Origin of the sequence: Rhodococcus sp. NPDC060176 (assembly GCF_042728675.1) — a bacterium.
Classification (GTDB): Bacteria; Actinomycetota; Actinomycetes; order Mycobacteriales; family Mycobacteriaceae; genus Rhodococcus_F.
This window is the reverse complement of sequence record NZ_JBHWYS010000002.1, coordinates 1,368,358-1,409,815: the sequence shown is the minus strand read 5'-3', so window position 1 is coordinate 1,409,815 and position 41,458 is coordinate 1,368,358. Positions and strand designations below refer to the sequence as shown.

The window sequence follows — 41,458 nt, the reverse complement described above, 5'->3', positions numbered from 1 at the left end:
TGTCGGTGGCGGTTCGCGTGCGGCGTTGACTGCGCAGGTGCGTCCGGTTCGGGTTCCGTTGTCGTTGGCGCAGCAGCGCATGTGGTTCCTCAACCAATTGGACCGCGAATCGGCAGCCAACAACATTCCGATGGCGATCACTCTCACTGGCGAGTTGGATCAGGCGGCGTTGTACGACGCTGTCGTGGACGTGTTGAAGCGTCACGAGGTTCTGCGCACGGTCTACCCCGAGGTGGACGGAATCGGCTACCAGCGGATCTTGCCGGTGGCGGCAGTTCCGGTGAAACTGGCTCCCGTGCAGCTCGAAGCATCCGACATCGTGGCGGCGGTGACGGACTTCGTCACGTCAGGCTTCGACGTCACCGCTGAGGTTCCATTGCGGGCCAAGCTCTTCCAGCTCGCGGAGGACTCGTTTGTACTGGCGATAGTGATTCACCACATCTCCACCGACGGTTTCTCGATGGGTCCGTTGATCCGCGACGTGATGACCGCGTACTACGCCCGCTCACAGGGTCAAGCCCCGACCTGGGCGCCGTTGTCGGTGCAGTATGCCGACTACTCGTTGTGGCAGCGCGAGGTTCTCGGTTCCGAGGGTGACACGGAATCCGTACTCGCAGAGCAGATCGGCTACTGGGCCAAAGCTCTCGACGGAGTTCCGGACCAGATCACCTTGCCCAGTGACCGCGCGCGTCCAGCCGTGTTCACCGGCCGGGGAGCCACCTACAGCTTCCCGATTTCCGCGGATGTTCACCGCGGACTGGCCGCTGTGGGTCGCGAGCACCAGGCATCGCTGTTCATGGTGATGCACTCGGCGTTGGCAACACTTCTTGCCCGGTTGTCCGGCACCACCGACATCGCAGTCGGCACCCCGGTCGCCGGTCGCGGTGAAGCGCAGCTCGACGATCTGATCGGCATGTTCGTCAACACGCTCGTGCTGCGTACCGACGTCGATCCGGGGATGCGTTTCCTCGATCTGCTGACGTCGGCGCGTGAGAGTGATCTCGCGGCTTTCGCTCACGCAGACGTGCCGTTCGAGCGGATCGTCGAGGTACTCGATCCGGTTCGTTCGCAGGCACACAACCCGTTGTTCCAGGTTGCCTTGGCATTCCAGAACCTGGGGCAGAATAACCTGACGTTGCCGGGACTCGATATCACTGAATTTGATATCGCGGAAACTGTAGCGAAGTTCGACCTTCAGTTGACCCTAGTGGAAGCTGCCGATGGTCACGGCATGACTGCGACCTTCACCTATGCGACGGATCTCTTCGACGAGGGGACAGTTGTCTCCTTCGCCGAGCGGTTGACTAGGATTCTCGAGGCCGTCGCCGTGGATGCGACGCAGGCCGTCGGCGACATCAACATCCTCGAAGCGCCTGAGCGTATCGAATTGACCAGTCGCCGAGCGTCCTCGGGCATCGAGCCGAAGCCGTTGGCCGACATCCTGGCCGCGACCGCGTTGCAGTATCCCTCCAACGAAGCTCTCCGCTACCAGGATCGGTCGATGACCTACGCCGAGGTCGACGAGTGGTCGTCGCGCCTCGCCCGCGTCCTGATCGCTCGCGGTCTGGGCGCCGAAGACCTGGTCGCAGTGTCGATTCCGCGTTCCATCGAATCGGTCCTGCTGGTGTGGGCGGTATCCAAGACAGGTGCCGCCGTTGTTCCCATCGATCCGCACTACCCGGCCGACCGCATCGCGCATATGGTCTCCGACTCGGGCGTCTCGGTCGGTCTGACTTTCGAAGCTGAACTCGCAGGGCTTACCGACACCGTGGAGTGGCTCGCGATCGACAGTGCTGTTTGCGCGGAATTAATGGCAGCGCAGGATAGTTCACCGATTCGTGAAGATGAGCGTGTGCGCCCCGTCCTTCCGGCGCATCCGGCCTGGGTGATCTACACCTCGGGCACAACAGGCTTGCCCAAGGGTGTTGTTGCTACGGGAGCAGGCCTCGCGAGCTTCAGTGCAACGCAGGCACAGCACTACCTGGTGACGTCGAACTCCCGCACGCTGCACTTCGCGTCGCCGAGTTTCGACGCGTCGATGCTCGAACTGTTCCTGGCTGTCGCGACAGGCGCTGCCATGGTGATCGTCCCGACGTCGATCTTCGGCGGCGACGAATTGACTGCGCTGTTCAAGTCCGAACGCGTCACACACGCCTTCATCACGCCGGCGGCATTGGCTTCCATGGATCCGTCGGGCCTGAACGATCTCGAGGTGGTTGGTGTCGGCGGCGAGGCGTACTCGCCGGAGTTGATGGCCAAGTGGGCGGATCAGCCGAACCGTCGACGTACGTTCCTCAATGTCTACGGCCCCACCGAGACCACTATCGTCACCAACGTCAGTGTGCCGCTGATGCCGGGCGACCGGATGACCATCGGTGGAACCATCGGCGACATGGCCGCGTTTGTTCTCGACACGCGTCTGCAGCCCGTTCCGGTTGGTGTTGCCGCTGAGCTGTACCTGTCGGGTCCCCAGGTCACCCGCGGATACCATCGCCGCCCGGGATTGAGCGCGGATCGCTTTGTTGCCAACCCGCATGGCCTGCCCGGTGAGCGCATGTACCGCACCGGTGATGTTGTGCGTTGGACTGACCAATATCAGGTTGAGTATGTGGGCCGCAACGACTTCCAGGTGAAGATCCGTGGCTTCCGCATCGAACTCGGTGAGATCGACGCGGCACTGACGGCACATTCGGACGTCGAGTTCGCCGCGACCATGGGCACCACGCTGGCGTCCGGTGCTCCGGCACTGGTGTCGTACGTATTTGTCGGCAAGGAATCTGCTGTCAGCTCGGCGGATCTGAGTGAGTTCGTCTCACGCACTCTGCCGGCGCACATGGTGCCTGCGTCGATCATGGTTCTGACCGACATGCCGCTGACCCCGGCCGGCAAGCTGGATCGAAAGGCTTTGCCGGAGCCGGTATTCGAGGTCAAGGAGTTCCGCGCTCCCACCACCGAGATGGAACGCATCCTCAGCGAGGTCTTTGCCGACGTTCTCGGCCTCGATCAGATCGGTACCGACGATTCGTTCTTCGCTCAGGGCGGAGACTCGATCATGTCGATCCAGTTGGTGTCCCGCGCCAAGGCCCGAGGTGTTCTCTTCACGCCCAAGGACGTGTTCGAGAACAAGACGGTGGCAGAGCTGGCGGAGGTCGCCGTCTTCGGCTCCGACGCCGACGCGATCACTGTTCTCGCCGAGATCGAAGGCGGCGGCATCGGTTGGATGCCGCTCACTCCGATCAAGCGCTTCATGTTCGAACGGCCTGGCAGCTACCAGCGTTTCAACCAGCTGTTGACGTTGGAATTGCCGCTGGGAATCGACCGGATCGGTGTTGTCGAAACGCTGACTGCGGTCATCGATCACCACGACATGTTCCGTTCGCGTCTGGTCGATGATCAGCGTGGTCCGGGCATGGCTGTGTCCGCGCCCGGAACCGTCGACGTGGATGGTTTGGTGCGCCGGGTGCAGGTGGACCCCGCGATTGCGGATACAGAGCTGACGGCCATCGCGTCGGGCGCTCTCGACGACGCTCTCGGCCGGTTGGATCCGGCCGCCGGTGTCATGGCTCAGTTCGTGTGGATCGACTTCGGTGACACGCGTACCGGCCGATTGATCGTGGCTGCGCATCACCTGATCGTCGACGGCGTCTCCTGGCGAATCATCGTGCCGGACTTGATTTCCGCGTGGGCCCAGCGCAGTGGCGGAAGTGTGCCCGTGCTCGAACCGACGGGCACGTCCATGCGTACCTGGGCGCACTCGCTGGCTGCGGAATCGCGATCCGACAAGCGACTTGCAGAACTGCCACGTTGGCGTAAGACGCTGTCGACTCCGGACCCCATTCTCGGTTCGCGTGCGTTCGACCCCTCCGTCGACGTTGCGGCAACAGTCGAGCGTGTGCGCGTGGAGGTGCCCACAGACGTCACCGAGATCCTGCTGACAACGCTGCCCGAGATGTTCCGCGGCGGAGCCAACGACGGTTTGCTGGCCGGACTTGCTCTGGCACTGGTGCGCTGGCGCCGCGACCGGGGCATCGACACCGAAGCGGCACTGCTCCAACTCGAGGGCCACGGCCGCGAAGAGGGCGTCGTCCCGGGTGCCGATCTCTCGCGTACCGTCGGCTGGTTCACGGCGGCCTTCCCCGTCGCCCTCGACCTTGCCGGTATCGACATCGACGACGCCTTCAACGCCGGAGTTGCTGCGGGAGCGGCGATAAAGGCAGTCAAGGAGCAGTTGCTCGCCGCTCCCGACAAGGGTGTCGGCTACGGACTGCTGCGGTACGTCAACGACGACACCAGCACCGAGCTGTCGAAGCTGAGCAGCGGACAGGTCAGCTTCAACTACCTGGGTCGCATTGTGGCGGAGGATATTCCGGCTGCAGCGCAAGGCCTAGGATGGATTCCGGCACGCGACTTCTCCGATGTCGCTGCGCCGGAGGACCCGGACATGCCGGCCAACAAGGTTGTCGACATCAATGCCATCGTCAACGACGGCCCTGACGGCGCGGTGCTCGAAGCGTCGTTTGCCTTCCCGAACGGATTGCTGAGCGCCACCGAGGTGCAAGCCCTGGCCGACCTGTGGGTCGGAGCACTCACAGCGCTGGCGCAGCACGCACAGGCCGTCGGCGCAGGCGGACTCACGCCGTCGGACGTGCCGCTGGTAACGCTGACCCAGCAGGATCTCGACGGGTTCGAGCAGCGTTTCCCGGCGGTGCAGGACGTCTGGCCGCTGGCTCCGCTGCAGTCGGGTTTGCTGTTCCACGCTGTCATGGCCGAGTCGACCGTCGACCTGTACTCCGTGCAGATGGTTCTCTCGCTGTCCGGCCGCGTCGACGCGGATCGCCTCCATGCCGCAGCACAGGCCATCATCGATCGTCATCCGAACCTGCGCACCGCATTTGTGGTCGATGGAACGGGTACACCGGTCCAGGTAGTTCTCGGTAACATCGACGTGCCGTGGCGCGAACTGGATCTCACCACAATCGCCGACAGCGAAGAACGACGCCGCGAGTTGGATCGGATTCTTGCCGAGGACCAGGCCACGCACTTCGACATGTCGAACCCGCCGTTGATCAAGTTCACACTGATCAAGATCGCGGCGAGCGAATACCGCCTTGTTGTGGCAAACCACCACATCATCCTCGATGGCTGGTCCATGCCGCTGCTGCTCCAGACGCTCCTCGGCCACTACGCCATGCGTGGGAACATTCCCGCTCAGACGCGGTCACTGAGCTACCGGAACTACCTTGCGTGGCTGGTCCAGCAGGATCGCAGTGTGTCCATGGATGCCTGGGCGAAAGCGCTGGGCGGCGTCGAAGAGCCGACGTTGTTGGCCCCCACCGTCGTTGGTCAGGAATTCAGTGCGCTGTCGCAGAAGTTGCAGATCTCGCTCAGCGAATCGGTGACTGCGACACTGACCGGTTTGGCATCGAGGACCGGCGTTACCGCCAACACGATCGTCCAGGCTGCCTGGGCAATTCTGCTGGGACGCATGACCGGTCGCCAGGACATCGTCTTCGGTGCCACGGTCTCCGGCCGTCCGCCACAACTCGACAGCGTCGAGAAGATGGTGGGCCTGTTCATTAACACGCTGCCCGTGCGTGTCCAACTGGATCTGGCCGAGTCCGTCGAGGCATTGCTCTCACGAGTTCAGATCGAACAGGCGGGATTGCTCGATCACCATTACCTCGGCCTGACCGACGTGCAGAGCGCCGCGGGCGTCGGCGGACTCTTCGACACTCTGGTGATCTTCGAGTCCTACCCGGTCGACCGTGACGGTCTTGCAGCGCAAGCAGAGTTCTTGGACGGCATGGTGATCGATGATGTCGCCTCCGACGATTCCACGAACTACCCGCTCACACTGCTGATCGGTCTCGACGACCAACTGCACTTGACGCTTCGTTACCTACCCGACTTCTTCGACGAGTCGTACGCGCAGGCCCTGCTGGGTCGCCTCCAGACTCTGCTGACAGAAATCGGTGAAACGTCGTCTACTGCGGTCGGTGATGTCGAGGTCATGACTGTGTCTGAGCGTGCTTTGGTGCTCGAGTCGTGGAACGACACGTCTCGTCCGGTTGTGGGTGGGTTGTTGTTGGATGGTTTTGATTCGGTGGTGGGGGTTTGTTCGGGTTCGCGTGCGGTGGTGTGTGGGGATGTGGTGCTTTCGTACGGGGAGTTCGATGAGAGGGTTAATAGGTTTGCGCGTTATTTGATCGGTTTGGGTGTTGGGCCGGAGTCGTTGGTGGGGTTGGCTGTTCGGCGGTCGGTGGATTTGTTGGTTGGTTTGTATGCGATTGTGCGTGCGGGTGGGGCGTGGGTGCCGTTGGATCCTGATGCGCCGGTTTCGCGTAATGAGTATGTGTTGGATTCGGCTGATCCGGTGTGTGTGGTGTCGACGGAGCGTGATGGTTTCGTGGCGTCGGGTCGTCGGGTTGTGTGTGTGGATGTTGTTGATGTGTCTGGTTTTTCGGGTGCGCGGGTTTCTGATGTGGATCGGCGCTCGCCGTTGCGGGAGTCGAATACGGCGTATGTGATTTTCACGTCGGGGTCGACGGGTCGGCCGAAGGGTGTGGCGGTCTCGCATGCGGCGATTGTGAATCAGTTGGAGTTCATGCAGGGCGAGTATCGTTTGTCGGCTGCTGATGTGTATTTGCAGAAGACGGCGACGACGTTCGATGTGTCGTTGTGGGGTTTTTTCATGCCGTTGCGGGTGGGTGCGGTGTTGGTGTTGGCGTCGGCTGATGGTCATCGGGATCCGGGGTATTTGGCGTCGGTGATTGATGATCAGGGTGTGTCGGTGACGGATTTTGTTCCGACGATGTTGTCGACGTTTTCGTCGTTGGTGGATCCGGGGTTGTTGGGTTCGTTGCGTGATGTGTTGGTTATTGGTGAGGCGTTGCCGGTGGAGGCGGTGCGTGAGTTCGGGTTGGTGTCGTCGGCGCGGTTGCATAATTTGTATGGTCCGACTGAGGCGGCGGTGTCGTTTACGTTTGCGGATGTGACGGCTGCTGGGTCGGGGTCGGTGGTGTCGATTGGTGTGCCGGAGTGGAATTGCCGGGTGTTTGTGTTGGATACGCGCCTACGGCCGGTTGCGGTGGGTGTTGCGGGTGAGTTGTATTTGTCGGGTGTGCAGTTGGCTCGGGGGTATGTGGGTCGTCCGGATTTGAGTGCGGATCGGTTTGTGGCGTCGCCGTTCGGTTCGGGTGAGCGGATGTATCGGACGGGTGATTTGGTCCGTTGGAACACAGTTGGTGAGTTGGAGTACATCGGTCGTACTGATTTTCAGGTGAAGTTCCGTGGTCAGCGGATCGAGTTGGGGGAGATCGAGGCGGCGTTGGTGTCGCATGGGTCGGTGTTGTCGGCTGCGGTGGTGGTGCGTGGGTCGGTGATGGGTGATCAGTTGGTGGGGTATGTGGTGCCGGCGGTGGGGTCGGTTGTGGATGTGTCGGTGTTGCGGGGGTTTGTGGGGGAGCGGGTTCCGGGTTATATGGTTCCGGCTGCTGTGGTGGTGTTGGATGCGTTTCCACTTAATTCGTCGGGGAAGTTGGATCGGGCGTTGTTGCCGGAGCCGGTGTTCGAGGCTCGGGTGTTTCGGGCTCCGGTGTCGTCGGTGGAGTTGGTGGTGGCGTCGGCGTTTGTGGGTGTGTTGGGTGTTGATCGGGTGGGGTTGGATGATGATTTCTTCGAGTTGGGTGGCAACTCCCTCATCGCGACTCGGGTTGTCATGCGCATCGCCGAAGAACTCGAGACGGCCGTACCGGTCCGCCTTCTGTTCGAAGCGTCCACCGTCCAGGAACTTGCCGCACGTCTCGAATCACACGTCGGTGAAGGAAGCCGCCTTGCGCTGACAGCTCAGGATCGACCGGAAGAGATTCCGCTTTCTCTTGCGCAGCAGCGTATGTGGTTCCTCAACCGCTTCGACGGCTCGGCAGGTGCCTACAACATGCCGTTTGCACTGCGACTGAGCGGTGAACTCGATCTGGGCGCGATGCGTGCGGCGATCGGCGACGTCGTTGCCCGCCACGAAACCCTGCGCACTGTGTATCCGGAAACCGATTCGGGACCGGTCCAGGTCATCGAACCGGTAGGACATACGCCGGTGGAATTGAACGTCGAGAGTGTCACGGAAGCCGAGATTGTCGGCAAGCTGGTCGAATTGGCGTCGACGAGGTTCGACGTGACGGCCGAAATCCCGCTGCGGATTCGGTTGTTCCAGGTAGCCGAGAACGAGTACGTCCTCGCCGTCGTGGTGCACCACATTGCCGCGGACGGCTCCTCGACTACTCCGTTCGCCCGCGATCTCGTCATGGCCTACGCGGCACGGGCGCAGGGAACGGCGCCGGGTTGGGCCTCGCTGGACGTGCAGTACGCCGATTACAGCCTGTGGCAGCGCGAGGTGCTGGGTAGCGAGGAAGACCCGGAATCCGTGTCGTCCGAGCAGATCGCCTACTGGAGCCAAGCTTTGGCCGGGCTGCCGGATCAGCTGGACCTGCCGACGGACCGTCTGCGTCCCGCCGCGCAGTCGTACCGCGGTGGCTACCTTCAGTTCGAGATCGACGCAACAGTGCATCAGGGCCTGTCGGCGCTGGCCCGTGAGCACGGGACCACCCTGTTCATGGTCACGCACGCGGCGTTTGCGATTCTGTTGGCGCGCCTTTCCGGCACCGACGACATCGCCGTTGGCACCCCGATCGCTGGCCGCGGTGAGCGTGCGCTCGACGATCTGATCGGCATGTTCGTCAATACCCTGGTATTCCGGACACACGTCGACGGTTCCGACAGTTTCACGGAACTACTTGCCCGCGTGCGCGAGAACGACCTGCAGGCCTTTGCGCATGCCGATGTTCCGTTCGAGCGACTGGTCGAAGTTCTCAACCCCGCACGTTCGACTGCTCGGCACCCGCTCTACCAGGTGGGCTTCCTTTTCCAGAACATGGAACAGGCAAGCCTGGAACTGCCTGGCCTCACCGTCAAGAGCCTCGAGATCGACAACGGTGTCGCTCAGTTCGATCTGCAGTTGATCGTCGGTGACAATTACGACGAGCGTGGTGTTGCCTCCGGCATCTCGGCCGTATTCAGCTACGCGCACGACCTTTTCGACGAGTCGACAGTCCAGTCCTTTGCTGATCGGTTCAACACCGTTCTGGCAGCGGTGGTTGCCGATCCGTCGATCGTGGTCGGCGACATCGACGTGCTCGATCCGCGTGAGTCGAATCAGCTTCTGCAGGAATGGAATGCAACGGAGCAGGTACTCGACGCCGAGGCGACACTGGTCGATCTGTTCGATCAGCAGGTTGCCGCGCACGGTGATTCCGTCGCGTTGGTGCACGGGCTCGAATCGCTGACGTATGTGGAGTTCGACGACAAGGTCAACCGGCTCGCCCGTCACCTGATCGAACTGGGTGTCGGTCCGGAGTCGTTGGTGGCATTGGGAATGCGACGCTCCATCGACCTGGTGATCGGCATGTACGCCGTTGCCAAGGCAGGCGGCGGTTATGTTCCGATCGATCCGGATCATCCGGCCGATCGCACCGGGTACGTCCTCGAGATGGCCGCGCCGGTCTGCGTGCTCAGCAACGAGAACGACGCACCGTCGCTCGCGGGGATCGACAATGTTCTTCTCATCGACACCCTCGATCTGTCGCGCGTCTCCGGAGCGCCGGTGCGCGGCGACGAGCGGATCGCACCGCTTCGTTCGGCGAATACCGCGTACGTGATCTTCACGTCGGGATCGACCGGCAAGCCGAAGGGTGTGGCGCTGTCCCACGCCGCGATCGTCAATCAGCTTCTGTGGAAGCGTGATCGCTACGGTCTCGACCAGACCGACGCAATGTTGCTCAAGACTGCAGCGACGTTCGACCTCTCGGTCTGGGAGTTTTGGTCCGCGTTGACATCCGGGTCCCGCCTGGTCATCGCCGACCCGGACGGCCACAAGGACGCCGAGTACATGCTGGCGCTCATCGCTCAGGAGAAGGTGACGACGCTGCACGCGGTGCCGTCCATGCTCTCGATGCTGACGGCCGCAGCAGACGGCACTCTTCCGCAGTCGCTCGAGCGTGTCCTTGCCATCGGTGAGGCCTTGCCCGCGGCAACGGCGGCAGAGTTCCGCAAAATGTCCGACGCGGCACTCGTCAATCTGTACGGTCCGACCGAGGCTGCGGTGTCAGTGACCGCGCACGATGTGGACGAGAGCGACACCTCGTCGGTCTCGATCGGTGCCCCGGAATGGAATACGCAGGTCTACGTGCTCGACGAGCGACTGCATCCCGTTCCGGTCGGAGTTACCGGTGAGCTGTACCTGGCCGGAACCCAGTTGGCTCGCGGTTATCACGGCCGCGCCGACCTGACGTCGGAACGCTTTGTCGCCAACACCTTCGGAGAACCGGGCACACGTCTGTACCGCACCGGCGACCTCGTTGTCTGGCGCAGTGGCGGTGAACTCGAGTACGTCGATCGTGCCGACTTCCAGGTGAAGATCCGCGGCTACCGCATCGAACTCGGTGAGATCGAAGCTGTTATCAGAGCTGCTGAGTCCGTGGACGCCGCGGTTGTCGTCGCGAAAACCGATCCGCGACTGGGGGATCGACTGGTCGGGTACCTCGTTCCGCAGGCCGGAGCCACCGTCGACGTCGACAGCGTGAAGGCGGAACTCGTCCGCGAGTTGCCGAGTTACATGGTGCCGTCGGCGTTGATGGTGCTGAGCGAATTGCCGCTCAACATCAACGGCAAGATCGATCGAAAGGCGCTGCCGGAACCCGAATTCGAGGCAACGGAGTTCCGTGCCCCGAGCAATCCGGTCGAAGAGATCGTGGCCTCGGTGTTTGCCGAAGTCCTGGGCGTTCCACGAGTCGGGTTGGACGACGACTTCTTCGATCTCGGCGGAAACTCGCTGATCGCCACACAGGTCGTGGCCAGGTTGGGTCAGGCACTTGACGCCCAGATTCCGGTGCGGATCATCTTCGAAGCGTCGACTGTCGGACTGCTGGCGTCGCGGGTGCTCGAACATGCCGGTTCAGGTTCGCGGGCACAGTTGGTGGCGCAGGAACGGCCGTCGCAGATTCCGTTGTCGCTCGCTCAGCAGCGGATGTGGGTTCTCAACCAGATCGACCGCAGGTCTGCCGCGTACAATATCCCGGTCGCGATCCGGATGTCCGGCGATCTCGACGTCGCAGCATTGCAGTCGGCCGTCTCCGACCTTGTTGCTCGCCACGAGATCCTGCGGACGTTCTATCCCGATCTCGGGGACGGCCCGACGCAGTCGATTCAGTCGAAGTCGGCAGCCGTTGTCGACATGGCCGTGCTGTATGTCGGCGAAGACACGATTGGGGCCGAGGTCGCGAAGGTCGTCGGTCAGGGCTTCGACGTCACTGCCGGTGTTCCGCTGCGCGTTCGCCTTTTCCAGATCACGCCCACCGAGCATGTCCTGATCGTGGTGGTCCACCACATCAGCGGCGACGCGTTCTCGATGGCGCCGATGATCCGAGACACGATGGTCGCGTACACGGCGCGTACCGGGGGAGCGGCACCCGAATGGGCTCCGCTCGAAGTCCAGTACGCGGATTACACGTTATGGCAGCGCGACGTTCTGGGTTCCGAGGGCGATCCGGACAGTGAACTGTCGACGCAGCTTGCCTACTGGACGCAGGAACTCGCCGGCGTTCCCGAACTTCTGGAACTGCCGACGGACCGTCCTCGTCCGCCGACGCAGTCGATGAAGGGTGCGGACTTCCTGTTCACTCTTGGCGCCGACTCCACGCGTCGAATCGCGGAAATCGCGCGCGAGCAGAACTCGACCGTGTTCATGGTCGTGCATGCCGCGTTCTCGGTGCTGCTGTCCAAGCTCAGCGGCTCGAACGACATCGCGATCGGTACACCGGTGGCGGGCCGCGGCGAGCGAGTCCTCGACGACCTGGTCGGTATGTTCGTCAACACGCTGGTGTTGCGCACGCAGGTGAAACCGGCAACCACGTTTGTCGACCTGCTGCAGCAGGTGAAGGAGAAGGACCTCGCGGCGTTCGGAAACGCAGACGTGCCCTTCGAGCGTCTGGTCGAGCAGGTCGGCCGTGAGCGCTCACAGGCATACTCACCGCTGTTCCAGGTGATGCTCACGTTCCAGAACATGGCACTTGGCACGTTTGCGCTGCCAGGGCTCGAACTGTCGGCGGTGGACGACGGATTCGACTCGGCGATGTTCGACCTGCAGCTCACCGGTATCGAGGAGTTCGACGAGCACGGAGCGCTGTCCGATATCCGGATGCGATTCACCTATGCAACCGATCTGTACGACGCCGCAACCATGGAACTGTTCGCAGCCAGGTTGCGGGCCGTGGTCGACGCCGTTGCCGCAGATCCGACGGTGGTTCTGCGGACCATCGACATCGTGACGGACTTCGAACGCGCGCTGATCGAGGCAGCCGAGCCGAAAACGGCCGCGGACCTTCCGGACCTCGCAGCAGCGGCCGCCGCAGCAGATCCGACGGCGGTTGCCTTCACACACGGCGACACCGTGGTGACCTTCACACAGCTGGCCGAAAAACTGGCTGTGATGAAGCAGACGATGGGTGCGGCGCTCACTGCCGATGCGTTGGTCTCGGTTTCGCTGAACGGTCTGGTTCCGGGCATTCTTCCGGCACTGGGCGCCGACGGTATTACCTCGCTCGTCGAGTCTTTGATAACTGACGCGCAGGCCACGCTGGGGAAGGGTTCCGGTACGGACGGGTAATATGCAGTATTTGCCCCATGGGCGTTGATCTGTACGACCAGTCGTGCGTTGGATCTGCGCCGTGCTGTCGTCAGTTGGAGGAAGTGTTGATGTCCGTCGGTATGCCGGGACCACAGTCGCTGACGATCGAAGACCTGCCGAGATTGATCGCTGCTGTAGCCGAGGCGGAGCCCGACCGGACAGCGCTTGTTCATGCAGACGTCGAGGTCACCTACGAACGGTTGCATTCGGAACTGACCACACTCGACTCCGCGATGGGTGGTGCGCTCGGCCCGGACGCACTCGTACCCGTCGTGATCTCCACGCTGCTGCCGGAGTTGCTCGCCACACGAGAGGGTGGCCTCGAATCCGTCGTCGGTGCGCTCATCGCCGACGCGACTTCCGTCGTTGCTTTCGAGGCTCCGTCGGTCGTCGAGTCGACTCTCGTAAGTCTGTTCGAGGAGCAGGTCGCGCGTACCCCCGATGCCGTCGCCCTTCGTTTCGGCTCCACGGCGTCGACCTACGCGGAATTCGATCGCCGGGTCAATCAGCTCGCCCGCGAGCTCGTCGCCCGTGGCGTCGGACCGGACACACTCGTCGGCCTGGGTATCCGTCGGTCCGTCGAACTGCTGGTTGCGATGTACGCGATCGTCAAGGCCGGTGGTGCGTACGTACCACTCGATCCCGACCATCCCGCTGAGCGTCTGGCGTATGTGATCGACGTCGCCGCGCCCGTCCTCGTGCTGACGACGTCAGTGGACGCGGTCGGCATTCCCGAAAACGTCGATGTACTGCGGATCGATGACATCGATGTCTCGGCGCACTCAGGCGCGCCGCTTGCCGACGGTGACCGGCTGTCACCGCTGCGCACCGACAATCTTGCGTACGTGATCTTCACGTCGGGTTCGACCGGCAGGCCCAAGGGCGTCGGTGTGTCACACGAGGCAATCGTCGCCAACCTCCGATGGAGGCAGAGCGAATATCCCTTCACCGACGAAGACGTCATCCTGCAGAAGACGCCGTTTACGTTCGACGTATCAGTGTGGGAGTTCTTCTGGCCGTTGCAGGTCGGCGCTTGCCTCGTGATCGCGAAGCCGGACGGGCATCGTGATCCGGCCTACGTCGCAGCGACGATGATCGAGTACGGCGTCACCGTTGTACATTTTGTCCCCTCGATGCTCGCGGTCTTCGTCACTGAACCGCGCGCTTCCGAGATCACCTCGCTACGTTACGTTTTTGCCTCGGGTGAAGCGCTTCCCGCCCAGACCGCCGCGCGGCTGCGCGACGTCAGCACCGCGGAACTGCACAATCTGTACGGACCGACCGAGGCAGCCGTCGACGTCACGTACTACGCAACCGGACCGCAGGATGAGGTCTCCATTCCGATCGGCCGTGCTGTCGCCGAAACAGAGCTACTCGTCCTCGACGACGCACTGCGTCCAGTACCTCCCGGCGTCCCCGGCGAGCTTTACCTCGCGGGGGTCCAGCTGGCCAGAGGGTATGTCTCCCGCCCCGATCTGACGGCGGATCGGTTCGTCGCGCATTCCACCTCGGACGGCGAGCGCATGTACCGAACCGGCGACCTGGTCCGATGGCGCGGTGCCGGCGCCGACCGCCTGCTCGAGTACCTCGGCCGCACCGACTTCCAGGTGAAGCTGCGGGGACTGCGCATCGAACTCGGCGAAATCGAATCAGCGCTACTCGACAACGATGCAATCGCACAGGCGGCCGTTCTCGTCCACTCCGATGCGGCTTTGGGCGACAATCTGGTGGCATACGTGGTTCCCGCATCGGGAGTTGTGCTCGACACCGACGCTCTTGCACGTGAATTGGGTGGACGCCTGCCGGACTACATGGTGCCGTCGCTGTTTGTCGAACTCGAGGCGTTTCCGCTCAATGCCAGTGGCAAGCTGGACCGCAAGGCGCTGCCGGCGCCCGAGTTCACAGCGCAGGTTGTCGAATACCGCGCACCGAGCACCCCGGTCGAGAAGACGTTGATAGCGATCTTTGCCGACTTGCTCGGCCGCGACGATCTCGGCATAGACGACGGGTTCTTCGACCTCGGGGGCAATTCACTGCTCGCGACGCGAGTGGTGGCGCGCGCGAACGCCGAACTCGGCGTGGAACTCGACATGCGAGCTTTCTTCGATGCTCCGACGGTATCCGAATTAGCTTCTCTCGTAGGCGATTCTGCTGGCCGCGGTACGAAGGCTCCTCTCGTTGCACAGGAACGTCCCGACCGGATCCCGCTTTCGCTTGCGCAGCAGCGTATGTGGTTCCTCAACCGCTTCGACTCGACCTCGGCAGTCGATCACATCCCAGTCGTTCTCCGGCTGACCGGAATGCTCGATGCCGCTGCGCTCCGTTCGGCGATCGATGATCTCGTCGAGCGGCACGAGAGCCTGCGTACTGTGTACCCGGAGGTCGACGGCGTCGGCTACCAGCAGATCTTGACCGTCTCCGACGTGGAGCTCGATCTGTCGCCGGTCGCTGTGGCCGAATCCGAGATCACCGAGCGTGTCATCACGGAGATCACCGGGGGATTCGACGTCACCTCACAGGTGCCGTTGCGGGTCAAGCTCTTCCAGGTGGCCGCGTCGGAATACGTCCTTGTATTCGTCGTCCACCACATCAGTGGTGACGGCTTCTCGATGGGCCCCTTGGTGCGCGACGTCGTGACCGCTTACGCGAGTCGGGCGGCTGGCAGCGCACCCGAATTCACGCCGCTGGACGTGCAATATGCAGACTTCTCGATCTGGCAGCGAACAGTCCTCGGCAGCGAGCACGACGCGGAATCGGTGATATCGCGCCAGATCGATTACTGGACACAGCAGCTCGACGGGCTCCCCGAGCGGCTAGACCTGCCGATGGATCGACCCCGCCCGCCCGTCGCGAGTTATCGCGGAGCGTCGCACACGATGACTATCGGTGCGGACGTACTCGCGCGCCTCGAGTCGATTGCGCAGGCGAACAAGGCCACGGTGTTCATGGTATTGCACAGCGCAATCGCCGTGCTGTTGGCGCGTTTGTCCGGAACCACTGACATCGCGATCGGCACCCCGGTGGCGGGTCGTGGCGATCGCGCACTCGACGACGTCATCGGCATGTTCGTCAACACCCTGGTGCTGCGTACCGAGATCAATCCGGCAAGTACATTCGACGAGCTGGTGAACCAGGCACGGATTGCAGACCTCGATGCATTCGGTAACGCTGACGTCCCGTTCGAGCGCCTGGTAGAGGTGCTCGACCCGGCACGCTCGCAGGCACACAATCCGCTGTTCCAGGTGATGCTCGCGTTCCAGAATCTCGGCCAGAAAACACAAAGTGGCGCAACGCTCGGCGGCCTCGAGGTAAGCGGTTTCGAGCTCGAGTCCGCAGTCGCCAAGTTCGACCTCCAGTTCACGGTGTGGGAAGACATGGAGGTCGGCGGGCTGTCAGTCGTCATCGATTATGCGCGTGACCTTTTCGATGCCTCGACCATCGAGACGTTCGGTTCCAGGCTGTCCGTATTGCTCGGTGCGGTCGCTGCCGATCCGGCCGTTCTCGTCGGCGAGATCGATCTGTTCGGCGCCGGCGAGGCAGCCCGCGTGCTCGACTGGTCGGTGGGGCAGCGTGTGTCGATCGGCGACAGATCGCCACTTGCACTCTTTGCCCGGCATGTCAGTCGCGACCGGTCGACGGTTGCAGTCGTGGCCGATGATCGGACCCTCACCTACGGGGAACTCGATGCGCGGTCGTCGGTGCTCTCTCAGGACTTGCTCGCTGCGGGTGTGGGAGCGGACGACGTGGTTGCGCTGGTGCTGCCCAGGTCGTGGCAGTGGGTAGTGGCAATGCTCGCGGTGTGGAAGACCGGCGCCGGTTACACACCAATCGATCCCACGTTGCCGACCGAGCGCGTGAATACATTGCTCGAAGACACCAGTGCCCGCGTGGTGATCGCGTCCGGCGGCGTCCAGACGGCGCTCCCGGTGCTGCGGGTCGAGAGCACTGATGGGGCGGAATCCGGCGATTCTGTTCCGGAATGGGTGGACCATTGGCGTGAGCGGGGCGCAGGTGAGCGCGTGGGATACGTCATCTCGACCTCTGGTTCGACGGGTCGGCCCAAGCCCACGGTCGTACCGATGGCGGGCATCGAGAATACGACAGCCTGGTACCGATCCGAACTTCCGGACGCCGCTGGTGTGGTCGTTGCGTCGTCACCGAGTTTCGATCTCACGCAGAAGAATGTGTGGGGACCGCTTACCAGCGGTGGCAGTGTTCACGTCGCCGCAGCGGGGTTCGACCCCGCCGAGATCCTTCGCGCCGTCTCCGACGACGACGTCCAGGTCGCGAACATGTCGCCGAGTGCATTTGATGCACTGGTCGATGCCGACGTGGACGGCGTCCTCGAATCACTCGACGTCGTGTTCCTCGGTGGTGAGCCCATTCAGGTTGGTCGGCTCAAAGATCTGATGGCCGCCGGTGTGCGCGTCGTCAACAGTTACGGCCCCACTGAGGCCTCCGACGTAGTGTCCTTCCAGGAGGCGGCACCGGGAGACGTCAACGGAGTCCCCATCGGGATTCCAATTCCGAATATCGAACTCTACGTGCTGGATTCGCGCCTGCAGCTGGTCCCGGCCGGAGTGGTCGGTGAGCTTTACGTGGGAGGTGTGGGAGTCAGCCGCGGATACGGCGGACGCTTCGACCTTACTGCCGAGAGGTTCGTGGCGAATCCGTTCGGGTCGGCAGGCTCGCGGCTGTACCGTACCGGAGACCAGGTCCGGTGGAACGGTTCGGGAGAGCTGGACTATCTGGGCCGCACCGACTTCCAGGTCAAAATCCGTGGACTCCGAATCGAACTCGGCGAGATCGAAGGGGCCCTGGTGGCACTCGATTCGGTATCGGCTGCTGTCGTGGTGGTACACAAGGACAGCCTGGTCGGAGACCGCCTGGTGGCTTATCTGGTACCAGCACACGGGGCCGACGTCGACATCGCGGCGATACGTTCGACCGTCGCGGCGCGTCTGCCTGACTACATGGTGCCGTCCGCATTCGTGGCGATCGAGACGGTTCCATTGAACGCCAACGGAAAGGTCGATCGGCGGGCCCTGCCCGAGCCGACGTTCGCGACACTGTCATACCGCGCTCCGACCACTGTGGTCGAAGAAACTGTGGCCCAGATCTTTTCGGATGTTCTGGGTGTAGCTCAGGTCGGTCTCGACGACGACTTCTTCGAACTCGGCGGCAACTCGTTGATTGCCACGCGAGTTGTCTCACGGCTCGGTCAGTCCTTGGACACCGTAGTGCCGGTACGACTGCTGTTCGACGTGTCGACGGTCGAGGCCCTGGCCGCACGACTGAGCACTCACACCGGCGACGCGGGACGGATGCCTCTCGTCCCACAGGAGCGTCCCGAGCGAGTCCCGCTGTCGTTGGCGCAGCAGCGAATGTGGTTCCTCAACCGGTTCGAGCCGGAATCCGGGGTCGACAACATTCCGGTCGCCGTGCGGTTGACCGGTCCGTTGAACACGGCGGCTCTGGCGGGGGCCGTGCGGGACCTGATCGACCGTCACGAAAGCCTACGCACGATCTATCCCGAGATCGACGGCGTCGGTTACCAGCAGGTTCTCGGTTCGGCGGCAGTCGATCTCGATCTGTCACCGGTTCGAGTTCCGGCCGAGGCTGTGGAACTCCGTGTGCGGGAGCTGATCCAGCCCGGATTCGACGTCACGGTCGAGATCCCTCTCCGTACCGCGCTCTTCCAACTTGCCGACGATGAGTACGTGCTTGTCTTCGTCGTCCATCACATCAGCGGAGACGGTTTCTCGATGGTGCCGTTGGTACGTGACGTGGTGACAGCGTATGCGGCGCGATCGCACGGGCGTGCGCCGTCCTGGTCGCCGCTGGCTGTCCAGTTCGTCGACTACACCCTGTGGCAGCGTGAGGTGCTCGGCAGCGAGGACGATCCGCACTCGATCATCTCGGGCCAGGTCAACTACTGGAAGAGCCGGCTCGCGGGAATCCCGGATCAGCTGGACCTGCCGACCGATCGGCCACGTCCAGCCGTAGCAACGAACGGTGGTGCAGAGTACCAATTTGCCATCGAGCAGGGCGTCGTCGATTCCCTCGACCGAATTGCGCGTGAGCATCAGGCTTCGCGATTCATGGTCGTGCACAGTGCATTCGCCGTGATGCTGGCGCGCCTGTCCGGCACCTCCGACATCGTGATCGGTACTCCGGTCGCGGGGCGTGGTGAGCAGGAACTCGACGATGTGATCGGAATGTTCGTCAACACACTCGTGTTGCGGACGAACGTCGATCTGTCGCTGTCGTTCACGGAATTGCTTCGCAGCACGCGTGAGTCGGACCTGCAAGCGTTCGCGCATGCCGACGTGCCGTTCGAGCGCCTCGTCGAAATCATCAACCCGGAACGATCGCAGTCACGCAATCCGCTGTTCCAGGTCATGCTCACGTTCCAGAACGTCGCCCAGGGCAGCGACGAATCGGCCGACATCGACGGCGTCACGGTATCGGCCCTCGACGTCGATGCGTCCGTGGCGAAATTCGATCTGCAATTGACGATCACCGAGCACGACGGTGAACTCCGTGGACTCTTCACTTACGCAACGGATCTGTTCGACCGTAAGACGGTGGCCTCCTTCGTCCAGTATCTGACCGCGACTCTCTCGGCGGTCGCGGCTGCCCCCGCTGGGCCGGTCGGGGACGTCGACGTCGTCGGCGACTCCGATCTGGGGCTGGTCGTCGAGCGCTGGAACAGCACCGGTCACGATGTTCGCGATGTGACGCTGGTGGATCTGTTCGATGAACAGGTCGTCCGCTCTCCCCATTCGATCGCGCTGACCTTCGATGGGCATCAGCTGACGTATCTCGAATTCGACCGGCGGGTCAATCAACTCGCCCGCAAACTCGTGTCGGAAGGCGTCGGCCCGGATACCCTGGTCGGCTTGGCCATTCGCCGAAGCTTCGATTTGCTGGTGGCGATGTACGCGGTAGTCAAGGCCGGCGGCGGCTATCTGCCCATCGACCCCGATCAGCCCGTCGAGCGCAACGAATACGTCGTGTCGACTGCAGCTCCGATCTGTGTGTTGACCACAGAGAGAGATGGATTCGACGCTGAGGGAGTGCTGGTAGTCAGGATCGATACCGTAGACCTGTCCGGTTGTTCCGACGCACCGGTCACCGACGCGGACCGCCTCGGCCCGCTGCGAGGGGAGAACACGGCGTACGTGATCTTCACCTCCGGGTCGACGGGCAAACCGAAGGGCGTTGCGGTGTCACACCGCGCGATCGTCAACCGGCTGATCTGGATGCAGGCCGAGTACAGCCTCCTCGGCGACGACGTGGTCCTCCAGAAGACTCCCTTTACCTTCGATGTCTCCGTGTGGGAGTTCTTCTGGCCGTTGCAAGTCGGAGCTCGACTGGCGATCGCTGCCGTCGACGGCCACCGAGATCCGGCCTATCTGGCCGCGCTGATCGCGTCCGAACGAGTGACCACCATTCACTTCGTGCCGTCGATGTTGGAAGTGTTCCTCGCGGATACGGTTGTCACGAGGTCTTCTACCCTTACCCGAGTCTTCGCCTCGGGTGAGGCGCTCGCCCCGCAGGTGGCCGCGCAGTTCCGGACGGTTCTTCCCGGAACTGAACTGCACAATCTGTACGGACCGACGGAGGCCGCGGTCGACGTCACCTTCCATGAGGTGACGGACGCCGACACCACCACCATGCCGATCGGCGCGCCGGTCTGGAACACACGCGTTCTGGTACTCGACTCACGACTGCATCCGGTGCCCGTCGGGGTCGCGGGCGAGCTCTACCTCGCGGGAGTGCAGTTGGCCCGGGGGTACGTGGCTCGGCCGGACCTCACCGCGGACCGGTTTGTCGCCGATCCGTTCGGACCTGCCGGCTCACGCCTGTATCGGACCGGAGACCTGGTGCGATGGAATGCGTCGGGTGAGTTGGTATACATCGGACGTACCGACTTTCAGGTCAAGCTACGCGGACTACGCATCGAGCTGGGGGAGATCGAGTCGATCCTGCGTGATCATCCGTCGGTCGGTTCGGTGGTGGTTGCCGTCCGGAACGATCAACTGGTCGCGTACCTGACGGCGGCCGGTGAGTCTCTGATCGATTGGCTGGAACTGGAATCGATACTGGGGAAACATCTTCCGTCATACATGGTGCCCACGGCACATGTTGTTCTGGACGAACTGCCGCTCAACGCCTCGGGAAAACTCGACCGGAAGCAACTGCGCGATCCTGAGGTCGAGATCGCGGTCTTCCGGGAACCCGAATCTGTGGTCGAGGTCGAAGTTGCGCGTATTTTCGCCGACCTCCTCGGTATCGGGCAGGTCGGCTTGGACGACGACTTCTTTGCGCTGGGCGGTAATTCACTGATCGCGACGCAGATCGTCGCTCGACTCGGGCATGCACTCGACACCACTGTGCCGGTCCGCATCCTGTTCGATGCATCGACAGTGGAGTCGCTCGCGGCGCGAATCGACGTGCTCGTGGGGCGGGGCGGCCGTCCGCCGCTCGAACCACAGGAGCGCCCTGAGTTGGTTCCGCTGTCGATCGCGCAGCAGCGCATGTGGTTCCTGAACCGATTCGATTCGGCGTCCGGAGTGGACAACATTCCGATCGCGATCCGGTTGACGGGGGATCTCGACGTCGAGGCCATGCAGGCAGCTCTTCGTGATCTGTTCGAGCGACATGAGATTCTCAGGACTACATATCCGGAAGTCGACGGTATCGGATACCAGCGAGTCCTCGACACCGCGGATGCACTGCCTGATCTGTCGCCAGTACGTATCCATGAGTCCGTCGTCACTGACCGGGTGGCGGAATACGTACTCGCCGGATTCGATGTCACTGCAGACGTGCCGGTCCGGGCACGTTTGTTCGATCTTGCCGACTCGCAGTACGTTCTGGTGTTCGCCATCCATCACATCAGCGGTGACGGCTTTTCGATGGGGCCGCTGGTCCGGGACGTCGTCTCGGCGTACGCCGCGAGGTCGCAGGGAATCGCTCCGACGTGGAAGCCGCTACCGATCCAATTCGCGGACTTCGCGCTGTGGCAGCGCCGGGTACTCGGTGTCGAGTCCGATCAGGGATCGTTGATCTCGAAACAGATGGAATACTGGAAGTCGCAACTGGACGGATTGCCCGTCGAACTGACCCTGCCGTCGGATCGGCCGCGTCCGCGAGTCGCTTCACACTCCGGTGCCGAGTACTGCTTCGATATCGAAGCGGCCATGCACGAATCATTGAATCATGTTGCGCGAGAACATAATGTGTCACTCTTCATGGTTCTGCACAGTGCGCTGGCCGTCCTGCTGGCGAAGCTGTCCGGCACCGCCGACATCGTGATCGGTACACCAGCGGCCGGACGAGGTGAACAGGCTCTCGATGATCTGATCGGCATGTTCGTCAACACTTTGGTCCTGCGGACCGAGGTCGACCCGGGCGAGTCGTTCACTGCACTCCTGTCGAAGGTACGGGACACCGATTTGGCCGGTTTCGAGAACGCTGACGTTCCGTTCGAGCGTCTGGTGGAAGCACTGGACCCCGAACGGTCGCAGGCGCGTAATCCGCTTTTCCAGGTGGGCTTTTCGTTCCAGAATCTCGGTCAGGGTGCGCACGGATCCGTAGAGATTCCGGGCCTGAGCATTTCCGGTGTCGACATTGCGCCGACGTTGGCAAAGTTCGACCTGCAGTTCACGGTCTGGGAGACTCCGGCTCAGGCGGGCGGGCTCACCTTCGCCGTCACCTACGCCACCGATCTCTACGACGAATCGACGATTGCAGGCCTCGAGTCACGACTGAACGCCGTGCTGACATCCGTCGTCGCCAATTCGTCAAATGCAGTCGGCGACATCGACATTCTCGGCGAGGACGAACGCCGGACGATACTCGAAGGGTGGGCCACGCCCGGGGCGGTCGTCGACGACTCGACCACTCTGGCCGGACTGTTCGATGCACAGGTGACCCGATCACCGAACGAGATTGCGGTGGTCTTCGGAGACGAGCGATTGACGTATCGGGACATCGATTCCCGCGCAAACTGTCTGGCCCGCACGCTGATCGATTCGGGAGTCGGATCCGAGGACCTGGTAGCGGTCCTCTTGCCGCGATCGGTCGATCTGGTCGTGGCGCTGCTCGCCATCGTCAAGTCTGGTGCCGCGTATCTGCCGATCGATCCGAGCTATCCGGATGAGCGGATCGCATATACCCTTGCCGACGCGTCTCCGGTGTGTGCGATCGTCGCTCCGGATTCGCTGCGGGAACTGCCCTGCCCTTCTGTCTCGCCCCGGGATGCCGCAGCCGACTCCCGCCCCGTGACCGACGCAGACCGCGTGCGGCCTTTGCGTTCGAGAGACCTGGCGTACGTCATCTACACATCAGGATCTACCGGCCGCCCCAAAGGTGTTGCGGTCACTCATCGGAACGTTGTGGAGTTGTTCGCCAACGCGCAGACGGAATTCGCATTCGATTCCTCGGATGTGTGGACTTTGTTCCACAGCTACGCATTCGACTTCTCGGTGTGGGAGCTGTGGGGTCCGCTCATTCACGGCGGTGTACTCGTGGTCGTCGACTTCGAGACGTCGCGTTCGCCAGACCAGTTCAGACAATTGCTGACCACCGAGGGCGTCACGGTGCTCAATCAGACTCCGTCGGCTTTCTACCAGCTTGCGGAGGCAGACCGTGTTTCCGGAGGATCGGACGGTACCGCGTCGGATCTTGCGCTCCGGTACGTGATCTTCGGTGGCGAGGCACTCGATCTCGCACAGCTGACCCGGTGGTACGACCGTCATCCCGACGACTCGCCGCAACTGGTCAACATGTACGGAATCACCGAGACCACGGTGCACGTCTCTTATCTCCCGCTCGATCGTGCGAGCGCGGAGACCGCGACGGCGTCGTTGATAGGTCGACCACTCGACGGCCTTCGGGTGTACGTACTCGACGACCGTTTGCAGCCCGCTGCGATCGGCACGGCCGGCGAGATCTACGTCGCCGGCGGACAACTGGCACGCGGGTATCTGGGGCAGAACGGATTGACGTCCGCGCGGTTCGTCGCGAATCCATTTGCATCGCACGGCGAGTCGATGTACAGAAGCGGCGATGTGGCGCGCTGGAACCGCGCCGGCCAGCTCGAATACCTGGGGCGTTCCGATTCGCAGGTTCAGCTTCGAGGTTTCCGGATCGAACTCGGCGAGGTCGAGACGGCCCTGCTCCGAGTCGGTGGTGTCGCCCGTGCCGTGGCCGTCGTCCGCAAGGACGCAGATCTGGGCGATCGGCTCATCGCGTACGTCGTGCTCGAGGCCGGTTCGGACCTCGACGCGAGCACGGTCAGCATAAGTGCGGCCGACTTCCTCACCGGCTACATGGTTCCCGACGCGACAGTGTTGTTGGACGCCTTGCCCCTCACTGTGAACGGGAAGCTCGACTCCGCTCGGCTGCCTGCACCCGTCTTCGCTTCCGCCGAATATCGAGCGCCGGTGTCCGACACCGAGAAGGCCGTGGCGACGGTATTCGCCGAATTGCTAGAGGTTCCTCAGGTCGGACTCGACGACGAGTTCTTCGAACTCGGTGGTAACTCATTGATCGCGACCCGTGCGGCGGCACGACTCAGCCGATCCCTCGACGCCACAGTCCCCGTACGGACTCTGTTCGACACCCGGACAGTCGAAGAACTCGCGAGCGCGATCGAAGTCCACGTCGGAACCGGTTCGCGAAAGCAGCTCGTTGCCCAAGATCGCCCCGAGCGCATTCCGCTGTCACTGGCGCAGCAGCGTATGTGGATGCTCAACCAGATGGACACCGACGCCTCGACGTACAACATCCCGATGGCGCTGCGTCTGGCCGGGCAGTTGGACGTCGACGCGCTGAAATTTGCTCTGCGTGACGTGATTTCGCGCCACGAGTCACTGCGAACGTTTTACCCGTCCGACGGGCTGGGGCCCGTGCAGCGGATCGTCGGCGCCGACCTCGTGCCCATGTTCGGGGAACCGACAGCGGTCCACGACGGCGCGCAGATGTACACGAAGGTCGTCGAATCGACGACCGCCGGATTCGATGTGTCATCGGAGGTTCCGGTACGTACTGATCTTCTCCAGATCGGAGAAGATCAGTACGTGTTCGTACTCGTCGCGCATCACATCGCGGCCGACGGGCAGTCGATGGGGCCACTGGCCCGCGACGTGATGGTGGCCTACGAAGCGCGTACCCGGGGCAGTGCACCATCGTGGAGCCCACTCCAAGTGCAGTACGCAGACTTCGCGCTGTGGCAACGCGACGTACTGGGATCGGTAGATGACGCGGGAACGATCGCCGCGCGCCAACTCGACTTCTGGCGCACAGCGCTCGACGATCTGCCGACCGATGTCGGCTTGCCGACAGACCGACCGCGTCCGGTGGTGCAGTCCGCCGCAGCGGGGGCAGTCCAGTTCACCGTCGACGCTGATGTCCACTCGCGACTGAGCGACATCGCCCGAGCGAAGAACGCCACGGTGTTCATGACAATCCACGCCGCACTGGCGGTCCTGATCTCGAGGTTGGGTGGAGGCTCCGACTTCGCGATCGGTACCGCTGTCGGCGGCAGGGGCGAGCGCGCCCTCGACGATCTCGTCGGTATGTTCGTCAACACACTCGCGCTTCGCACCACGGTCGATGCAGGTGCACGCTTCGAGGATCTCGTTTCGCATGTGCGCGACGTCGACCTGGCCGCGTTCGGCGAAGCCGATGTTCCTTACGAGGAAATCGTGGAGGCGCTGCCGCCTCGGTCGGGGGGCCTGTTCCAAATCGTCCTGTCGCTGGAACCGACCGCCCAGACCGAGTTTGCATTGGCAGACCTGACCATAGGCGCCGTCGACAGCGGAGTCCTGACCACGAAGTTCGACCTTCAGCTCACCCTGACCACCGCAACGGACGGCCTCGGACTCTCCGGCCTGTGGCTGTATTCCGAGGACCTGTTCGACAAGACCACGGTCGAGTCGTTCGCACAGCGGTTCGTTCGTGTACTCGAGCAGGTCACCGACGATCCGACCAGGCAGGTCGGCGATCTCGATCTGCTGACCGACATGGAGAAGTCCGAGGTCGCCGGCGGCGTTCGCGAAGCCAGCGCAGTCGCGAGCACGACGTTGCTGCCTCAGTTGCTCGCCTCCGTCGTGGAAAGCGACCCGGACGCGCCTGCGGTGGTAACAGACGGCGAGGAGACCGCTTACGCGGCACTCGACGCGAAGTCTTCGCGTCTGGCTCGCCTGCTCATCGAGGAAGGTGCAGGTCCCGGCACTGCGATCTCCATCGGTGGTGGTGTCGATGCCGTGATCGCCTACTGGTCTGTGGTGAAGACCGGCGCAGCCGTTACCGGGGCGCATCCGTCGGATCCGGCAAGCCTGACCCTGTCGAATGACTCCGACACCTCGACGCTGCTCTTGACGTCACCGGAGATCGAGTCTCGGCTGGCGACGATGTCGGATCGTCCGATCAGCTACGTCGATCGCGCCCGGTCGACAATGGCGGACGATCCGGCGATCGTCGACGGTGACCGAGTGCTGACGTACGGCGACCTGTCGAACTCTCTGGCGGAGCTGCGCAAGCGGTATTCCGTCGACTTCGAGTCGAGGTTGGCATTCGCCGGCGCGGTCGGCTCGCCGGAGCACTCGGTCGCAGTCCTCCTTGCGGCGTCAGCCGGAGCGGCTGTCGTCATTCTCGGTGACGACGAGGCAATCGAAGACTCACTTGCTGACGACTGGGTGACGCATGTGGTGCTTCCGGACGAGGTCCGCTCGGCCGTCGACCGAACCGACTTACCCGATCTCGAGTACGTCCTCGCAACGGGCGAACTACTCGGGTGGTGAGATCGGGCTCCGTCGGCGACCGTGCCAGTGGCCGAATTCATAGGTGATCGTGCCGTTGCCCGGATCGGTGTAACCGGCTGTAACAATGGGCGGTAGGGGTTGGATGTGTTGGGGGAACCCACTGATGCAATTGTGGGTTCCCCGGCGTCCAGTCTGGACAGACCGGTAGTGACAGTTCAGTAGTATGACGCGAAGGTGAGTTGCTCGATGCAGCGTTGGGTCTCCGTACACACCGTTCGACCGCAGGTGGCGGTCGTATGAGTACTGACGACGCGACCCGGCGGAAGACATCTCGCGCCGGCAGGAACGAACGACCGGCACGCACCAGGCGCGCGCGGGTGCCATTGCTGCCTCAGCTACTCGCAGCTGCAGTGGACCTCAACCCAGCAGCACCGGCGATCACATTCGGGGGTCAAACCCTCACTTACGCCGAAGTGGACGCGCTGTCCTCGCGTCTGGCTCGGTTGCTCATCAGCCGCGGAATCGGGCCGGAGGACCGGGTGGCGGTGTCGATTCCCCGCTCCATCGAGTCGGTCTGTGCGGTGTGGGCGGTGGCCAAGACCGGCGCAGCTTTCGTGCCGGTCGATCCCAGCTATCCTGCAGACCGCGTCGAACACATGATCACCGATTCGGCAGCCTCGATAGGGCTGACCACGGCCGCGTACGCTATCGACCGTCCTCGCAGCGTCCAATGGCTGGAAGTGGACGGCGCCGTGTTGACGGCCGAGTTGGCCGGTATCTCCCCGGATCCGGTCTCGTATACCGAACGCGTTCGAACCCTTCGCGTGGATCATCCGGCATACGTGATCTACACCTCGGGGTCGACAGGACGGCCCAAGGGCGTCGTCGTCACCCACGCCGGGCTTTCAGACCTGTGTGCGGAACAGGTCGAACGGTATGCGCTCACCTCTACGTCGCGGACACTGCATTTTGCTTCGCCGAGTTTCGACGCTTCCGTGCTCGAACTGCTGCTCGCCGTCGGTGCAGGCTCGACGATGGTGATCGCGCGTCCGGACATGTTCGGCGGCGACGAACTCGCGGAACTCCTGGTGTCGGAAAAGATCACGCACGCGTTTGTGACCCCGGCGGCGCTGGGTTCGATTTCCCTTGACGGCGCCCACCAGTTCGACAATCTCGCCGTGGTGGTCGTCGGCGGTGAAGCGTGTTCACCCGCGCTGCTGTCCACCTGGGCACCCGGCCGACGGTTCTTCAACGCATACGGACCCACGGAAGCCACCGTCGCCAGCAACATCGCCGAGTTGACCGTCGATCGTCCCGTGACGATCGGTGGTCCCGTCCGTGGTGTCGGCGTGTTCGTCCTCGATTCTCGACTTCAGCCGGTCGCCACCGGAACCGCCGGCGAACTCTACCTGTCGGGCACCCACCTTGCCCGCGGGTACAACGGCCTGTCCGCAACTACGGCGGCAAGTTTTGTCGCAAATCCGTTCGGCGGTGCCGGGGAGCGGCTCTACCGGACCGGCGATACCGTGCGGTGGATCCGCACCGGCGGCGATGGCGGAGCCACCGATCAGACCGGTGGTGAGCGCGACCTCGAATATCTCGGGCGGGGGGACTCACAGGTCAAGATTCGCGGCTTCCGGATCGAACTGGGCGAGATCGATGCCGTCCTTGCCGCCCAACCCGGAGTCGACTTCGTCGCCACCGTCGCGATCACCGGTTCCTCAGGTGACGCCGCGCTGGTGTCGTATGTCATGGCGAATGCCGACGTCGAGCTGGACCCAGACTCGTTGACCGCCAGCGCTCGGGCCGTTCTTCCGCGCCACATGGTGCCTGCATCGATCATGGTCATCGACCGGATTCCTCTCACCCCAGTGGGTAAGTTGGACACCGACAGCCTTCCCGAGCCGATCTTCATCTCGCGTGCGTACCGCGAACCATCAACGCCTGCACAGGTACTCGTGGCAGCGGCCTTCGCCGACCTGCTCGGAGTCGAGAGGGTCGGTGCCGAAGACGACTTCTTCGAACTCGGCGGCAACTCACTTGTTGCAGCAAGGCTGGCTGGACGTCTCGGTGCTGCGTTCGGGACACGCATTCAGGTGAAAACCCTCTTCGAGGTATCGACGGTCGAAGCATTGGCTGCCCGAATCGAAGCCGAGGCGGAGGGGTCCGTCAGAGTACAGCTTGCGCCGGTGATTCGTCCGGAACATGTGCCGTTGTCGCTGGCGCAGCAACGGATGTGGTTCCTGAGCCAGTTCGATTCCGAATCTGCTGTCAACAACATTCCGATCGTCCTCCGCCTGAGTGGTGAGCTTGACACGGTTGCGCTCGACTCAGCGGTCGGTGACGTCCTAGCTCGGCACGAAGTCCTTCGTACTGTCTACCCAGGAATCGACGGTGTGGGCTATCAGCAAATTCTGCCGGAATCGACCGCAGACATCGACCTCGATCCCGTTCCGTTGGCCGATTCGGCACTTCTCGGCGAACTGTTGACGCTCGTTACCGCCGGATTCGACGTCAGCTCGGCAGTTCCGTTGCGGGTCAAGCTTTTCCAGACGGATCCGTCCGAGTACGTCCTGGCGATGGTCGTGCACCACATTTCAGCGGACGGCGTTTCCGTAGCGCCGTTGGTTCGGGACGTTGCGTTCGCCTACCTTGCGCGTGTGGACGGCCGGAGTCCGGAGTGGACACCGCTGCCGGTGCAGTACGCAGACTACGCGATGTGGCAGCGTGAGGTTCTCGGCGTGGATTCCGATCCGACATCGTTGATGTCCGAGCAGCTCGCGTACTGGAAGACGACCTTGCGAGACCTGCCGGAGAAGATCGAACTCCCGGCCGACCGTCCACGACCCTCAATTCTCTCCACCAGAGGCGGCGTCCACCGTTCGGACGTGGACGCTGAATTGCACAGTGCCCTGGAGCAACTCGCACTTGACCACAACGTGTCACTGTTCATGGTCGTCCATGCGGCGCTGGCGGTCCTGTTGGCAAGGTCGAGCGGCAGCGGTGACGTGGCGATCGGTTCACCAATCTCTGGACGAGGGGAACCCGAACTCGACGATCTGATCGGCATGTTCGTAAACACCCTGGTGTTACGCACGGCCGTGAATCCAGGAGCAAGCTTCTCCGATTTGTTCGACCATGTGCGTGACATCGATCTGGGGGCATTTGCCAACGCCGATGTGCCATTCGAGCGGCTTGTCGAAGTGCTCGACCCGGCACGATCCCAAGCGCACCACCCGTTGTTCCAAGTTGCGCTGTTCTTCCAGAACATGGCCGACGACGCACTGGAATTGCCCGGACTGCGTGTCTCCGGATTCGACGCCGGCGTCGACATCGCGAAGTTCGATTTGCAATTGACCGCAGCTCCACGGGAAAACGAGTCGGGGGATGCCGCAGGGATCGCGCTGTCCTGGCTCTACGCCACGGATCTGTTCGATGCCTCGACCGTGTCCGCCTTCACCGATCGGTTTGTCCGCATACTGCGCGCGATGGTCGCAGATCCCGGTTCAGCGGTCGGTGATGTCGAGGTCATGACTGTGTCTGAGCGTGCTTTGGTGCTCGAGTCGTGGAACGACACGTCTCGTCCGGTTGTGGGTGGGTTGTTGTTGGATGGTTTTGATTCGGTGGTGGGGGTTTGTTCGGGTTCGCGTGCGGTGGTGTGTGGGGATGTGGTGCTTTCGTACGGGGAGTTCGATGAGAGGGTTAATAGGTTTGCGCGTTATTTGATCGGTTTGGGTGTTGGGCCGGAGTCGTTGGTGGGGTTGGCTGTTCGGCGGTCGGTGGATTTGTTGGTTGGTTTGTATGCGATTGTGCGTGCGGGTGGGGCGTGGGTGCCGTTGGATCCTGATGCGCCGGTTTCGCGTAATGAGTATGTGTTGGATTCGGCTGATCCGGTGTGTGTGGTGTCGACGGAGCGTGATGGTTTCGTGGCGTCGGGTCGTCGGGTTGTGTGTGTGGATGTTGTTGATGTGTCTGGTTTTTCGGGTGCGCGGGTTTCTGATGTGGATCGGCGCTCGCCGTTGCGGGAGTCGAATACGGCGTATGTGATTTTCACGTCGGGGTCGACGGGTCGGCCGAAGGGTGTGGCGGTCTCGCATGCGGCGATTGTGAATCAGTTGGAGTTCATGCAGGGCGAGTATCGTTTGTCGGCTGCTGATGTGTATTTGCAGAAGACGGCGACGACGTTCGATGTGTCGTTGTGGGGTTTTTTCATGCCGTTGCGGGTGGGTGCGGTGTTGGTGTTGGCGTCGGCTGATGGTCATCGGGATCCGGGGTATTTGGCGTCGGTGATTGATGATCAGGGTGTGTCGGTGACGGATTTTGTTCCGACGATGTTGTCGACGTTTTCGTCGTTGGTGGATCCGGGGTTGTTGGGTTCGTTGCGTGATGTGTTGGTTATTGGTGAGGCGTTGCCGGTGGAGGCGGTGCGTGAGTTCGGGTTGGTGTCGTCGGCGCGGTTGCATAATTTGTATGGTCCGACTGAGGCGGCGGTGTCGTTTACGTTTGCGGATGTGACGGCTGCTGGGTCGGGGTCGGTGGTGTCGATTGGTGTGCCGGAGTGGAATTGCCGGGTGTTTGTGTTGGATTCGCGCCTTCGGCCGGTTGCGGTGGGTGTTGCGGGTGAGTTGTATTTGTCGGGTGTGCAGTTGGCTCGGGGGTATGTGGGTCGTCCGGATTTGAGTGCGGATCGGTTTGTGGCGTCGCCGTTCGGTTCGGGTGAGCGGATGTATCGGACGGGTGATTTGGTCCGTTGGAACACAGTTGGTGAGTTGGAGTACATCGGTCGTACTGATTTTCAGGTGAAGTTCCGTGGTCAGCGGATCGAGTTGGGGGAGATCGAGGCGGCGTTGGTGTCGCATGGGTCGGTGTTGTCGGCTGCGGTGGTGGTGCGTGGGTCGGTGATGGGTGATCAGTTGGTGGGGTATGTGGTGCCGGCGGTGGGGTCGGTTGTGGATGTGTCGGTGTTGCGGGGGTTTGTGGGGGAGCGGGTTCCGGGTTATATGGTTCCGGCTGCTGTGGTGGTGTTGGATGCGTTTCCACTTAATTCGTCGGGGAAGTTGGATCGGGCGTTGTTGCCGGAGCCGGTGTTCGAGGCTCGGGTGTTTCGGGCTCCGGTGTCGTCGGTGGAGTTGGTGGTGGCGTCGGCGTTTGTGGGTGTGTTGGGTGTTGATCGGGTGGGGTTGGATGATGATTTCTTCGAGTTGGGTGGCAACTCCCTCATCGCGATGAAATTGACCGCCAACTTGAGCAGCACACTCGATTTCGATGTTCCTGTCCGCATGCTCTTCGGTGCATCGACACCCGAACTACTCGCTGCCAGGATCGAAGAGGCTCGGGAATCAGGTTCGGCGACACCGGACGATCATGCGATCGGCGTCCTCTTTCCCGTTCGCATCGAAGGACAGCGGCCACCGCTCTTCTATATCCATGCAATGAGTGGTCTGGCGTGGAAGGCCTCGGGCTTCGCTCCGTACCTAGAGGCAGATACACCGATCTACGGCCTGCAAACTCCCGTAATGACGGAGGCGTGGGCATTACCGACCTCTGTCGACGAGCTAGCGCACCGTTACGTGCGTGAGATGATCGATGTGAATCCGACTGGGCCGTTTAACATAATCGGCCACTCAGTTGGAGGGTTCATCGGCCATGCATGTGCTGTTCTTCTACGCGAGCAAGGTTTCGAGGTCTCTCTGTTCATGGTGGATCCACGTCATCCGAGGGAGGTCGACGATGATGTAGCGCTCGAGAACACCCGTGACATGGCAGCTAGTTGGGGGGTGGAACTCGGTGAAGGCGCCGACGTCAATTCTCTTGATCGCAGCCAGATCATCGCCATCGGTAAGACGCTGGACTCGGTGTCGTTCATGACTGAGACACAGATTGGCGCACTTTACGACTTCGCTTCGGCGAGTGGTGAATTGATCTCCGGGTATGAGCCGCGCAAATATGATGGCGACGTGGTGATGTTCCGGGCAGCTGCGGGCATGGACATCGACTTCACAGTGACAGACGAATGGAGATCGGTGATCGGTGGACAGATCACCGACATCGATATCGACAGCAATCACACGTCGATGATGCATCCGGACAAGCTCGAGTTGATCGGGCCGATCGTCGCCGAGTACCTACGTACGCAGGAGAAGCGCTCGTCATGACTGATGAAACCCCGGCTCGGTCGGCCGAACCTCGCACTGTCGTGCATTTTGTACGTCACGGAGAGGTGTTCAATCCGTCGAAAGTAATTTACGGCCGGCTACCCGGATACTCGCTTTCCGAATTGGGCAATCGCCAGGCGAAGGCAGTCGCCGAGATTCTCAGTGATCGTCCAATCTCTTCGATCTTCTCCAGCCCGCTCGAACGCGCGATTGAAACTGCCACTCCGCTAGCCGATTTGTTGAATCTACCCATCGAGGAGAACGAAGATCTTGTGGAGTGGGAGGGAAGGTTCGACGGGATCGCAGCGGGAGACCCGAGACTGAAGCCGTCGGTCGGGTTGCTGCTCAAAACGTGGAATCCAGTGACGCCTTCGTGGGGGGAGAGCTACAAATCGATGGTCAGGCGTATGTCTGCTGCCCTGGATTCGGCTCGGCGTCGGAGCGCGGGCAAGGAGGGCGTGTGCTTCAGTCACGAGCTGCCCATCTGTACCTTGCGGCGTTCGTTGAGGAGCGAATCATTGTGGCGTCGGCAGCATGAACGCGATGTGGCTCACACTTCGATCACTTCAGTCACTTTTTCTGGCGAAGCCCTCGTTGATGTCAGCTATTCCGCAAGCCATGTACCTACGGACTGAGGTATAGAGGAAAGCCAGCCTGTTCTTCTCGCATTTGATCGAGAAGAACAGGCTGGCTGGTTGAGAATGTTCCTGCGGTTGTCTCAGATTCCGAGTGAACCGGCGATGAACGGCCATGATTTGTGTAGCTGATCCTGCCAGTAGCCCCACGAGTGGGTCCCGACCGGCTGGAAGTCGACAACGGCCGGAATATTCAATTCATACAGGCGCTTGGCCATGTTCGAAGTGCAAAGGTTGGTCGCTGCTTCGATCGGGCCGCCGATGATGATCTGGTTCTCCGTATATGCGCGACCATCACTCAGACGTGGGTTGAGGAATGTGTCGTTCGGAATTCCAGGAAGCCCGTTTCCGGTGCTCATGTAGATGGGCGTCCCACGCAGCTTCTCGGCGTTGACGAGCGGATCGTGTTCGACCCACCCCGGTCCGTCCAATGGTCCCCACATATTCGTGATGTCGTCGACGCCGCCGATCCATTCCGTGGTCGTCCGGACGAATGCTTGTCCGAGGGGATCGCTGGTCTGTGCGCAGCCACTGTAAGCGGCAACAGAACTGTAGAAACCGGGGTACTCGATCGCCAAGTTCAGTACCGACGTACCGGACATCGAGATGGCCGAGATGGCTTGCTTACCGTTGCTCCCCAGCTCTTCGTTCAACAACGGGGGCAATTCTTTGCCCAGGAAGGTCGACCACTTGTTGCGTCCGGCCTTGGGGTCGTCCTTCTCCCAGTCAGTGTAGTAGGAGAGACGCCCACCGACAGGCGTGGCGACGTTCACGTTCTTGTCAGCGAAAAAATCGACTACATCAGTCTGTAGTTCCCATGTCGCGGCATCTTCTCCGCCGCCGGCACCGTTCAGCAGATAGACGATCGGGCGAGGTTCGGAGTTGTCGGCCGGGGTGATCACCTGAATCGGAACGTCCTTGTCCATCGACGCCGCATAGACGTTGACGACGAGCTGACGGTCATTGACCTTCTCGACGGATTTGATGTAGGAGCCCGTCGACGCTGTTTCGGATGAGTCGCCACCGACGCGCGCGGGGGTGGCCTGCGCGAGACCGGCTGTGAGCAGTGAGCCGGCAACGGCCAATGCACCGATCTGTACGGTGCGTCGCCAGGTCGTGTAATTTCGCGTCAAGACCTCATACCTTTCGGTTGATTCATTGTCGATTGCGACCTTGTCGCATTCAGAGAATTGAGTCGGTTATTGTTTGTGGACTGTTACCGTATTTAGATATTCGAATTCTGGTATAAGGCCACACTCGCTGGATGCGTCTGTCATGAAGTCTCCGCAGCCCGGCGGTAACCCCGAATCGCAGGATATAGAAATACAGCGATCATTCCCGCTGACCAGGCAAGCATTTTCAGAACTGGCACCAGGACCGGGCCTCCGAGCGAAAGTCCGCGCATAGCGTCGACTGCGACGGACATCGGTTGTGCGGCAATAACGGGTTGAAGCCAGACCGGATATGCCATTGTCGGGACAAAACCACTGTTGAAGAACATCAACAAGGTGCACCCAATGGAAACCAATTCGACGAGCGGAACATTTTCCGACATCGTGGCGAGAGCCGTGACCATTACCGCGAACCCAATGCCGAATGCGATGGGTAGAAGTATCATTGCCACTGCCGCAAGCGGGCCCTGAGTGAACCGGAAGCCGACGGCATAACCAACGCCGATGATGACGATCGTTGTCAATAGAACGCGAACGGCTTCAGCGATCATCCGGCCCACCAGGCCCGATGCCCGGTGTGCGGGCAGCGTCCAGAATCGACCGAGCAGACCGCTCTTCCTCTCGCCCCGCAAGCCAACTGCGCTGGCGATCGAACCGAACATCGCCCCCACGAGAATGATGAGCGGGACAGTCCCATAGATACTCGGCTGCCCGGTGGCAGCTGTGATGGAATTCCCCAGAACAACGCGAAACATGATCAAGGTCAACGCGGGATAAACGAGCGCCTGAACAGTCGTTGAAGGATCGCGCGCCCAGTTGATCAGAAGCCGCTTCGCCTGAATAAGGCTGTGGGTCCAGAGCGCGCTGGCCGAGTTCTCGGGTAGTGCCGCGTTGGGAAGAGGGAACGCGAGCGCCCTCCCACTGCGTATCTCCTCACGCTTCTCGAGAGAACTCATCACGCTCGCCTCGTACTTGCCCAGTATGCGAGTGGCCCGCATACCGCTATCAAACCGATCGACCAAGCCGCAACTGGCACCAACGTATTCGGGGTGAGGGTGCCGGCAGCCAGGTCCCGCATGGCGTAGGAGAACTGAGATACGGGCTGATTGCGTACGAACGGCCGGATCCATTCCGGGAATCCGCTCTCCGGAACAAATCCACACGAGAGCATTCCGAGGATCAATTGGGGAAGCGTCAATGCCTGACTGGTTGCTTGTGGGCTCTTCGACAGCGAGCCGATTGCATCACCACCGAGCGACAAACACGTACTGAAAGTCAACGCGATCACGCAGAAGAGCATGGCCTGTGACAGACCACCGACGAAGCGAAATCCGATCGCGTATCCGTAGATCACTGCTGCCGTCAGTGAGACGACGGATCGGAGGAATCCACTACTCATCCGCGAAAACAGTGGAACCGGGCCGAAAACCGGCATGGTTTGCATCCGACTGCTGAAGCCAGTGATGCGTTCGGTCGCCGACATTTGCGCCGCTGAGATCGAAGTGAAGGCCATCGCCTGCAAGACGATGATCGGCATCAAGAACTGTGCGTAATTGATTCCCTGCAGCTGCATTACGAACTTGAGGGGCAGGTAAAAGCCGACCGTGAAGATCAATGGCGCGACGATTGCGACGAGCAATTCGTGCCGGCGAATCATTGCGCGAACGGTACGGCCGGTAAGGGTCCACCACTGTGTGACCGCGGATGGCTGCGGACGACGATGGCGTCCGATGCGAGCTGCATTTGGCACCGTGATGGACCGTTGACCTACCTGCTTCAAGGCAAGATCTTGAGTTGCGTATTTCGTCGTCGTGGTCACGTCGCATCGCTTGTTTCGCTCGGACGCGACTGCCCCGTCAACGACAGGAACACGTCGTCAAGTGAAGGTCTGCGCAGGGCGATGTCCGCGAGTGGTATCCGTGCGTGATCGAGACGCCGCAGAGCTTCTGCAAGGGTCGCAGAACCACGGGGTGCGGGAATTGCAATTCGGCCGTTCTCGACTGCCAGATCGAAGCGGAAGTCCGGCGGAACCAAATTACCCAACGCGTTGGCTGCTGGCCCCAGCAAGCTTGCCTCGGCGGGAACGATTTCGCAGAAGCTGGCGCCGGTTCGTGCCTTCAATTCGTTGGCCGTCCCTTCCGCGATGACAGATCCTTTGTCGATGACAATGATGTTGTCGCTGAGGAGGTCAGCTTCCTCGAGGTACTGAGTGGTCAGCAGAACCGTGATGCCTTGCTCCTTCAAAGTCTGCACGAGGTTCCACACGCTCTGGCGGCTGCGGGGGTCCAGTCCAGTCGTCGGCTCGTCGAGAAATACGACTTCTGGCCTCACTACCAATCCACACGCAATGTCGATGCGTCGTCGCATGCCGCCGGAGTAGCCTGCAACGGCTCGCCCCCCAGCTTCCACGAGATCGAATTCCTCCAGAAGGTCCACGGCTCGTTGCCTGGCGGACGCGCGATCGAGGCCCATCAGGCGAGCGAACAGTTCGATGTTCTCGCGTCCGGTGAGTGCGTCGTCGAGTGCGGCGAACTGGCCAGTCATCATGATCGAACGGCGAACGTCGGCTGGGTTGCGAGCGACGTCGTATCCGGCAACCATTGCGACGCCGCGGTCAGGCCGAATCAACGTGGACAGAACCTTGACGGTGGTGGTCTTACCTGCGCCGTTGGGTCCAAGGATGCCGAGCACTGTGCCCTTGGGAGCTTGGAAGTTGATGCCACGCAATGCGTGCACATCCTTGAAGGACTTGTGAACGTCCTCCACGACTACCGCCGCGTCCGTCGATAAGGGCATCAATTCTCCGCTGTCTACATGGGTGTTCGGGCCGAGCTGTGCTTGGACACGGCTTCTCGGCCGTGTCCTTTCTCGAGCAAGTCGTAGCCCGAGCCGGAGTCACTGGTAAGGACCCCAGTGGTTGCGGGAACCTTGTACGTCTATCTCCGGATGCACAGTGGATGTTACCGGAGGGACAACCTCGTTCCGGCCTTCGCGCGGTGGGGATCGATGCAAATGTGCAGCTTGGCGATAAGCCGCGGTCAGGCCGACCGACTGGACTGTGCGATATCGCACAGTGTCCGGTACCGGGCCTGATTTCGTGTCGCCGACAGGTGTGAATGCTCGTCGAATACTACGAGTTCGTACTCGATCGACGGGCACCCCTGACTCGATCATCAAGTCGACTCCCTCTGGCGAGGTAACCTACTGCTCATGGATATCGGCACGTTGTCAGTGGTGGTTCCCGTGTACAACGAGGAGGACTACATCGCCGGGTGTTTGGAGTCCCTCGCTCGTCAAGGGGACGAAATCCTCGAGATAATTGTTGTCGACAACAATTCCACCGACCGCACCCCTGAAATCGCGCGTTCTTTCGAGCAGCGGGATTCTCGAATTCGATATCTTGTAGAACCGCGTCAAGGCGTTGTTCATGCTCGTAATGCCGGGTTCGACATCGCAGTGGGTGAATTCATCGGAAGGGTCGATGCGGATTCGCGTGTCGCACCAGGGTGGGCGCGAGCGGTTCGAAGTTCCTTCGCTTCTCATGATCTTGATGCCGTTACCGGTTTCTCGTTGTTTTACGAGTCACCGTTTTCGGGTCTTCAACGAGCAGCGGTGAACAAAGCCGAGGCCCGTGGCGATTTCCACGGAATCAAACCGGCGCACGCACTGACTGGTTCGAATATGGCGATTCGGGCGACGTCGTGGCGCTCGATCCGCGACAAGGTCAGTGATCGCACCGACATTCACGAAGACGTGGATCTGTCGCTGTGCCTGGTGAAGGCAGGGATGCAGTTCGGCACTGACCTGGACATGCGGAGCGAAATCTCGGGTCGAAGGGGAGAGACTGGACCCATCGAGTTTCTGTCATACAACAAGGCTTCGGTGACAACGCTCGAGTATCACCAGGCTATGACTACACGACTTCGTTTGATGATTCTCAAGACGTCAATTCTGCATGCTCTGTTGTGGCCGGCGTACCGAATGTACGACCGGCAAACCGATCGGTTGTCATGGCGGAAACTGCTGTCAGGTTCCGGAGCCCGCACTATGCCCGTGGATTCGTGAGAGTCGGCTACATCCTGTCCAGATTCAAGGTCTTGTACAACCTCTCGACACCGCTGTAGTCCTGCACGAACAGGTTGTTGCGCCGTCCCGATTCGACGTCGTCGAGCATCTTCTGCCCGCCGGGTATGGCTTCGATCTCCATGATTGCTCGCCACGCGCCGAAGTCGGTCCCGCTGAACGCATGCATCGCGTCCTCGAAGCCTTCCAATAGATAGCTGCGATCTCCACGATCCAGGGAATCCCAGACCAGTACGGCCAGTTCCCCGGCAATCGAGGCATGGCAGTACTCGTCGCGAGCGTGCAACCGAATCGTCGCGCGGTTGATCGACTGCACGCCCGGGTCGTCCGAGATCAGGTCGAGGTATGCGGTGATCGATACCTCGGCGACGGTCATGAACGCCAACTGTGTCAGGGCGATCTTGCGCGGCCCGTCGGCTGCGTCGAGAGCTTGCGCCCGCGTGCGGACCGTCAGGACGTCGGGCAATGCCCTCGACGGAAGCTCCCAGCCCCTGCCTCGACGGGTCGCTGAACTGGCATTGAAGTGCATGAGCGTGTGATATTGCTCGTCGACCATCGCCTGATTGACAGCAACTGCAGCCCGATCTCCGAGTCCGACGCCGAGACGGTCTTCAGCGAGAACATCGAATCCGGGGTTGACGACGTACTTCTCGATATCCATGACGTTCTTGTTGAACGCAATCCATGCCCAGGCCTGCAGGCGTTGCTTCTGCTCGGGACTCATTGCCAGGTAGGTCGGATGCTCCGCGAACGGGAGAAGTGCTTCGGGGTAGTCGGACAGCGAAGGGTCGAAGAGATCGTCCAGTTCCGGCTCCGCCTTCTTCACGGTTGCCCGGCGTGCCCAATTGCTCGCAAGGCGATTGACGATCGCACTCTCGACGGGATCGGAGGCGTCGTGATCCGGCAGGCTGGGCGGACTCACTCCAGGTCTCATCGTGCCCTACTCTCTGTGCCCTCCGGCAGTCTCCCCGTGCGCTTCGGCAATGCGATCGAAGAGGCTCTGGCACTCCGCATTCAATTCGTCTGAGCGATCACCGAGTGCTGCCTCTGCCACTTTCATCAGCGTCGTGAAGTCGCCGAGTGCCCTCGTTGCGGTGTCCACCTGCGAGGTTGCTTCCGCCAGCGCTTTCCGTGTTGCACCTGCATACGGATTGCCCGCTTGCACGTCCCAGTACACCTCCGGTTCGCCGCCGGCTATCCGCGCCAGGAGCGCCAGCAGGGCCCGATGCGGGGGAGGAGCGACCGCGAGGAGTTCGTCCGCGGAAACTCCGAGTTCGGCCAGGGCAACGCCGAAGGCCAGCACCGACGCGTGGGTCAGTACCTGGGTCGCTGCGGCCAATCGGTCGTGCCGATCGGCGTCCATCACCGCGACCGACGCTCCCCACGAGCGAACGACGTCGAGAAACTTTCTGGTTTGCGGACCATCGACGTACGGCACCGCGATGACGGATCGACCACTCGGGCCCAGCGACGGGCGGAACATGGGGTTGAGTCCGAGAATCTCCTGTACTCGGCCGGTGTCGGCGATTGCTGCGTTCATCCGCGATTTGACCGACAGTGTGTCCACGACGAGAGCGTCGGACGTTTGAAGCGTCGGCAGTGCAGCTAGAGCGACCTGTTCGGGAACCGCGAGCACGATGATGCTCGAGGACTCCACGTGTGCGAGGACGCGGTCACTGGGTTTCGTGATGTCACCGACGACATCTCCGTCAGGATCGCAGCCTGCTGGATCGACGACGGTGACCGTCGACCCCTCGGCGCGAAGCAGTTCGACGAACATGGATCCGACGGCACCCAGGCCGCCGACAACCGTCGCGGTGCCTGATGCCGGCGTCATGGCTGGATCTACCCGCCGTACTCGAGGACCCGCGAGGACACCGCATCGAGCGCACGGAGCAGCGTGGACGCCTTGACCGTTGTCTCGTCGAATTCTTCTTCCGGGTCGGACAACGCGGTGATGGCACCACCGATTCCGAAGGTCACGCCGCTCTCGGTGCAGACCAGCGACCGGATCACGATCGAGAGGTCCGCGGCGCCACCGAGGGCGAAGTACCCGATCGATCCGGAGTACACCCCGCGCGGGCCGGATTCGAGGCGGTCGATGATTTCCATCGTCCGTACCTTCGGGGCGCCGGTCATCGATCCACCGGGGAAAGCGGCCCGGACACAGTCCACGGCCGACGATCCCGGACTCAGATGTCCACGCACGGTCGACACCATTTGATGAACGGACGAGTACGACTCGATCGCGAACAGCCTCGGAACGTGCACGCTTCCCGGAACGCAGACTTTCGTGAGGTCGTTGCGAGTGAGGTCGACGATCATCAGGTTCTCGGCGCGGTCCTTCTCGCTGTCGAGCAGGTCCTGCCGAAGGGCAGCATCTCGCGCCCGGGTGACGCCACGCGGGCGAGTGCCCTTGATGGGCTTGGACTCGACGTTGCCGTCCGCGTCGACACGTAGGAACCGCTCTGGTGAGGCCGAAACGACCGAGATGCCGGTGAAGTCGAGCAGTGCGCTGTACGGCGTCGGATTGATCGAGCGCAGATACTCGAACGCCCGCAGCGCGTCGATCGTCTCGTCGACGCTCGCCATGTTGGTCAGACACACCTCGTACGACTCACCTGCGCGGATCTCCGAGAGCGCGGTCCCGATCAATGACAGGTACTGATCGCGATCATGCCGAAGTCGAGCCTGTGTCCAGACCGTCTCGCTGATCAGGGGAACCGGTGTGCGTTCCGGAAGGTCCGCGCCGATCCGCGCCAGGGTGTCGATGGTCGATTCGAGCCAGTCGTCGTGGCCGGCGTCGCGGACTTTCTCGCGCAACCTCAAAACGTGAGTGCGGCCGGCAGTGTGATCGATGACGACGGCGCGATCGGCAAACACCAGGGCGGCATCAGGA

Annotated in this window: 12 protein-coding genes (1 of these 12 cut by a window edge); 5 read left to right on the top strand and 7 right to left on the bottom strand. The window is 61.9% G+C overall.

Annotated features, from left to right (window positions below):
• Nucleotides 1-25: 25 nt before the first annotated feature.
• The 4 genes from ACFWEM_RS14905 (at nt 26) to ACFWEM_RS14890 (ending at nt 33,304) form a co-directional block, all read left to right on the top strand.
• On the top strand, nt 26-12,715 hold the full coding sequence (locus ACFWEM_RS14905) for an amino acid adenylation domain-containing protein (RefSeq protein ID WP_378534489.1): 12,690 nt from the start codon (nt 26-28) through the stop codon (nt 12,713-12,715).
• A gap of 89 nt (nt 12,716-12,804) precedes the next feature.
• A complete protein-coding gene (locus ACFWEM_RS14900) occupies nt 12,805-26,553 on the top strand; it encodes an amino acid adenylation domain-containing protein (RefSeq protein ID WP_378534486.1) in 13,749 nt (4,582 codons plus the stop codon).
• 257 nt (nt 26,554-26,810) lie between these two features.
• Nucleotides 26,811-32,669: an amino acid adenylation domain-containing protein gene (locus ACFWEM_RS14895; RefSeq protein WP_378534484.1), complete on the top strand. Its 5,859-nt coding sequence runs from the start codon at nt 26,811-26,813 to the stop codon at nt 32,667-32,669.
• Nucleotides 32,666-33,304, top strand: a complete 639-nt coding sequence (locus ACFWEM_RS14890) for a histidine phosphatase family protein (RefSeq protein WP_378534482.1) — start codon at nt 32,666-32,668, stop codon at nt 33,302-33,304. The genes ACFWEM_RS14895 and ACFWEM_RS14890 overlap by 4 nt, the downstream gene beginning before the upstream one ends.
• 83 nt (nt 33,305-33,387) lie before the next feature.
• Here the strand turns inward: ACFWEM_RS14890 and ACFWEM_RS14885 are convergent, their stop codons facing one another.
• The 4 genes from ACFWEM_RS14885 to ACFWEM_RS14870 all read right to left on the bottom strand — a co-directional run bounded on the left by ACFWEM_RS14885 (nt 33,388) and on the right by ACFWEM_RS14870 (nt 37,272).
• Nucleotides 33,388-34,437 (bottom strand): alpha/beta hydrolase, encoded by a 1,050-nt coding sequence (locus ACFWEM_RS14885; RefSeq protein WP_378534480.1) that lies wholly within the window; start codon nt 34,435-34,437, stop codon nt 33,388-33,390.
• Nucleotides 34,438-34,577: 140 nt separating this feature from the next.
• Nucleotides 34,578-35,432: an ABC transporter permease gene (locus ACFWEM_RS14880; RefSeq protein ID WP_054188169.1), complete on the bottom strand. Its 855-nt coding sequence runs from the start codon at nt 35,430-35,432 to the stop codon at nt 34,578-34,580.
• Complete coding sequence (locus ACFWEM_RS14875; RefSeq protein WP_054188112.1) at nt 35,432-36,295, bottom strand: ABC transporter permease; 864 nt, start codon at nt 36,293-36,295, stop codon at nt 35,432-35,434. The genes ACFWEM_RS14880 and ACFWEM_RS14875 overlap by 1 nt, the downstream gene beginning before the upstream one ends.
• Entirely contained in the window at nt 36,292-37,272 is a 981-nt protein-coding gene (locus tag ACFWEM_RS14870) for a daunorubicin/doxorubicin resistance ABC transporter ATP-binding protein DrrA (protein WP_054188113.1), read from the bottom strand. The genes ACFWEM_RS14875 and ACFWEM_RS14870 overlap by 4 nt, the downstream gene beginning before the upstream one ends.
• Before the next feature lie 414 nt (nt 37,273-37,686).
• On the opposite strand from ACFWEM_RS14870, the gene ACFWEM_RS14865 reads away from it, so the two are divergent.
• A complete protein-coding gene (locus ACFWEM_RS14865; RefSeq protein WP_019747547.1) occupies nt 37,687-38,541 on the top strand; it encodes a glycosyltransferase family 2 protein in 855 nt (284 codons plus the stop codon).
• Nucleotides 38,542-38,548: 7 nt separating this feature from the next.
• Here ACFWEM_RS14865 and ACFWEM_RS14860 read toward each other — a convergent pair whose 3' ends face one another.
• The 3 genes in view from ACFWEM_RS14860 to pabB are tightly spaced (at most 8 nt apart) and all read right to left on the bottom strand, a layout consistent with a single transcriptional unit that may run on beyond the window.
• Nucleotides 38,549-39,493, bottom strand: coding sequence for a diiron oxygenase (locus ACFWEM_RS14860; RefSeq protein WP_378534478.1), 945 nt, complete (start codon nt 39,491-39,493; stop codon nt 38,549-38,551).
• A gap of 6 nt (nt 39,494-39,499) precedes the next feature.
• Nucleotides 39,500-40,396, bottom strand: a complete 897-nt coding sequence (locus ACFWEM_RS14855) for a prephenate dehydrogenase dimerization domain-containing protein (protein WP_378534476.1) — start codon at nt 40,394-40,396, stop codon at nt 39,500-39,502.
• An 8-nt stretch (nt 40,397-40,404) separates the two neighbouring features.
• Nucleotides 40,405-41,458 carry the 3' portion of an aminodeoxychorismate synthase component I gene (pabB, locus tag ACFWEM_RS14850; protein ID WP_378534474.1) on the bottom strand. It continues 1,031 nt past the right edge of the window, so 1,054 of the gene's 2,085 nt are visible here — the last part of the coding sequence; its start codon lies off the right edge, out of view — the gene reads right to left on this strand; it ends in the stop codon at nt 40,405-40,407.

Coding starts and splice junctions, on each gene's coding strand:
- ACFWEM_RS14895 (WP_378534484.1), top strand. CDS start 26,811: ATGAGTACTGACGACGCGACCCGGCGGAAGACATCTCGCGCCGGCAGG.
- ACFWEM_RS14855 (WP_378534476.1), bottom strand. CDS start 40,396: ATGACGCCGGCATCAGGCACCGCGACGGTTGTCGGCGGCCTGGGTGCC.
- ACFWEM_RS14870 (WP_054188113.1), bottom strand. CDS start 37,272: ATGCCCTTATCGACGGACGCGGCGGTAGTCGTGGAGGACGTTCACAAG.
- ACFWEM_RS14860 (WP_378534478.1), bottom strand. CDS start 39,493: ATGAGACCTGGAGTGAGTCCGCCCAGCCTGCCGGATCACGACGCCTCC.
- ACFWEM_RS14890 (WP_378534482.1), top strand. CDS start 32,666: ATGACTGATGAAACCCCGGCTCGGTCGGCCGAACCTCGCACTGTCGTG.
- ACFWEM_RS14865 (WP_019747547.1), top strand. CDS start 37,687: ATGGATATCGGCACGTTGTCAGTGGTGGTTCCCGTGTACAACGAGGAG.
- ACFWEM_RS14880 (WP_054188169.1), bottom strand. CDS start 35,432: ATGAGTTCTCTCGAGAAGCGTGAGGAGATACGCAGTGGGAGGGCGCTC.
- ACFWEM_RS14900 (WP_378534486.1), top strand. CDS start 12,805: ATGTCCGTCGGTATGCCGGGACCACAGTCGCTGACGATCGAAGACCTG.